A 56,413-nucleotide genomic window follows, 5' to 3' on the forward strand; every position below is an offset into this window, starting at 1 on the left:
TGCTTGCAGGGCCCACACCATTCGGCCCAGAAATCAACCAGGACAATGTCGTTGCCTTCGATGGTTGATGCGAACTCTTCACCTGTGATGTCAACGGTAGCCATGGTTCCACCGTACGCGAGGCCGTGAGGGATGTCGCGGCCGGGAGGGCCTTGTTCGCTTCGCGCGTCATCGGGAATAATCCGGGCTGGGCCTTGACTCCGCCTGGCGGGTCGGGTCCGGTCCGGTCAGGAAGTTGCTTCCCACTGATGTGGTGCTGTGGCGCGGCTGCCTGGCAGGGCGTTGTTCTCACGCCATTCATGGATCCACTCGGGGAGCACCAGGTCCGCCGGTGGCTCACCGAACTCTTGGAGGATCTCCTCCTGCCTGACAGGCTTTCCCTTGCTCACCAGGCGGGTGGCGATGTGGGCGCGGGCGTAAATCTCGCCGTCGGCCACCATGCGCTGCTCGAAGTAAATCGCCTTGGCGTCCAGTCCGATGATCCTGGACTCGATGGTGTACCGCTGCCACAGCTGGAGGGACTTGCGAAACGCAATGGTTTCCCCTGCCGCCACCGGGGTCCAGCCGCGCTGCCGCATTCTCTTCCACACCCCACTGCGCACCATCAGATCGAACCGCCCCAGGTCCATCAGCGAAAAGTACATCCCGTTGTTGACGTGCATGGCAATGTCTATGTCCGTTGGCAGAACCTTGAGTGGCAGGGACGAGGCATCCCAGACCGCCAGCTTGGAACGGCGCGCGGAGGTGAACAGCATCAGGAGGGTTCGCAAAAGCAGGTGCATGCATCAATGTTACCCACAAGTAACTTAGTGTCCGGCCCCGGCTCTCAACTTCCGGACTTTTTCTCCTCCAGACGGCGGTCGGATTCCTGGATTGCCCGGTCAAGGAAGGCCTCGAACAAGCCATCCCCCACCCTGGCCTTGACGTCCGGATGATCGATCGCCGACTGGGTGGCCTGATTCGCCCGGTCGACGGCGGCGCTCAGCACCGAGCGGGCCTCTGCCACTGCCGCATCATCGCCTCGCTCTACGGCTGCCAGCATGGTGATGGCGCCTTGGACTGCGTTACCGTAACTCGCTCCGGAGTCGATCCAGTTAATGGCATCGTCATAAAACCCTTTCACTGACAGGCGCTGCAAAACCTCGGGAAGGCTGCTGAGAATTGCCGCCCGCCGTTCCAGCAAGGAGTCATCAAACGTGCCATCCTCGTAGGACCGCCAGAACTCCTCCATGTCTGCCGTGAGCAGCGGGGACTTCGCCGTCTGCTCATCGATCGGCCAGTGCCTGCTCAGATCTGCGAACGTCTTAAGCGCGGCCTGGACCTCCTTGTCCGGTCCGGCAATCTCCTCAAGGGCAGCGTCAAGCGAAACGTCGGCGTCGGATCCGGGACCATTCCACATGTAGTCGGCAAAGCTGGCAAGCGCCGGCATGGACGCATAGGACTGGACCATGGGGTTGGCCGTGATTCCCTGAATCACTGTATGCAAATCCCGGTTCCGGCCCACCACGGGTCCCAGGAACAGCCGGTCAGGGGCAAAGTCATTGACCGGGTAGTTGTCCCACAGAAAAATTATCCGAGGTTGTTCCGGAGTGCCATATGCCGTCCGGGCCGCTGCCGCAGAGTCGGATGTGATGGCCGGGGACACGATGTTCAGGCCCGTCCATTGCACCAGGATGCCGGTGTCCAGCTTGGCGCTGAGTTCCTCTCTGTAGGGGTCAGCCTCCACCCCATGGAACTTGGTAGGAACCATCTCCAGTGGGTTGACATCTGGATTTGCCTGAACGAATTCACGGTTAAGGCTGTTCAGGAAGCCAGCCTGTGCTGCGGCGAGTCCGCGTTCGCCCTCCGCGTTTGCGGCGACGTCCCCCGGGCATTTCAGGACCAACTCAATGTCATCCAATGCAATGTTGAACGTCCTGACCCCCAGTTGGTGCAGGGACTGCAACTTCACCACCGCCGACTCCAGGTCCGCCCTGTCCGAATAGCAGATGTCCAGGCCGGGTGACAGGGCGTAAACAAAGCGGACGTGGTTCCGGGTGGCGCTTTGAATAAGCTCCGACAACTCCGCCAACTGGGGCCCGCTGTATTGCTGCCGCCACTCATGGCGAAGCAGGGGATCGTTCTTCGGTGAGTACATGTAGGTGTTCAGCTTTTGCCGGCCATAGAATTCCAGCTGATCCAGCCGGGCCTGGTGCGTCCACGGAAAACCGTAAAAACCCTCCACCACACCGCGAATGCCCATGAGGGGCCAGTCCTTGATGACCACGGCCACTTCGCCCGAGCCTTCCGTGACCTGCCGCAGGGTCTGGGCCGCGTGGTAAACGCCATCCTGGTCATGCCCGGCCAGGACGAGAGCCCGTTGGCGGCCGTGCAAACCAGCGGCCAGAACGTAACCCTCCGCCTTATCCAAGGCTTCCGAGCCGTCAACATCCATAGCGGCCAAGGCTGGGCCGATGTGTGGGTTGTCAGCAGGGGTGCCGATGTAGACCACGGTTTGTCTTGTGGTGGAAACGGCGGCACCTGGCGCTTCAACGGTGCCGCCGGCAGCGTCAATTGCCTGCCTCACGATCTCCAACGCGGCGGCGTCGGTCCCTGGTCCCTGGTCGATCACTACACGCCCCCGCAGCGGGACGGCGGTCCGGGCGGCGTCAGTGCTCTGCGGCGTTGGAAATACGCGCACGGTTTCGGCGGTGAGCGGAGGGACAGGGAGATCCGTGGCTTGGTCTGCGGCGAAGCCCAGCAGGACCAAGCCACCAACGAGCAATGATGTCAGGAGCCTGGGGCCATCCGTCCTGATGCGCCCCTTCGGAGGCCTCCACCCTGACGCCATCAATGGCACCTTCTCCCCGTTGCATGCAGGGCCTGACCATCCTGTCTCCCTGATCTGGCTGGGTTGACCGGTCCACGACATTGCTTCTGGGAGCAAGCATAACCGGCCAGGCGCTGCAGTCCGCCCCGCTTCCTGGAGCCCCTTCCGCTCGCTGCAACCGCCGGGCCAGCCGACAGGTACCGGCACTGCGAAGTGCAGGTACCCACACCCAGCCAGCCCAAGTATCGAGCGGAAATATTCGGGTAATCCCTACTCGTGCCGCGCCCTCCCGCGCTTCCTAGACTCGGAATTCGTAGGGCTGAACACTTGTCGGCGCATCCTCCGAGCTGGGGTGGATGGTGCCGCTTCATAGCGGAGCTTCCGTATTTCTGGGTATACGGCGCCTCCCATCGTGTGCTGTGCGGTTCCGGTCCTTGCCGGAACCGCACGCGCATCACACCTCGATCCCGTCTTGCGCTGCCTCGTTGGGGACGCGTGGACCGAATCTCGATGGGCCACCCATGTACCAGTTGCACTTCAAGACTCCGGCACCACTCCGCAGGAGCTTCGCCACCGACCTACCGCGGGTCGATCTCGATCCCGGCCGTCATCCTGTCAGCGGCAGGCTGTGGGCAGGTATGGCGGCGGCCGCTGTGGTGGCTGCAGTCAGCGTGGGCGCGCTGTCAGCTTCCGTCAGTCCGCCGGCAGCAGAAAGCACGACGGCGGCCGCCCCCGTGGTACGGGCTGATACAGCTTTGCCGGTGGACCCGGCTACAGCCGCCGCCGGCTCCCCGGACGCCGGCACGGCAGGCGTGAATCCGGCCGGAACGGTTCCGGTGGACGCAGCCCCGGCTGCTGCCGCTCCCCCGGAGGCGCCGCCCGCAGAGGCACCGCCGGCCCCCGCGCCTCCCGCCCCAACGAGCGATTCGAATCTCTACACAGTGGTCCCGGGCGACACCGTCGGCGCCATTGCGGCGCGGTTCGGGGTGGACCTGAACGGCATGCTCGCCGCCAATGGTCTGAGCGCCTACAGCATCATCGTTCCCGGGCAGACACTGAAGCTGAGCGGTCCCGCCGTCGCAGCGCCCGCGGCCCCCGCCGCTGCTCCCGCTCCGCCGGCCCAGGTCACTGCCCTTGTTCCGGCAGCGCCGGCAGTACGGACCATTTACGTTGCGGGAGCAGGCGGCCAATCGATGCTGGATGCCTGCATCGGCCCTATCCACTACACCCCGAATGACGGCTATTCGCTCTTCATCACGGAACACGATTTCTGCGGCGGGTGGGCGCGCTTCTCGGGCATCAGCGTGGGCGAAACAGTCAGCATTCCGGGCTACGGGACATATACGGCCACAGCACGGGGGCAGGTGCCCAATCCCGGCACCACCAACGACGTGATCAATGTCTTCGGCGGATTCCCCCGGGCTATCCTGCAGACGTGCATCCCGGGCACCAGCCAGATGTTGCTGATCGCCCTGAACTGACCTGGGGCCCACGGGAGTAAACATTTCATAAGCTTGTCCGCGGTTCGGAACCTTGATGGATGGGAGCCGCGGACAAGGCCATGAATGGCCAAACGTAGCGCCACGGAGAAAACTCCGTGGCGCCGGTTTGCCGTTTGAATTCGCTGATTTACGGGCTGCTCGACTGCATCCTCTTGCGTTCGGAAATGTGCTCCACGAGTTCGCCCACACGCTCCTCGTCGTAGTTGCGTGCGATGTCACCCTGGCTGATGATGCCAACCAGCTTGTGGTCTGCGATGACCGGAAGCCGCCTGATCTGGAACCTCTCCATCATTTCGATGGCTTCGTCAACGTTGGCGTCGGCGTCGATCCAGTGGGGCGTTCCCGTGGCGAGGTCGCGGGCCATCATCTCGCGCGGATCACGGCCCATGGCAATGCACTTAATCACGATGTCGCGGTCGGTAATCATGCCCTTCAATTTGCCGTCGTCGCCACAGATCGGCAGCGATCCGCAGTCCAGATCCATCATCATCCGGGCAGCATCTGCAAGGGTCTGGTTCTCCGGGATACAGCGCGCATCCGTCGTCATGAATTCACGTACAGCACTCATTGATCCTCCTTCATCGATTGATGTATCGACGCGAGGGCATCGGGGCTCATGCGCCGATGCTGCCAGCCTACGCCGGGGCCGGCAGCCATGTCGACGACGGCCCCTCCCCAATTTTTCGGCTTTCCGAACCTTGTTCATAGATCCCTTGTGGAGGCCGCAGGGGCCGGGCTGGTGTCCACCTTCAAGGAGTGCGGTCCCATGCGTTCAGGGGCGGTCTACAATCGCGCCTGGCGCCCGGCTTGGGAGAATACTGGGGTCCCGAAGGATAGGTGGGCCCGAATCCACGACCTCAGGCACACGAACGCATCATGGATGATTGCTGGAGGCATGGATCTCTTCCAACTTTCCCATCGCCTCGGGCATCAGTCCACAGCCACCACAGATGGGCGCTACGCCCACCTCATGCCCTCGTTACGGACCGCTGGCGCCAAGCTCGCAACCGCTGCCTTGGCGCGGTAAAAAGGGGACGGCCAAGGAAAACGGGCGACACGTCGTGGCCTGACCTACCTTCGAGCGCTCCAGTGCATGTCCTGAGCCATTCCACGTAGCTCAGAGGCAGATAGATTGGTTACTCCCCTGCGGCTCGCTTCAGCGCGCAACTTTTTCTCGACGTCGGCCACGGTGTCCGTCGCCGCGATACTGACGGTCAGCCCGTCGAGCTTACTGGCGTTGTCCACCAATTTGCCCAGGTCCTTGATCAGGTCATCAAACCCTGAATTTCTTGCCATCGTCTGTTCCTCCCCCATGTACTGCCAACCTAATGCTGGCGATGAAGGCAAACATACAGCACGCCCTTCTACCGGTTGGCTCTGGGCTGCAGCTTCCTGTACCGCTCCAGGGCATAGGTGAAGTCCGAAGGTGAGTCACTCCTTATCTGATTCGATATCAGTTGGCAGCGCCGGATCCTTTGCTCCGGCTGGGCAATTCCGGCAGTGAGCACACGTGATCACACTGCGTTGGGCCAGAGGGCGCCAAGCTACTTGTTCCGTTGCCGTCGCTCCCGGCCAGTCGGGAGCCGATCGGGGGCCAGCGGTCTCCCCCACTCCGCGATGGCCGTATCTCATCCCGCCCGAAGCGGATCTGGCGGCCGTTACGCCATGCCGGCCACACACCGTCCTTGACTCGGCGCCGGACCGTTTCGGTGCTGATGCCGAACATCTCCACGACTTCCGAGGTAGTCAGGTATCTGGCAGGGCTCGGATTAGCCACCTCCTGACGGAGCCCGTTGATGTCGGCACGGAAGCCCTGTATCTCTTCCCAGAACCGCTGCATCGCTTCGTGCACGGCCTTGTCTGTCGAGATGCGCTCCAGGATCCTGCCTGGCAAATCTGATTGGTGATTGTCCATCAGGACACGCTATTCAAGGGTGCCGTGACGCGTCCACGGCCTGTCAGTGCCGATAACGCTCGCTGTCGGTGCGTAGCGGGGGGGTAAGGACGGCTAACTCTCCGTAGGGCAAACCTGATGGTTCCGGTCAAACCAGAGGATGGAAAAGACGGGACCCTCCAAGACTCCCCAGACGCGGATGGTGTTGCCATGACGCAGCCGAAACACTTCTTCCTGATCACCCCGGCCGATCTCATCCAGGCGCTGACGTGCCTCACTACAGATGGAGTCAACAGGCTGAGAATGATGAAGGGCCCGACTGCGCCTGCTGCTATTGAACTTGAGCTCTTTCACCTCACGCCAGGATAGTTTGGTGATCCCAGACAGCAAGTCCAGCAGGTCAGCCGTCTCCTTGGGAGTGAGATCCCAGTCCCAGAGCCCATTATGTTCGTGGTCGACTTCCTGAGCGGTCCACTGGAACGACAGCTCGTCTATCGCAATAGGGCGCGTAGCGCTTGGTGGGGCCTTCTTGCTTTTCGGCTGCCCGCGCTTATCAACCCAAGCAACTTTCTCCCGTGTTTCGGAGATGGGAGGCCGTACTACCTTTTTTGTGGCCACCGCTTACAGATGGGTGGGATCTTCGGATTGTTCCGCGTCCAGCCCGCCGAAATAATCCTGCATAACGTCTTGGGAGATGCCCACGTTGCAACGAGCGCCATTCGGCAGTGCTCCACGAGCGGCAAGCCACGGACGCTCAGCGTGGGTCATGTCACTGAGCTGCTGCCCGGTGAGGTCGCCGTAGCCGGATAGAACCGCGTCGATGGTGTCCTTATCCTCGCCTGTGACGGCTGCCGCGTCCCCACTGGGCCAATCACTAACTGTGAAGCGACCACGGTGTTGGCGGTACAAATCGTAGATAACGGGACCATTGGCCCAAGCTTCAATACGCGAATCGAAAAGGGGGCGCTCATCCCACGCCAAAGCCCAGCCTTGGCTGTAGTAGCACAGCTTTTGCAGTTTCATCGTGCTCATTGGGCCGCACTTTTCGAGAATGTACGCGGCTACGTCGTGAACAGTGACCATTGAATAACCCCCTCTACGTTCACGTATTACGATACGGCATCCCGGAGCGAGCTCGCGGGACCCGGACCTGCGGTGCTCTCCCCCGGGGCGCCTCCTGTCAGTGGCACGGGCAGCAACAGCGCGCTATTGCCGTCATGTACTCATAATCGGGATCGAGGTCCTCGTAGTTGGCTGCCACGGCCAGCGCTTCTTCCGCCGCGGCTATGCGGCCCATCATCACTGTGAAACCTTCAGGATCAAACTTCACCATCCCAGAAGGCTAAAGGGACGGTCTGACAGGGCAAGGTCAAGCATGGCCTTTTGGGTGTCTGTGAGCATCCGGCGAGCGTATGGGTAAGGTACGACAAATGGGCATGGTGGCCCACACTGCGTTACCGGGTTTTCCACTCATGTTGGCAACAGTGCCCTTGCTGGGCTGCCATTCTGCACCAATGGCTGACTGAAGGACGAACCGGAGATCACGAACACGTCCATATTTCCGGGATTGTTCAGCGCACCTGCAAACTTGGGTTTACGGTGGAATGAGTGACGGGCTCCCCAGTCCTGGAAAAACATGGGAGCCCGCCGCTGGTTCGAAAAGTCCCAGTCAGACCGGGTACGTTTCTGGCTCCATCGTTGCACGGCCACTTGTGCGAGGCAACCGTGGTTAGGAATTGGGCCCAACACGTTAGCAGGTAACGCGTGGCGCGCAAGAAGAAAAGCGGTAATGGCAAGTTCCTCTCCCGGAAGATGCGGAGGAGGCTGACGGAGTGGCTCCTGATCGGACTGCTGATCAACAGTGCTTCCGGTCCCGTGCCCCTGGCACCCACACTTCCGGGTCCCATCCTCCCGGGTAGTCAGGGCGGTGCACCTCTCCCGTCCGTGATAGTGCCCGCACCCGGCACAGTGCCACCTCACTGCGGACCCTGAGACTACGCACTTCGAACGCGGTGGACGCGACAGCCCACCCATTGGGGCCCGCCCGCCTGTGCGAGCTGACTTTAGGTCAGATGGCAGCCCAAAAACACCTGCGGATGCTGGCAACTTTCTGCCGTGATCACAACGTCAGCACTGCCTGCCCAGCAAAGGCGAGCAGAGGAAATCACTCGAAGTCTTATTGGCTGTCCTGGTTCGACGACTCCCTTGATCGTTCGACCACCCGAATTCGTCTTCGTTGCCGTAATGGCGCTCAGTACGTTGGAGTGAGTTGCGCCGGAGAAAATTGCCCGCAGCACCGAGACCAGAGTCCATACGGTGCCAGCTACAGCGGCCAGGAGGAAACCACCCTTCCAAGTGTCAGCTGGGATGCCCAGGAACTTCTGGTTGGAGTCCGTAGACGCCAGCGCGATCCATAAGCTGATAGTTACGCCGGCAGGTCCCAGTCATGCGATTGGTCGGCGATACTTCGGCAATACCTCGCGTTGGAGATCTTGTCTTTCGTGGTGACGATGACATCTTGCTCCAAGTTGGTGGAGACAGTGATGGATTGTGACATGTGCGCGCTGATGTCAATGGTGTGGGCAAGCAAGGTATTTCGAACATGCTGCCGGCCCGGAAGCAGCGCGTCAGCAGCGGTGTGCTCACAACTGTGCTCACGGCGCAATAAAAAAGACCCGCCCGAACCTCCGAAGAGATCCGAACGGGTCTAAATTTCCCTAGAATCCGGGATTGTGGCAGATGAGGGATTCGAACCCCCGTAGGCGTTGCCAGCTGATTTACAGTCAGCCCCCTTTGGCCGCTCGGGTAATCTGCCGAACTTCAAAAGAAGATCACCCCCGGCTGCAGTCTGCAGAACGTCCGTTTCCGGGCCGTTCCGCTTCCAGTAACCGCGGGCAAGACAACTTTACAGAACTTCCGCCGAAGAATCGAATCGAGCCGTCAAGCCATCCAAAAGCGGTCAAAAAGCCCGGAAACACGGGTCAGCAAGCTGGCGTCAGGCCCCGCCCAGGATCCTGCCTGCCAGCCGGGCCTCAAATTTCACGGCCTACTCCTCGGTGATCTGGTTGAGCTGCACCGCCCGGAGCAGGTCCTCGCTGACTCCGTCCATCCGGGCTGAAGCATCTGCGACGGGACTGAAAATAATGGACGCTGCGACGGCGGCTGCCGCCACGGACGTGGCTGCGGTGGCAAGTGCACCGCCGGCGGCGGAAGTGGTCTTGGTGACGTAACGGACGGCTGTGCGGTGCATGGTCTTTCCCTTCGAGGCTTCCAACACCTCAACTCTTGGGGACGGAGCTTCGTTCCCGCCGGATGTCTGCCCAGAGCTGCCTGTGAATCCGCAACACCAACCGCACCAACGGCGCACATGAGGCATCCGTACTAGGCTTGAATGCAGATATCCACGCCCTCAGCGGCATGACCCACCGTGCAATCCACCGCACCCACCCGTACAAGGAGAATCATGGCAGGCGAGTCAACGTTCGATGTCGTAAGCAAAGTAGACAAGCAGGAAGTGGCCAACGCGCTGAACCAGGCGCAGAAGGAAATCGCCCAGCGCTACGACTTCAAAGGCGTCGGCGCCGAGGTTGATTTCAGCGGCGAGAAGATCCTGATGAAGGCGAACTCCGAGGAACGCGTGTTGGCCGTACTGGACGTCCTCCAGTCCAAGCTCATCCGCCGCGGCATCTCGCTCAAGTCGCTGGACACCGGCGAGCCGTACGCCTCCGGCAAGGAGTTCCGCCTGGAAGCCTCCATCAAGGAGGGCATCGCCCAGGATCTGGCCAAGAAGATCAACAAGCTCATCCGCGACGAGGCCCCCAAGTCGGTCAAGTCCCAGATCCAGGGCGATGAGCTCCGGGTGACGTCAAAGTCCCGCGACGATCTCCAGGCAACCATGGCACTGCTGAAGGACTTTGACGAAGCCGATCTCCAGTTCGTCAACTTCCGCAGCTAGCGCAGCCGTCCTTTTCGACGCGCAAAAGTTTTGCCGCCACGCAAAGAGGCTGGCGCTACCCGTTTATGGGCAGCGCCAGCCTCTTTGCGCGTCGTCAGTTATTTTGAGTCCTGGTTAGCGCAGCGGCCGGCCTGCCATCCGCTCGAGCCGGGAAATCCGGTCACTCATGGGCGGATGGGTGGCGAAGAGCTTGGTCATGGCGCCGCCGCGGAACGGGTTGGCGATCATCAGGTGCGAAGCGTTCACCAGCTTCTGGTCCTGCGGCAGCGGCACCATCTTGACCCCCTGCTCAATCTTGCGCAGGGCTGAGGCGAGTGCCAGCGGATCGCCGGTGAGCTCCGAACCGTCCTCGTCGGCGTCGTACTCCCGGGTGCGGGAGATGGCCAGCTGGATCAGCGACGCCGCAAAGGGCGCAAGCAAAGCCATGGCCAGCATGGCGAGCGGGTTGGCATTCCGGCGGTCACCGCCGAAGAACAACAGCATCTGGCCCACGGACGTGATCACGCCGGCGACGGCGGCCGCCACGGAAGACGTGAGAATGTCCCGGTTGTAAACGTGCATGAGTTCGTGTCCCAGGACACCGCGAAGTTCACGGGCATCCAGCAATTGCAGGATCCCTTCCGTGCAGCAGACCGCCGCGTTTTTAGGATTCCGGCCGGTGGCAAAGGCATTCGGATTCATGGTGGGTGAGAGATAGATGCGCGGCATGGGCTGGTTGGCCCGCACCGACAACTCGCGGACTATCTGATAGAGGTAGGGTGCCTGCGCTTCGGTGACGGGGTAGGCCGCCATAGAGCGGATGGCTATCTTGTCGCTGTTCCAGTAGCCGTAGAACGTGGTGGCCACACCAATGACGGCCATGATCCAGATGGGCGCGGAACTCCGGGTGTTCAACCCGATCAGGGCGCCCAGTCCCAGCAGCACCGCCCAAAGCACACCGAAAAGCGCCGCGGTCTTCAGGCCGTTGTAATGCTTGTGCACGTCAGCTCCTCCTTGGTCAGGAACGGGCCTTACCGAAAATCCTAGTCCCGACAGAATTTTAATCCCGCCGCAGGTCAGCAGGGGTGCTGCTGGCTTGGTATCCTCGGGCGGGGGAAGGAGTTGGCTCATGAGTCTGTCCAGGCGGCTTCTTTTTGCATCGGCGGTCTGGGAAGTGGCCCGCCCGCGGACCGCGTTGACGGCCGGCCACCTCCTCATCCGGCTGAGCAACCCCGCTGTTGCATTCGATCTCCACTCCGCTGCCGACTGGCTAGTGTGCCATCGTGCTGCCCGTGAGGCCCTCGGCGAGGTGCTGGACGCGCGGACCTGCACCGTGGTGTTCGCCCACCAATGGCATCCCATCGGGGCAGCCATTGGAGAGCCGGAGGTGGAATCTTCCACACCCACTTTCCATATGTTCGGACGCTGGGAGGGCGAGACGGCCAGCCCCGGCGAGCAATTCAGGCTTCCCGCCCAGCGCCGCGTCCCGGTCCCCGCGGAGGAACTGGCCACGTACGACGACGGCTTCCGGGCTACCCTGCGGCGCTCGGCAAAGGAGCTCGGCAAGACAGCCCCTGCCGCCGAAGATTGGGGCCGGGCAGGCGGGCCTCTTCCCGCCATCCGGTCGTGGTCCCCCCGGGTGAAGGCCGGGAATCATCACACTGTCCTGTCCGCGGAAGCCCTTGACCCGGAGAGCCCGCCATCGGGCCGCAGCCCCGGAACCTTCGGTGTTTCGGCGCCTGCACTGCTGGCCATGGCCGCGGAGCTCCAGGTGCTCACTGGCCGACGCGGTGTCAGCGGGCTCAGCTGTGTGGTTCCCGACAACGGCAGCGGCCCGCTGGAAGTCCACGCCCTGGGCCGGGCAGCAGGTGAACCCGTCAACCCCATGGAACGGCTGCTGGACCTGCCCAAGGTTAGCCAAGCCTTATTGTGAGATATTCATAATAAGTGTTTCAATAGAGGCATGACGGAAGACTTTGGAGGCCATGAAGCCTGGGCTGCCGCCCTGCGCGCCCACGGCCGCCGGGTGACGAAGCAGCGGCTTGCCGTGTTGGCCGCCGTCGAACACCACCCCCATTCCCCCGCGGAAAGCATCCTGGCCGCCGCCCGCGCCGAGCTGCCCGAGCTCACCGCCCAGTCCGTCTACGTGGTCCTGGGAGACCTGACCGATCTGCAGATGCTGCGCCGCTTCGAGCCGCCGCACTCCCCCGCGCTTTATGAAACCCGGGTCGGCGACAACCACCACCACGCCATCTGCGTCAGCTGCGGCCGCGTGGAGGATGTGGAATGCGCCGTAGGCCACGCACCCTGCCTCACGCCGCACTGGGACGAAAACTCCCGGCCAATGACCATCCAGATCGCCGATGTCCTCTACCAGGGCATCTGCGAAGACTGCCAGCGGTCCCAAAAACTTCCTTCTGAACGTCCCTCACAAGTAATCGAGAAATAGGAGAACAATGACTGCCATTTCAACCACACAGTCAGGTGCGCCGGTCACGTCCGACGCGCATTCGAAGTCAGTTGGTGCCGACGGTGCCATCATCCTGACTGACCACTACCTGGTGGAAAAGCTCGCCCAGTTCAACCGCGAGCGGGTGCCGGAGCGCGTAGTGCACGCCAAGGGCGGCGGCGCATTCGGTACGTTCAAGGCCACCGAGGACATCTCGGCCTACACCAAGGCCGCGTTCCTGCAGCCGGGTGTTGAGACCGAGATGCTGATCCGTTTCTCCTCCGTCGCCGGCGAGAACGGCTCCCCCGACACCTGGCGCGACCCCCGCGGGTTCGCCGTGAAGTTCTACACCTCCGAGGGCAACTACGACCTCGTGGGCAACAACACCCCCGTCTTCTTCATCCGCGACGGCATCAAGTTCCCGGACTTCATCCACTCCCAGAAGCGCCTCCCGGGTACCCACCTGCGGGACGCCGACATGCAGTGGGACTTCTGGACCCTCTCCCCCGAGTCCGCACACCAGGTCACCTGGCTCATGGGCGACCGCGGCCTGCCGGCTTCCTGGCGTGAAATGCAGGGCTATGGCTCGCACACCTACCAGTGGATCAACGCCGCGGGCGAGCGTTTCTGGGTCAAGTACCACTTCAAGTCCAACCAGGGCGTCAAGACCATCACGGGTGACCAGGCAGAAGAGCTGGCCGGCTCGGACGCGGACTTCTACATCCGCGACCTGTCCGAAAACATCGAAGCCGGCAATTTCCCGTCCTGGGACCTGCACGTGCAGGTCATGCCCTACGAGGACGCCAAGACCTACCGCTTCAACCCGTTCGACCTGACCAAGGTCTGGCCGCACGCTGACTACCCGCTGATCAAGGTGGGCACCATGGAGCTGAACAAGAACCCGGAGAACTACTTCGCGCAGATCGAGCAGGCCACCTTCGCGCCGTCGAACTTCGTGCCGGGCATCGCCGCTTCCCCGGACAAGATGCTGCAGGCCCGCATCTTCTCCTACGCAGACGCGCACCGCTACCGCGTGGGCACCAACCACGCCCAGATCCCGGTCAACCAGCCCAAGAACCAGGTGAACAACTACAGCCAGGACGGCTCAGGACGTTACCTGTTCAACGCGCCGTCCGTGCCGGTTTACGCACCGAACACCTTCGGTGGCCCGGCTGCGCTTGAGCCTCAGAACCCGGCCGGCGGGTGGGAGAACGACGGCGAGCTTACCCTCGCTGCGCACACCCTGCACGCTGAGGACAGCGACTTCGGCCAGGCCGGCACGCTCTACCGCGAGGTCTACGACGATGCCGCCAAGGCCCGCTTCCTGGACACCATCACCGGTGCCGTAGGCGGCGTCAAGCGCTCCGACATCAAGGAACGCGCCATCCAGTACTGGACCAATGTTGACGCCGAGCTCGGCGCCAAGCTGCGGGCCAACCTGGGCGCCGCTTCCGCCGCAGGTTCCGACGCTGAGGCCGCCAACAAGATCGGCTAGTCTCACTGGCCGGTTCCGTCCTGCTGATTGCTGGATGGCCCGGCCGCAACAGTCCGCCCCGTCACGGTTTCCGTGGCGGGGCGAACTGCTTTTCCACATAGGAGCAGGGGGCTATGGTCCGGGACCGGTGCCGTCCCTAGGATCGCTTCATGAGCACATTTCAGGGCATTCCGGCGGAGGCCTTCGCGTTCTACGCGGAGCTTGAAAACAACAACAACCGCGAGTGGTGGCTTGAGCATAAGGACAGCTACAACAGCCTGGTCCGCGAACCGCTCACGGCGCTTCTCTCGGAGCTGGAACCCACCTTTGGCCCAGCCAAGATCTTCCGGCCTAACAGGGACATCAGGTTCTCCCAGGATAAGTCGCCCTACAAAACCGCCCAGGGCGCCTTCGCCTCCGCCCAGGAAGGTGTGGGCTACTACCTGCAGATTAGTGCCGACGGCCTGCTGGTTGGTGGCGGCTACCATTCCCACTCCCCTGCCCAGCTGGTCCGCTTCCGGAACTCTGTTGACGCTTCCGGGACAGGCGAGTCCCTCCGTCGGATCGTTGAAGCCGTCGCTGCAGACGGCTTCGCGGTGGAAGGCGAGAAACTCAAAACCGTTCCCCGGGGTTACGCCCGCGACCATCCCCGGGGCGAGCTCCTCAAGCACAAGTCACTCTCCGCCAGCGTGAACCTCGGACAGCCGGATTGGTCCGCCACGCCGGGCGCCGTGCAGGAAGTCGCCAGGCGGTGGGAACGTCTGCGGCCACTCGTGGACTGGGTGGGACGCCACGCCGCTCCCTGAGCAGCAGATGCTGTCAGGCCTCTTGGGCTACGGCGGCCAGCCGGCTTTCCAGGTTGCTGAAGAAGACGGTCAGCATCAGTTCAAAGGCCTTGGTTGCCGCCTCAGGCTGGTTCATCACCACAAAGTCGAACTGCAGGCCGTAGAAGGTGGAGGTGAACAGACGTGCGTCGGTGTCGGCAAACTCCTCGGGAATCCCCTGCACCACCAGCCAGTCCCTCGTCTTGTGGTGCAGCATGCGGAAATGCTCCTGGGACGTTCCACGCGGCTCGGCCGCCACGATGTCCTGTGCGGTGGCCTCGAATTCCAGCCTGGCCAGGTGCCGGTTGCGTTGCGCCATGGTCCACTGCCAGGACTCCAGCAGGTAGCTCCGCCAGGCTTCGCGGTCAATGTCCTGGACGTCCGTGCTGCGCATGCTGTCCAGCCTGGATTCAATGGAGCGGATGATTTCGTTAACCAGCTGCTCCCGGCTGCCGAAGTGGTAGACCAGCACGTAGGCACTGATGCCAAGTCCTTCGGCCAGGCTGCGGAAGGTCAGTTCAGCCAGGGTTTTGTCCATCAGGTAGTCAAGGATCTCGCACAGCAGCTCTGCTTTGCGTTCCGGTTTCGCGGGGCGGGCCATGCGTCCATCTTAGGGAGCCGCTGTCCGTTGCGCCGGTAGCGATACGTGCCCCGTGCACTTCCGGCTGTCCGCGGGAGACCAGCCCTATGACCCGGTGTGCCCGATGCATTGGCCGATGATCCGGGCACCCTCAGGAAAGGCACCCGGGTTTGGTCCCGAGTAGTTAAGCCGAATGAACGCACCGGCAGGTTCAGCCGGGAACCAGTCTGTGCCCGCCGCGATCATCACCCCGGCCCTTTCACAGTCGAGCGTCAGCCGCTCAAGGTCGGTCCCGTCAGGCAGGCGCAGCCAGAGGTTCAGCCCTCCCTTGGGCACGTGCTCCAGGTGGGCCTGCGGGATATGACCGCGCACGCTGGCAACCAGCAGGTCACGGCGGGACTGGAGCTGATGGCGGAGGCTCCGCAGGTGCGTCTGCCAGCCCGGCTGAGTCACCACATCGAGCGCTGCCGCCTGGAGCAGGCCACTGACGTACATCGATTCGGCTGCCCTGTCGGCAAGGATGCGTTCCCTCGCCGGTCCGCGGGCGATGACGCCGGCGATGCGGATGGCCGAGGAGACGCTCTTGGTCAGGGAGCGGAGGTAGATGACGTGCCCCGAATCATCCTGGGCGGCAACCGGCACTGGAGTGGTGGTGATGCCAAAGTCATGCGCCCAGTCATCCTCCACCAGGAAGGCGCCGTACTTACGCACCACGTCAAGGATCTTCTCGCCCCGCCCCGCGGCCCACTGCGCGCCGGTGGGATTGGCGTAGTTGGGTTGGGCATAAAACAGGCGCGCCCCTGTCTCCTCAAACGCGCGGGTCAGGTCCTCCGGATCGGGACCGTCCGGTCCGCTGGGCAGCGGGACTACGCGGACACCTGCCTGGGCCGCCGCCAGGATGGCACCCCAATAGGTTGGCGACTCCATCAGCAGCGGCTGCCCGCTGCCGGCCAGGGCACTGAAGATGGAGCTGAGTCCGCTCTGGCTTCCCGGCAGCACAATGACATCGCTGGGGTTGGGTGGGGTGATGCCAACCGGCGTGGAGGCACTGAGTTCCTGCGCGAACCAGGACTGCAGCTCGGGAAGCCCGGCTGCCGGCGGACGGGAAAGGGCCGCGTCACCCCGGGCCGCGCGGATGAGCGCCGTCCGGACCAGGCGCTCGGGCAGGAGTTCCCGGTCGGGGTAGCCGGAGTGGAAGGCGATGGCATCGTTGGACGCCCCGCGCATCGTGGCCGACGCCGGCGGAAGCGGCGCCTGGGGCGACCGAAGGGCAGCGGTCTGCCAGCCGTAGTCAGACGGGCGGGCGGTGCGCACCGCGCGCACAAAGGTCCCGACGCCGGGCCTGCTCTCTATCAGGCCTTGCCCCGTCAGGGTCTGGAGCGCCTTTTGCACCGTCACCGGACTGGCCTGGTACTCGGCAACCAGTGAACGGGTGGACGGCAGCTTTGCGCCTGGTCCGGCGCCGGCGATCCACTCCCTGAGTCGCGTGGCTATCCGCGAACTGCTATCGTTGTTCATGAGAGACAATAGTAGCGCTACTAAGATAATAGCTCCAGTGCTACCCCCTGGTCGGCCAACCGGCCTGTGGTGGGGCCTGTTGGGAGTAGCGGCCTTCTCGCTCACGATACCGTTGACACGGATTGCGGTCGTAGGCCTGGCTCCGCTTTTTATTGGGTCTGCCCGTGCTGTGCTGGCCGCGTTCCTGGCAGCTGCCGCCCTTGCACTCGCCCGGCAGCGCCTTCCCCAGGGTGTGCAGTGGTTGCGCCTGATGGTGGTGGCCCTTGGCGTCGTGGTGGGTTTCCCGCTGCTGACCACCTTCGCGCTGACTGCCGTGCCCGCCAGCCACGGCGCCGTCGTCGTCGGACTGCTGCCCGCCGCCACGGCGACAGCGGCGGTACTCCGTGGACGTGAACGGCCCCCGCCGGCCTTCTGGGCAGTCGCCTTGGCCGGGGCGCTGGCTGCCATTGGGTTTGCCTTCACCCAGTCAGGCAGTTTCGGCCAGCTGCACTGGGCGGACCTGCTCATCCTCGGGGCGGTGGTGGCTGCGGCGGTGGGCTACGCCGAAGGCGGGCTTCTTGCCCGCGAGCTGGGCTCATGGCAGACCATATCCTGGGCGCTCGTCCTCGCCTCGCCGCTGATGGCCGGCCTCACAGCCCTGTCCGTCTCGCAGCAGCCGCCGGCCGGCACGTTCTGGCAATGGTCCGCTTTTGCCTACCTTGGTGTGGTCAGCATGTTCCTCGGCTTCTTTGCGTGGTACCGCGGCCTGGCCATTGGCCCCATCTCCCACGTCAGCCAGATCCAGCTCATCCAGCCCGTGCTCAGCATCTGCTGGGCCGCGCTGCTGCTGGGCGAGGTCCTCTCCCTGACAACCCTCATCGGCGGCCTCGCCGTCATCCTCTGCGCCGGCGCCGCCGTCCGCGTCCGACTCCGTCCGGCGCCTGCTGCCTGCGTGGCTCCACCCTCCACAGAATTACTAGAAACAGCCACAGAAGCACTAGATCCAGCAAAGGAAATCCACGATGTACATCCCAGCCCACTTCACAGCAGGCCCTGAAGCACTCCACGCGCTCCTCACCCGCCCGGCCGCGGCCAACCTGGTCACCACGACCGGGAACGGCATGCTCGCAACGCTGCTGCCTTTTGTCTACGATCCGTCTGTGGGCGAACACGGTGCCCTGCAGGCGCACGTGGCCCGGAACAACACGCAGTGGTCTGAACCTGCTGTCGGCGAGTCCCTCGTGATCATCCAGGGTGCCGACGCCTACATTTCGCCCTCGTGGTACGCATCAAAGGCCGAGCACGGACGCGTTGTCCCCACCTGGAACTACTCCACCGCGCATGTCTACGGAAAGCTCGTCATCCACGATGACGCTGCTTGGCTGGACAGCCTTGTCAGGCGGCTCACAGATCGCCACGAAGCCGCGTCCGAGAAGCCCTGGTCTGTGGATGATGCACCGGAGCGGTACATCTCCGGCCAGCTGCGGGCGATTGTCGGCGTCGAACTGCTCATCACCAGGATCGAAGCCAAAACCAAACTCAGCCAAAACCGGCCCGAGGCCGACATCGACGGCGTGGTGGCCGGACTTCAGGCGAGCGGGCAGACAGAGAGCGCTGCCGACGTCGAGCGGGCCCAGGGCCGCTAGCCTTCACCGACACGACTCCGCCCGTTGACCTATCACTTTTGGCTGCCAAAGGGGCCGAATGGCGACCGTAAGTGATAGGGCAACGGGCGGGGAAAGGCGTCAGGCGCGGGAGAACTCGTCCTCGCTGGCGGCCGGGCCGTTGACCGCTTCCTTCGCCTCGGTGAAACGCTCATTGAGGCGTGAGTGGCGTTGGCCATAGGAGAAGTAGATGATGATGCCGATGACCAGCCAGATGGCGAAGAAGATCCAGGTTTCCACGGCCAGGTTTGTCATCAGGTATAGGCAGAGCGCCGCGGAAAGCACCGGAAGGACCTTGCCGAACGGCACCCGGAATGCAGGCTTGAGGTCCGGGCGCTTCTTGCGCAGCACCAGGATACCCAGGCTCACCATGACAAACGCCGACAATGTGCCGATGTTGATCATTTCTTCCAGCAGGTCCACGTTGGTCAGCCCGGCAACCAGTGCGACGGCGGCGCCGCAGATCACCTGGAGGCGCACCGGCGTCGAACGTTTTTCACTGGTCTTGGACAGTGAGCGCGGCAGCAGCCCGTCGCGGCTCATGGCCAGCACAACCCGGGACAGGCCCATCAGGAGGACCATAATCACGGTGGTCAGGCCCACCAGGGATCCGAAGGCGATGACCTTCGCGGCGGAGGTGTCGCCTACCGCTTCAAAGGCCGTGGTGAGCGTGGGGCTTTCGGCCTCGGCAAGCTCCGTGTAGGACACCATGCCGGTCAGTGCCAGGGATACCAGGATATAGAGCAGGGTCACGACGGCGAGGCCACCGAAGATGCCGCGCGGCAGGGTCTTCTGGGGGTTCTTGACTTCCTCGGCCGAGGTGGCCACCACGTCGAACCCGATAAAGGCGAAGAACACCAGGGCTGCCCCGGCGAAGATGCCCAGCGTTCCGTACTGGGCAGGTGCGGCACCGGTGAGGAAGCCGAAGAACGACTGCTTGAGCACGTCGGCGGCACCGCTCCCGCCAGTGGGTTCGGCCGCGGGGATGAAGGGAGTGTAGTTTTCGAACTTCACGTACGTGAAGCCCACCACGATCACAAAGAGGACCACGGCGATCTTGATCAGTGTGAAGATGTTGCCAACGCGGGCGGAGAGCTTGGTGCCCAGGACCAGGAGCACGGTGAACACGGCAACGATCAGGAACGCGCCCCAGTAGAGGTCAACGCCGCCAAGGGAGAGGGCCGGCGGAACATCTGCGCCCATCAGCGCGAACACCTTGCTGAGGTAGATGCCCCAGTACTTGGCGATCACGGCGGCGGCGGTGAAAAGCTCCAGGATCAGGTTCCAGCCGATAATCCAGGCCAGCAGCTCCCCCATGGTGGCGTACGTGAAGACGTATGCCGAACCTGCAACGGGGATGGCGGTGGCGAACTCGGCGTAGCACATGATGGCCAGCGCACACGTGACGGCTGCGATGGCGAAGGACACTGTCACCGCGGGGCCGGAGAAGTTGGCTGCGGCCTTGGCACCCACGGAAAAGATGCCGGCGCCGACAGCAACGGCGACGCCCATAATCATGAGGTCCCAAGTGCTGAGCGAACGCTTGAGCTTGCGTCCGGGTTCATCGGCGTCGGCCATTGACTGCTCGATGGATTTGGTCCGGAGAAGATTCATAGGGGATCACAATCCTGGTTTGTGAAGGAAACAGACCTATCCACGATAATGTCCACCCACTGGACGGCCTCAATTGTTCCGAATGGTGAGACGCGTGTGCAGCCAAACTTTATTCTGCATCAAGCGCTTGAGGCCCTCCACATGGAGGGCCTCAAGCGCTGTTATTCCGAACCGCTTAGTCAAGCCAGTCCATCACGGTGGACCGGATCAGGAAGCGCACACCTTCAGGCGCTTCCACCGAAAATCCGCTCCCCCGCCCGGGAACCACGTCAACGGACAGGTGGGTGTGGCTCCAATAGTTGAACTGCTCGCGGGACATCCAGAACTCGAGCGGCTGCGGCTCCGCCCCGTCGGAGAGGTCGAAAAGGCCCAGCAGGACGTCCGAGTCGCCGGTGATGAACTCGCCCGCCGGATAACACATGGGTGAGGAGCCGTCGCAGCATCCACCGGAAACTGGTGGAACATCAGCGGCCCGTGCTGAATCCACAGATTCCGCAGCAGCTCCACGGCCTGCGCGGTGAGCGCCACCCGGGAGAAGTCCTCCCCGGGCAGCGTTACCGCGGCATTCAGACTGCCCTGGCTCATCAGAACCTGATCCTTGCGTTGTTGTGGATGTGACCGTGAAACAGAAACCGGCTTAGAAGAATCCCAGTTTGTTCTCGTTGTAGCTGACCAGCAGGTTCTTGGTCTGCTGGTAGTGATCCAGCATCATGGAGTGGTTTTCACGTCCGATGCCGGACGACTTGTAGCCGCCAAACGCGGCACCGGCCGGGTAGGCGTGGTAGTTGTTGACCCAAACGCGGCCCGCCTGGATTTCACGGCCGGCGCGGTAGGCCACGTTGCCGTTGCGGGACCAGACCCCGGCGCCGAGGCCGTAGAGGGTGTCGTTGGCGATGCCCATGGCATCGTTGTAGTCGCTGAACTTTGCCACGGACACCACCGGACCGAAGATCTCCTCCTGGAAGATCCGCATCTTGTTATGGCCTTCAAAAACTGTCGGCTGGACATAGTAGCCGCCGGCGAGGTCGCCGGGCAATTGGGCCCTTGCACCGCCGGTCAGCAGCTTGGCGCCCTCCTGCTTGCCGATGTCAATGTAGGAAAGGATCTTTTCCAGCTGGTCGTTCGAGGCCTGGGCGCCCACCTGAGTCTCGGTGTCCAGCGGGTTTCCCTGCACCATCTTCTTCACCCGGGCAACAGCATCCGCCATGAAGGACTCGTAAATGTCCTCCTGAACCAGGGCGCGGGACGGGCAGGTGCAGACCTCGCCCTGGTTGAAGGCAAACAGCGCGAAGCCTTCCTGCGCCTTGTCGTAGAACGCGTCGTTGGACTCGGCCACGTCGTTGAAGAAGATGTTGGGGCTCTTGCCGCCAAGCTCCAGGGTGACCGGGATCAGGTTCTGGCTGGCGTACTGGCTGATCAGCCGCCCGGTGGTGGTCTCGCCGGTGAAGGCGATCTTGCGGATTCTAGGACTGGACGCCAGCGGCTTGCCGGCCTCCAGGCCGAAACCGTTGACCACATTGAGCACACCGGCGGGGAGCAGGTCACCAATCAGCTCCATCAGCACCAGAATCGACGACGGCGTCTGCTCGGCCGGCTTGAGGACCACGGCGTTGCCGGCGGCGAGCGCGGGAGCGAGCTTCCAGACGGCCATCAGGATGGGGAAGTTCCAGGGGATGATCTGGCCCACCACGCCGAGGGGCTCGTGGTAGTGGTAGGCGGTGGTGTCGTCGTCCAGCTGGGACAGCCGGCCTTCCTGGGCACGGACGGCCGAGGCGAAGTAGCGGAAGTGGTCAGCCGCGAGCGGGATGTCTGCGTTCAGGGTCTCGCGGATGGGCTTGCCGTTGTCCCAGGACTCGGCGACAGCCAGCATTTCGAGGTTCTCATCGATCCGGTCCGCGATCTTGTTCAGGATGGCCGCGCGCTCGGCCACCGAGGTCCTGCCCCAGGACGGCGCAACCTTGTGCGCCGCGTCGAGTGCCAGTTCGATGTCCTCGGCCGTCCCGCGGGCCACCTCGCAGAAGGCCTTGCCAGTAACAGGGGTGATGTTCTCGAAGTACTGGCCCTTGACCGGGGCAACCCATTCGCCGCCGATCCAGTTATCGTACCGGTCCTTGAAAGTGACCTTTGAGCCCTCAGTGCCGGGCTGTGCATAAACAGTCATTGCTAGCTCCTTTGCTCCGCATGAAGGTGGCGGCCTGATGCCGGCGTCCACCCTTGACTTCAGCGTAGGAGCGGGAGGGTTGCAGCCAGGTTGCACGGGTGCGAGGGCTATCGCCTGCCCGGTCAGGAGGCAGGCGGGGAGGCGCTCAGTTCGGTTTCAAGCCGCTCAAGATCGGCGACGACGGCGGCCCGCTTGGGCGAGCGCGGCGGCAGCAGTTTGAGGGCGGCAATCCGGACGCCGACGTCGTCCCTTGCCTCCGGGAGCCCCGCATACTTGAGCAGGGTTTCGGCACTGCCGTCCGTCAGCACGGCCTCGCGCATCAGCGAAGAAACCCTGTCCCGGAGGACTGCCACACCCGGCGCCTCAGACTTCGGCAGCACCGCACCACGGTAAATTTCCAGGGCAATGCGGTGAGCGCCGCGTTGGAGACAGCTCAGCACCTGGCCGGAGTCGGGCACCAGATCCATGGTGAGCTTGTACGGGCGCGATCCGGGAACAGCGGCGGGGCTGAGCTGCTGGAGGATTTTTCGCAGCCGGACCATTTCCGCGCGGAGAGTCATGGTGGAGGCATCACCCGGGTAGAGCAGTGCACAGAGCTCCTCCGCGCTCAGCCCGTCGGGATGGGCGCTCAGCAGGGCCAGGATCTCGCTGTGCCGGGCGGAGAGCGCCACTGTTTTTCCTTCAATGCTCAGCAGCGCCTGGTCGCGGCCCAGGAGCTGCAGGCTGTTCCGATAAAGGTTACCCTCCTTCGCTGCCTCGGCGGCGCTGCCGGTGTTCCGCCGTCGGACGGGCCGGTCCGCAAGTGATGCCGCGAACTGAAGCCGCTCAATGCGCAATTGTGCCTGCGCCGCCGCCACGGTGGCTTCAACAAGGGACAGGGTGTGCGGTGCCACCGCCGTGGCACCGCCGGTGATATCCACAACGCCCAGGAGGGCCCCGGAATCGGGATCATGGAACGGTACGGCAGTGCAGCTCCAAGGGTGGACAGAACGCTGGTAGTGCTCGGCCCCGGAAATCTGGATCCCCCGGCCCAGAGCCAGGGCCGTGCCGGGCGCACTGGTACCCACTGTGGCTTCGGACCAGTCGGCACCGGGAACGAACATCATGCCTTCAGCACGGCTCTGCAGGGCGGGATCGCCTTCCACCCACAGCAGGCGCCCGACGTCGTCGCCCACGGCCACCAGCAGGCCGGCGTCATGGCTCGGCTGGACCAGGAGCTTATGGATCACGGGCATAATGCTGGCCAGCGGGTGCTGGCTGCGATATTCCTCCAGCTCGTCCGTGTCCATGACCAGCGGGGCCTCGGGGTTATCAGGGTTGGCCTTGAAGCTGGCGGACCGTTGCCAGGATTCCCGGATGAGTTGACGCAGGCCAGGGACTTCATCTGTCTCGGGGAAAACGAGTCCCTGTGCACTGATGTGTTCGTGCTCTGCCGAGGCATGCTTGTGCCGAAGTTCCAGTGCATTCTTGCCGAGCGCTCGCATAGTGCGGCAAGTCTAGCCCCGCCGGGGGCTTTGCCTGCAGTGACTTTTTACGACTTCTGGCTTCGAGGCTCAAAATTTGCGCACCGGCACCGCAGTTTCGGCCAAGGACTCGCGCTGAAACCATGGGATTGGGGGTACGGAGGGAAAACCTGCAGCTAACGTTAGTCCAAGTCGCTTTAGCTGCGGCCGCACTGAGACTAAGGAAGAGCCATCCGTTTCCCCACGCGTCCCCCCGCTGTCCTGGCCGCACTGCTGATGTCCTCGGCCATGGTGACGGCCGCCGGGCTCCCTGCCCTGGCCGTTTCACCTGCCCCGGACCCGGCGCCGCCATCGGCCGAAGCCAGTTCCGAAGCTGTTACCGAAGCTGCTGCCGGTGCCGACCGCGGCCATGAAGCCGGTGCCGGTGACACCGAAGAAAGTGCCGACGGCGGCCAATACCTGGTCACGTATGCTCCGGGAACTGACGTTGCGGCGGAGGCGAAGTCGCTGCGGGCCAAGAACATCGGCGTCGGACGGACGTTTTCCCATGCCTTGCGCGGCGCCGTGGTGAAGGCCAATCCGGCGCAAGCTGCGGCGCTGGCCCGCTCTCCCCGGGTTTTGTCCGTAGAGGCAGACACTCCTGTTTCAATCGACGAGGTGCAGCAGCCGGCAACGTGGGGCCTGGACAGGACTGACCAGCGCACGCTCCCGCTCTCCAACTCCTACAGTTACAGCTCCGCGGGAAGCGGGGTGGCTGTGTACGTGGTGGACACCGGTGTCCTGGCGGCACATGCCGATTTTGGCGGCCGGGTAGCCGCAGGCTGGACTGCCCTCAACGACGGACTGAACTCAGGTGACTGCAACGGGCACGGCACCCACGTCGCCGGCACTGCCGCAGGCAAAACCTACGGAGTGGCAAAGGCTGCGACGATCATCCCCGTGCGCGCCCTCTATTGCGACGGCTCCGGCCTCTCGTCCGACATCATCGCGGGACTTGACTGGGTGGCCGCACACCACCAGCCCGGATGGCCCGCAGTAGTCAACCTCAGCATCGGCGGCTTCTCCAACTACACGATGGACGCCGCAGTCATGGGCGTCATCAACGACGGCATCACCGTGGTCACCGCCGCAGGCAACACAGCCACCAACGCCTGCGAGCGCTCCCCGGCCCGCGTGCCGGCGGCGCTGACCATTGCCGCAACCGACATATCAGACCGGCAGGCATCGTTCTCCAACTACGGCAACTGCGTGGACCTCTACGCCCCGGGAGTCAGCATAATCTCCGCGGGACATACTTCCACCACGGCCATCAAGAGCCTCTCGGGTACCTCAATGTCAGTCCCGCACGCGGCAGGCGCTGCCGCCGTGTTGCTCGCGGCCAGCCCTGGCCTGAGCCCTGCAGAGGTCAATGCAAAAATCATCGACAACGCCACCACAGGGGTGGTTGTGTCAGCCACCCCCGGCACCCCCAACCGCCTGCTGTACGTGAACCCTGCCACTGGGAACGCGGATTCAGAACCCAGCCCTGCTCCCACCCCGGACCTGACACGGGCGGCACTCCACAGCGCCGCGGACACGGTCGCGGCCGGTCCGGACGGGGTCCTCTGGAACTACCCGGCCAACGGAAGCGGCGGGTTTCGGCCACGGGAAGCAATCGGCGGAGGCTGGCAGGGCCTGGACACCGGCTTCGTCACGGACTGGAACCGGGACGGCGTGTTCGACCTCATAGCCCAGTGGACAGACGGTCGCCTGACCTACTACCCGGGGCTCCAAACCGGCGGCTTCAGTTCTCCCAAAACCATCGGCAGCGGCTGGGGCGGCTACGAGGTCACCATCGGCCACTGGAGCAGCACGAATCCGTATCCCGGGATTGTTGCCTATGACCCGGCAGGCACGTTGTGGCACTACCCCAACAACGCCTCCGGTACCCTCACCGGCCGAAGCATGATTGGTTCCGGGTGGGGCGGCCTCTACATCACCATGGCCGATTTTGACCGGGACGCCAAGCAGGACCTGCTCTCAAAACGACGCGACGGGTCACTGATCCTCTACCGGGGCAGCCTTCAGCTCGCAGATCCGCTCCTCATAGGTACCGGCTGGAATGTCATTGACGCCATCACAGAGGTGGAAGGCTTCCAGGGCAAGGGAAGCTACGGGCTGACCGCCCGGATGACCGATGGCCGCCTGGCCTACTACCCCATCAACAACGGGACCTGGGGCACGCCCACCATCGTTGGGTCCGGCTGGAACGGCTACTCCATCTTCCGCTAGGCGCTCCGCTCCGCTGGGCCCTGTGCCTAGCCTCGGCTAAGCAGTCCGCTGGGCCCGGGAGATTTTGATCATTTCCTCGCGCGGTACCACCTTGATGCGTTCACGCACCACGTCGTCGGCGTCTTCCTGCCCTGTCCACTCGGCGCCGAGTGCTGCCTCGTGGGCGTCCAGTTTGATCCAGCCTTCCCACGTGGTGTATTCAATGCCGCGCTCCTCCAAAAGCCGGATGATGGCCTGCGGGTCCGGGTTCTGGGCTGGAGGCAGGGCAGGACGGTCCTCCAGCAGCATCCCGATGGTCTCCAGGGCGTCGCCCTTGGTGTGGCCAATCAGGCCCACCGGACCGCGCTTGATCCAGCCCGTGGCGTAGATGCCCGGGACAGGCTTTCCCTCGGCGTCCAGGACCCGTCCGCCCTCGTTGGGAACCACTCCGCGTTTGGCGTCGTATTCCAGTTCGTCCAGCGGCGAGCCGTGGTACCCGATGGCGCGGTAAACAGCCTGCACGGGGTAGTCAATAATCTCGCCGGTGCCCTTGACGTTGCCGGTACCGTCAAGCTGCATCCGCTCAAACTTGATGCCGGCCACTTTGCCGGACCCGCCGCCGCTGCCGCCACTGGTGCTGCTACCGTCGGCACTGGTGCTGTCTTCGTAGATTTCGACGGGGCTGTGCAGGAAGTGCAGGTGCAGCCGCCGCGACGACGGCTGGTCCGATTCCGCATGTTCCTCCACCAGCCAGTTAGTCAGCGTGTTCACCATGGTCTTGATCTGGTTGTTGCTGCGGATTGCTTCGTCGGAGGCTTCGTCGAATTCGAAGTCCTCCGGGTACAGCACAATGTCCACGTCCTTCATGTGGCTCAGCTCGCGCAGTTCCAGCGGGGTGAACTTCACTTGGGCCGGGCCCCGGCGGCCGAACACGTGCACGTCCGTCACCGGGGAGTTCCTCAGGCCCTGGTAGACGTTGTCAGGGATTTCTGTGGAGAGCAGTTCGTCTGCGTGCTTGACCAGCATCCGGGCCACGTCCAGGGCAACGTTGCCGTTTCCGATCACGGCGATTTCCTTGGCGTCCAGCGGCCAGTCACGCGGGACGTCCGGGTGTCCGTCGTACCACGAGACGAAGTCCGCCCCGCCAAAGGAGCCGTCCAGGTCCACGCCGGGAATGTTCAGGTCCGCGTCCTTGATGGCGCCGGTGGAGAAGATCACGGCGTCATAGAAGGCGCGGAAGTCGTGCAGGGTCAGGTCACGGCCGTAGGTCACGTTGCCGAGGAACCGGATGTCGCCGCGGTCGAGGACCTTGTGCAGCGCGTTCACGATGCCCTTGATACGCGGGTGATCCGGGGCCACGCCGTAACGGATCAGGCCGTAGGGTGCGGGGTAGGCCTCGAAGAGGTCAATGCTGACCTCCACGTCACCGCCCTTGACCTCGTTGGACTTGGTAAGGATATCCGCGGCGTAGACACCCGCCGGTCCCGCGCCCACGATGGCAACGCGGAGTGGACGTTTGGTGCTGGTTTCGCCTGGGTTGGACACCTGAAGCCCTTCTGGAACGGGGAGTCGCGCTGAATACCCAGCGCACAGTGTTCCATTCTAATTGGCTGAGGGGATGGACGGGGTGAGGCGTGACGGAGGCCTCAGCCGCTTTTCCGCAGCGGAACAATGTCGCCTTCGCGGTACAGCAGTGCCCGGAGCTCCGCCTCGGCCGAGTCCAGCCGTTTGGGATCAATGGTGGCGCCATTGGCAAAATGGTCCAGGAGCCTGGGATCCACATAGCTTTTGCGGGCGATTGACGGCGTGTTCCCCAGGACAGCTGCGGCCTCCTGCATGGCCAGGCTGATGGCGCTCTTCCGCGCGGCCACAGTTTTCTGGGGGCCGCTCCGGGCCAGGCTGACTGCCGCGGCCACAGTGCCGCGCAGCGTCCGGAAATCCTTCGCCGTGAAGTCCGAGCCGGTCCGCTCCTTGACGTAGGCGTTGATGTCAGCGCTGGTGACTGGCTTCCAGCGGCGGCCATCCTTGTAGGCAAGGAGCCGGGCGTTGCCTCCACGGCGTTTGAGCACACGCACCAGCGGGGCGAGATCGGCGTCGCGGATGACCGACTCCCAGTCCTTTCCGCTCTTCGCCGGAAAGCTCAAGAACAGGTAGTCCTTCCGCACCTGGACGTGGGCGCACAGCAGGGTGGCCAGCCCGCGGCTGCCGTTCTCGTTGGTGTAGCGTTCGGATCCGACCCGCAGGGACGCGCTGTCCAGCATCCTGAAGGCCGCGGCCAGCACACGCTCCCGCGAGAGGCCTTCGCTGCGCAGATCCAGGGTGACCAGCCGCCGGGCGGAGGGCAGGGACTCGGCCAGCTGGAGGGCACGGTCGAACTTCAAACGGTCCTTCCGCTCGCGCCATTCGGGGTGGTAGATGTACTGCCGGCGCCCCACGGCGTCAACGCCCGTCGCCTGGATGTGCCCGTTTTCGAAGGGCGCAATCCAGACGTCCGTCCAGGCCGGCGGAATCCCAAGGCTTTCCAGGCGCTCGCGGACGGGCCCCGGGGGCAAGGTGGAGCCGTCCAGGTCGCGGTAGCTGAAACCCTTGCCGACACGCACCCGGCGGTACCCCCGGCCGGAGGCATTGCTGCGGCGGAGCCTCACGGCGTTACGTTCTGCGGGATGGTCCCTGTCATAAAGGAAAGCCTACTGACTATTTTGCCGGGATCCGCACTCCCTCCGCCAAAACACCAGCCAAGCCAAAACGGCAGCCGGAACCCCATGCCGGAGTGGAATATATGTCCTTCGACTGGTGTTAATGGGAGCGTGCCTACTCCCCATGGATCAGCCTCCACCCCCGCGGCCAGCGCACCCGTCCAGAATCCCGGGACGGGCCCCGGAAGGGCTGCAAAATCAGTAACACCCGGCCTCAAGGCGGTGGACAAGGAGACGACGGCGGGAGTCCTGTACGGCATCGCCGCTTATGGGGCGTGGGGGCTGCTCCCGTTGTACTTCCTTGCGCTGATGCCCGCCAACGCCGTCGAAATTGTGGCCAACCGCGTCGTTTGGTCGTTGCTGTTCTGTGTACTCCTGATCGCCGTCACCCGCTCCTGGGCAGCGCTCAGGGGAGCCTTCAGGGACCGGTCCGTTTTCGGCACGCTTGCCATCGCGGCCGCCCTTATTGCGGTGAACTGGCTGACCTATACCTACGGGGTGACCACGGGGCAGGCGGTTGAAGCCTCCCTGGGATACTTCATCAACCCCCTGGTGTCCGTCCTGCTCGGTGTGTTCGTCCTCAAGGAAAAGCTGCGTCCGCTCCAGTGGGCCGCCGTCGGCATCGGTTTTGTGGCGGTTGTGGTGCTGACCGTGTCCTACGGCAAGCTCCCCTGGATCGCGCTGACCCTGGCCGTCAGCTTTGGCCTGTATGGCTTCGTGAAGAAGCGGGTAGGTCCCCGCGTGGATGCGGTGACTAGTCTCAGCGTCGAGACCATGGTGCTCGCTCCGCTCGCGGCGGCTACCATGATTTTCCTGGCCGTCAGCGGCTCGGCCACTCTCGCCAGCGAGGGCGCCGGCCACTTCTGGCTCCTGGTGGCGTCCGGTGTTATTACCGCTGTACCGCTGCTGTTCTTTGGCGCATCGGCCCGCCGGCTGCCTATGACCACCATCGGGCTGCTTCAGTACTTCGCCCCGGTCCTCCAGTTCGTCGTCGCCGTCGCGGTGTTCCAGGAGGCCATGACGCTGGACCGGTGGATCGGGTTCGGTGTGGTGTGGCTCGCGTTGCTGGTCCTCACGGTGGACATGCTGAGCGCAGCGCGGAAGAACTCAGTGGCCAGGAAGCTGGCGCGGTGAGCCGCAGCCTTAGCTAGTCGCGGATGGCATCCAGCTTGGCCGGCCAAAACCCGGGGAGGGTGTCGTACGGATTCGGTTCCGTGTCGTCGGTCACGTAGATCTGGTCCACGCCGAGCTGCCGGGCGCGGTCCACTATGTCAGTGAGCCTGTCCGGTGGAGCACCGATGACGATGTGCCACAGTTCGCCGCGCGTCTCCGTTCGGAGCCACTCTGGAGGGTCTCGGCCGTTGAAGTAGGCGTCCACCGGATCCTCGAACGTGACAATGGCATCGGCAAACTCAAAGTAGCCAGGGTCAGGGGGCAAGCCCGGGTTAAGCACCACGATGCCCCCGGCGTCGTGCACGGTTGCGGCGTAATCGGCATAGGTGTCCATGTCTGCCGCACGCGTCGTCACTTCGTCAAGGAAGACGTTGTCAACGCCGTACCAGTCCCGCCAATGGTCGATGTCCTGGGTCACCACGTCCGGATCCCTGTCGCCGTAGCCGGTCTCCACGTAGCCAAGCACTCTGATGCCCGCATCGCGCAGGGTCCCGATCAGCCGGACATACGCTTCGGACCTCTCAGGCCCGGGTCCGTTCATCGGGTTAACAATGACCTCCCGGACCCGGGGAGCCGCGTCGATCACGGCTTGCCAGTAAGCCGAGTTGGGCGGACCGACGTAGCCGGGGACGGCAATGTAGAGCTCCCCGGCCTCCGCTGGCGGGGGGTCCGGAAAAGGGTCGGCTAGCCCGCATCCGGCGGCCAGGCAGAGCAGGGCGGGCGCCAGGGCGGCAGCAGCCGTGCGCCTGAGACGGAGCCCCGCAGCTGTCACCCCCGGCCCGCCAGCACTCCCGGCGGCCTGATCAGGATGTTGTCCGCAGAGCTGTAGACGGGGTCGGTGAGGTGGAAGGCGTCGATGCTGTAGCGCTGCAATACTGCCAGCACCTGTTCCGCCAGCGTGCCGGCATACTGTAGGTCCCTGCTGGTGGCTGTCTCATAGAGGGTGATCCCCAGCTTCGCTTTGTACGCCGCCATCTTTGCCAGCTTCGGCCGGTAGATGGCCGGTGCCAGGAACCGGCCGTCCGAGAGCACGTCATTCTCCCCCAGGTAGCTGTCGCCGTGGCCCATTGTCGCGGAGCGGGCCAGGACGTCGTCGGGATCCCAGGCGTTCGCCAGCACGTGCAACCCCAGGGAGTGCACATACTGCACCACCGTGTCGAACCGGGCGCGGGTCACCCCGTAGTCAGCGCCGGCACAGTCCAGGAGCATTCCACGGGCGCCGAGCCGGCGCCAGGCATCTATGCGTTCGCGCAGCTCGCCCAGGGAGTGGTGGGGTTCGCCGTCGCTGACGCCGAGGGTGACGTACCCGTATGGAACTCCGCCGCGGGCGGCGACCCCCGCCATAATGGGGGCTGACAGGGGATCGCCTTCCTCGGTGGCGGTGTCGTCACCAAAAACCACCACACCATAGCCGTCGAAGGCGGCGACGGCCCGTGCCACGTTACCGCGGGCACCGTTGGCATAGCTCGGCCAGCCGTAATAGATCGCAAATGGACGGATGGCGGCCTGCTCAGGGTGGCCCGCGGTGCCTGGCCCAGGCGTCGGGAGTGCGGCATGACGCACACCGAACTTCCAGGCCCTCATTTTGATGCCAGCTTATAGTCGTCGCCGCCAGCGTAGTCGAAGGCCCCAAGCCGGACTGGCTCGCGGCCCGGCTCTGTGATCTCCAACGTGCCGCTGCCCTTGGCGGCGTATGGGGGCAGTTCAACGGTAGCGGTGCCTCCATCGCTGCCGATGGCCGTTCCCAGGACGCCGCCGCCGTTGTCGACGAGCTTCACGTCGGCGCCGGCGGGTACACCGGTCAGTTGCAGGTGGTCGTCCTCCACCACCCAGAAGTCCTGGAAGGAGGAGTAAAAGGGCGTCTGCACGGCCTGTACCTCGAGGTACGGCTGGTACGGGGCCTGGATGTTCATCTGGAGCTGGTCCGAATGGAACACCTGTTCGGTGCCGAACCAGAGTGTCAGCGTGCGCCGGCCGTCCGTGCGGAGGGTGATGTCCCGGGTGTCAGGCTCTTCCGGTGCCGGTTCGGTGCCCCAGTAGTAGATGAATGACGCGTTCCTCAGGTGCCCTTCCATGTACCCCACCCTCCAGGACGTCAGCCCGGCTGTACTGTCAGCCGACACCACGATGAAGTTAATCAGTCCTGTGACCTTGGTGGAGGCCGTCTGGACGGCGAAGACGGCTTGTCCAACCTCCGCGGGCGACTGAACCTGTCCGGGTTGTTTCGACATCCGCACATGGAAGATGCTGGATTGCGGATAGGCGTCGTGGGTCACCGCAAAGTAGCCGCTGTGGGCCTCGGCATCCGGGGGCGGGTCCACTCCTACTTGGAGGCCGCCGTCGGTGGCGCGTACGAACGCGAGGGCAGGGTCGGTGTCCCCATTGAACTCGTATCTGTCCTGCACCTCCCGGGTGGGGATGGCCTTGTTGAAGGGATCATGGATAAGGGTGCCTTGGGCTGTCCGCAGCAACTGCCATTGGCCGGAGGCTGCGATGGGTGCGGGGCCCTCCTCCATTGTCCTCGCGACAGTGATGGCTCCGCCTGTCAGCGCGAGGGCTGCGGCAACGGCAAGAATGGTCTTGGAATACTTCATCAGAACGCCCTGAAATAGCTAAGGTCGAATTGACGGAACATGCGGAAAGCGGCCACCGTAGTCGCCACGGCGAACACCGCGGCACCGGTCACCAGCCCGGTGATGGAACCAAACAGAGGCTCGAACTGATAGGAAAGTGCCATTCCGGTGGCCAGCGACACCGCCGCCGCGAGCCAGACGACAGCTGCAGGCAACGCGGCCCTGCCCAGGCTGAACAGCTGACCGGAGTTAAAGGCCCCAATGCCCAACAACAGGTAGCCAACCAAGGAGCCGGTGTAGACGCCGCTGGCAAGCTGGAGGTGTACGGTGAGCAGGCTCGCCGTGGAGAGCCACTCAGCCGCAGCCAGCAGCAGGGCACCACTCACCAGCCCAACAAGCAGGGTAGTCACCAGGTGCCGGAGGTAGAACCTGAACAGCACGCGGTTGATTCCCGCGCTCCCGGAGACCCGGTGCCCCCTCATCTCACGGCGCACAGTCGCCGGGAGAAGGTACCCGGCAGCAATCGCGTAGGTGAGTGTGGGAATAAGGATGAGAAGGCCGGTCCCCACACCCACCTGGTAGAGCCCGTTGTAGTGGAACACCCCCATCCATAAGCCTCCTGCGACCAGCTGGTCGATCACCAGGAGCACAAAGAAGCCTGTCCCGTAGGCCCAGTAGGCACGGACGGAGCGCGCCACCGGGCCAAGCCGCGGTGGAAGGACGTGCCGGTTGTCCGTTGATGTGGCCTCGACTCCTGCCGGCGGTGCGGCCAGCCGCCGGACGATGCGGATGTCAAACAGCACGGCCACAATTACCGTCGTCCACAAGGCGGCGAACTGCACCCATTGGGCCGTGTAGAGGTTGATGTAGTCTCCACTGGTGATATACAAACCACCGAGCACGGCAATCAGGCCGCCGGCAGAGGCTGCGATCACCACCTCAGGCAATGCTTTGGCCAGGTACAACGGCGAGAAGGCCAGGAGCAGGACGCCAATGGAGATTCCGAAGAGCAGGAACGACCGGTTCGCGGCAGGCGTGTAGGCCTGCACCACGTACTCCAGGATCAGGTAGCTGCCACCCATGACCAGGAGCAGTACCACCAACCCGCCTCCCAACGTCCAACGCAACGCCCAGCGCAGCAGGGGTTCGCTGTGCTGCAGTGAATAGAACAGCCCCCTCCGCGCAAATGCCTGCATAAACCCGCCGGTCACGATCAGCGCTGCGAACAAGGCCAGGCTGACGGTGGTGGAAAACATTTGGGGCGTGATGGTGGACCAGAAGGACACCCGGCCTATGACCAGCGCGAGCACTGCCACAATCCATGGCGCCGAGTAGAGCAGCGACTTCGCGAGCAGTCCCAGGCTCATCCGGTCCGGCCCGGGCGACGGCTCGGGGGGCTGTTCGACTGTTCCTACCGGGGGCTCATCCACCGGCCCGCCGAAGAGCGGCAAAAGTGACGTCACCTTCTCCGCGAGCTCAAAAACGTTTCGGCAGCCCAGCTCACGCGCCCGCTGGTCGCCATAGCCCAGGGTGGCCAGGATCACAGCCACTTCGAAGGCGTCTTGTGCCTGGCGGGTGCGGCCCGCAACTGACCGTGCCTCGGCGTGCAGGTCCGGGCCCAGCTCCTCCAGATCCATGGTGAAGTCGGCGAGGACGGAGTCCTCAGGCAACGTAGTCACTGACAACTCCTTCATAGAGAGAGCGGTACGCCTCGAGGAACCGCTCCTGGGAGAACAGACTGACAGCGCGCTCGCGGAACTCCCTGCCGATGGCCTCACGTTCTTCGCGGGTCTTCCGGAAGAGCGCCACCAGTGCGTCCGCCAGCGCCTGCGGATTCTGCGGCTCCACGAGCAATTCTGGCCGGTTCAATGCCTCGGGAACGCCGCCGACGGCCGTCGCGACGACCGGACGGCCTGTGGCCATCGCCTCAACAACGGTGTAGGGAAAGCCCTCAGACACCGAGCAGAGCACAACGACGTCGGACTCCTGATAGGCCAGGACCGGGTCCTTCGTGGCCCCCTCGAAGACGACGTTGTCCTCAAGCTGCATTGTTGTCACTGCCATCCTGCAACGCTCCGCATAGCGGCGGTCATCGTCAGGGCCGTGAATACGCAGGAGCACGTCGGGGACTTCGCGGCGGACCATGTTGAGGGCCGTGATGAGCCCCATCACGTCCTTGAGAGGTTCGATGCGTCCGACGTAGGCGATGGTGGGCCTGTCCAATTCAACAGCCCGGGGGGCGAACTCGTTCGGGTTGACGCCGTTGTACACCACCTGCATGCGGGCGGGATCTGCACCCAGCTGGTACTCCCAATTGGTGTTATACGCACAAACCGGCAGGACGATGTCGGCGTGCGCATAGGCACACCGCGCTATGGCCCGGTACAGATTGCCGAGCAGCACCTTCCGCAGGAGCGGGGTGTCGTTCCGGACCAGGTGAAGAACACGTTCGCGCACGTAAACCCCGTGCTCGGTCAGGAGCAGCGGGACGCCCTTGTGCAGTTTGGCGGCGAGAGCGGGCAGCGCGCAGAGGGCGGCACCGGAGGAGTGCGCCACATCGACGTCGGGGAGGGGAACCGCCAAAGGCGTCAGGTAACGGTACAGGGAGCGTGCGAAGTCGATGGCGTCGGCCATCGAGATCCCGCGGAGTTGCGCGTGCTCACTGAGCCGGGTGCGCACCAGCTGCCAGCACCGGGGGTCACGCAACCCCTTATGCAGATCGTTGGTCTCGCAGTACTCCGCAATGTCGGCGATGGCAGCACCAAGTTCCCGCGGTTCGCGAGTTTCCAGCAGGTTCCGGACAACCTCCTCGTAGGCCGGCAGCAGCAGCTCCACGAAGGCCCGCTCCGGTGACCTTCCTTTCCGGGGCCCCCATGGCCGAATGCGCGCCTGCCGCTGGACGTACTCGTCCACCTTCTCCGTTCCCCACAGCGGGATGGGCACCACCCGCGTGTTGGCCGGGACGCTGAAGGCGGGAGCGACATCAGGGCTGCCGATGACGGCACCCACCACGAACTCGTGCTCGGGCAGGCCATTGACCAGCTCATGAGCCCAGGTGGACACGCCGCCCTGGAAGTAAGGGTAGGTGCCCTCAGTCGTGAGCAGGATCCTCATGATGCCGTCTGGGCGCTCTCGGCTTTTGCTTGGCTCTGGTCGGCGACGTGCCGGGCCGCCTCGATGCACCGGGCAGCCTGGTCGAGCTCCTGCAGCTGGAGGAAGCACTTGGCTGCCGAGATCCAAGCCTGGTGGGCCGCGCCCGGGCTAAGCTCGTCGCGCTCCGCCGCATGGTTGTAGGCTGCCGCGGCCCGGTAGAGCAAGTCCTCGCACTGCTCTGCCAGGCCCTGCAGCCGGGCCTGTTCGGCGGCCGTGCGAAACGCGATGGCTGCCCGGCCATAGCTGCCCTGCATGGTCCGCGCCTCCGCCTCGCGCAGGAAGCAGGCCATGGCCCTCTCGTGGGTACCTGACCGGGCCGCGGCACGGCCCTCTTCCCACATGTCGGCGTCCGGACTGACCCCGGGAACTTCCGGGCTGACCGCAGGAACACTCTGCTCGTGGGCTAAGTCAGGACGCGCACCGGGGCGTTCGCCGTTGCCGGACGGGCCATGACCGGGGCGGCGGGGTTTATCAAGAAACGTTGACCTGGCGGCTGCAGTGTGGGCCTTCCGGTCCTCGGTTCCTGTTGACACCTGAGTCATGTGATTTCCCCTGTCTGGAGCAAGATAACTTCATTGGCCTGGGGCGTCGGTTCCGCTCCAGCGTCATGATTCCGGCGCTGACCTTGTCCGCTCCGATCCGCCAACTCCAGCACTGCACTTTCCGGATGCCGACTGGCATACCGGCTGGCATCCTTGCCAGTCCATCGTCGAGGGATTGCACTTGGTGGTCTCCTGCGAGCGGGCTTCCAAAAGAATGCGATTCTGACGGTTTCCCAGGATTCAAAAGTACGTGTTGACTCCCAGAAGAAGCACGAGTATGGGGTACTCTAAAAGCATTTTTGGGCTACTTGGGTCATTGGCACTGCCGCCACAGTAGGGGGTTAGGTAGTTTTTAAAAAAAGCAGCACCTCCGCCGGGCGGAGGTGCTGCTTGTGCTCTGATCCGGCTGACGCCGAAGTTCCAGCTGGCGCCGAAAAGTGGTGGTTACGCGTGGGCCTTGATGGCGGCGGCCAGGACGTCCAGGCCGTCGTTCAGGAGTTCGTCCGTGATGACCAGCGGCGGAAGCAGGCGGATGACGTTGCCATACGTGCCGCAGGTCAGGATGATGACACCCTCCTTGAGGCAGGCGGCAGCCACGGCCTTGGTCAGCTCCGGGTTGGGTTCCTTCGATCCTGCCTGGACCAGCTCGATCGCCAGCATGGCCCCGCGTCCGCGGATGTCGCCTATGACGGCGGCGCCGGAACCGGCAAGGTCATCCTGCAATCCGCGCAGCCGTGCTGTGGCAAGGGATTCGATGTGGCGGGCCCGGCCAGCAAGGTCGTACTCCTCCATGGAACCGATGGCGGCAAGTGCGGCCGCGCAGGCAACCGGATTGCCGCCGTAGGTGCCGCCCAGGCCGCCCGGGTGGACGGCGTCGAGCAGGTCGGCGCGGCCGGTGATGGCAGACAGCGGCATGCCGCCGGCGATGCCCTTGGCCATGGTGATGATGTCCGGCACCACGCCTTCGTGGTTGACGGCGAACCATTCGCCGGTGCGGCAGAAGCCGGACTGGACCTCGTCGGCGATGAAGACGACGCCCTTCTCCTTTGCCCATTCGGCCAGCGCCGGCAGGAAGCCCTCGGCCGGAACGATGAACCCGCCTTCGCCCTGGATCGGCTCGATGATGATCGCAGCAACCTGGTCGCCGCCGATCTGCTTCTCGATCATGGTGATGGCGCGCTTGGCGGCCTCGGCACCCGTGATGGAGGGGTTCTCCTCGCGGTACGGGTAGCTCATGGGCATGCGATAGACCTCGGGCGCGAGGGGGCCAAAGTTGGTTTTGTACGGCATGGCCTTGGCGGTGAGTGCCATGGTCAAGTTGGTGCGGCCGTGGTAGGCGTGGTCAAAGGCGACGACGGCGTCCCGGCCGGTAGCCAGGCGGGCCACCTTAACGGCGTTCTCAACTGCCTCCGCGCCGGAGTTGAACAGCACGGTGCGCTTCTCGTGGTCGCCCGGAGTCAGGCGGTTGAGCTGCTCTGCGAGCGCGACGTAGCTTTCGTACGGCGTGACCATAAAACAGGTGTGGGTGAAGTGCTCAACGGCCTCCTTCACGGCCCCGACGACGGCGGGATCGGACGCCCCGACGCTGGTCACCGCGATGCCCGAGCCGAGGTCAACAAAGGAGTTGCCGTCGACGTCGTGAATGATGCCGCCGTCGGCGTCCGAAACGTAAACAGGGACTGCGGAGGCGACGCCGGCAGCGACCACTGCCTTGCGGCGTTCGGTCAAGGCCACGGACTTGGGCCCCGGGAAGTCCGCATGGACGCGGCGCTTCTGCTCAAGGCGGTAGGTGATTTCGCTTGCGGTGGTGGTCATGGGGAAGCCTTTCTTTACTGAAGGGGGGGCCACGCCGGCAGGGTTCCCTGGCCGAAGCGGAGCGAGGTTAGGGTGCCGGTGGGGATTATGCGGCTGCGTTATGCATCAAGTGCGGACATCACGTGCTTGATCCGCGTGTAGTCCTCAACCCCGTACATGGACAGATCCTTGCCGTAGCCGGACTGCTTGAAGCCGCCGTGGGGCATTTCGGCGGTGAGGAGGATGTGCGTGTTGATCCAGACGGCACCGAAGTCCAGGTCGCGGCTGAGGCGCATGGCCGTGCCGTGGTTGCTGGTCCAGACGCTGGAGGCCAGGGCGTAGTCGACGTCGTTCGCGAGCTCCACTGCCTCTTCCTCGGTGCTGAACTTCTGCACCGTGATGACCGGGCCGAACGTTTCCTTCTGGACGATGTCATCCGTCTGCTTCGCGCCGGTGACGATGGTGGGCTCGAAGAAGAAGCCCTTCTCCCCCGCACGGTGGCCGCCAATTTCGATCCTGCAGTTATCAGGCAGGTGCTCGACGACGGAACTCACCTGGTTGAAGTGGTTCACGTTGTTCAGCGGGCCGAAGTAGTTGTCCTCGTCGTTCTGCGAACCGGTGTGCAGGGTCTTGGTGTGTTCCACCATGGCCGCCACAACGTCGTCGTGGACTGAGTCCTCCACCAGCACGCGCGTGATGGCCGTGCAGTCCTGACCGGCGTTGAAGAAGGCGAACTCCGCGATGGCCGCCGCGCTCTTCTTGATGTCCGCGTCCTTGAACACGATGGCGGGCGCCTTGCCGCCGAGTTCCAGGTGGGCGCGCTTGAGGCCCTTGGCAGCACCGGACGCGACGGCGATACCGGCCCGGACAGAACCGGTGATGGATACCAGGCCCGGAACCTTGTGCTCCACCATCATGGCGCCGGTTTCGCCCGTGCCCAGCACAACGTTCAGCACGCCGGCGGGAAAGATTTCCCCTGCCAGGCGCGCCAAGACCAGGGTGGATTCGGGGGTGGTGTCCGACGGCTTGAGGACCACGGTGTTCCCCGCGGCGAGAGCGGGGCCGATCTTCCAGATAGCCATCAGGAAGGGGTAGTTCCACGGGGCCACCTGGGCCACCACACCAATGGGTTCACGGCGGACGTAGGAGGTGTGGCCCTCAAAGTATTCCCCGGCGGACTTGCCTTCAAGAATGCGGGCGGCGCCGGCGAAGAAGCGAAGCTGATCGGCGCCGGCCGCCACTTCCTCGGACGCGATGAGTGAGCGCACCTGGCCGGTGTTGCGGTGCTGCGCCTCCACCAGTTCGTCGCTGTTGGCCTCAACGGCGTTGGCGAGCTTGAGCAGCATCAGCTGGCGCTGGCCCGGAGTGACGTGCTTCCAGGTCCGGAAGGCATCCTTGGCGGCGGACATGGCAGCATCAACATCGGCCTGCCCGGAGATGGGCGACTGCGCCACGATCTCACCGTTGGTGGGATTGACGATGTCCAGCAGGCCGCTGCCGGCGGGTGTGACGAACTCACCGTTAATGAAGTTCTGCAAGGTTTGAACCACGGTGTGCAACCTCTTTCTTAGGGACCATCGGCCGCGAAGCCAATGGATGCGACTGCCTTGAGCCTATGCCAGCGCCATTTGGCATGGAATAGCCACCTGCACACCTTTGGGTGAATACTTTAGTGCGGTTGCCCAGCACCGGACTATCCTTGGGAGATGGCCATTTCCCTTTCTGCCCTCCTGGGTGTGAACTCCCTGAACCTGACCAAAGCAGGCACCGCCGAGACCACGTGGCACCAGGACATCAACTGGGTGGCGGTCACCGAACTGGAAGACCCCCAGCGCTTCATCAACGGCGGCGAACTGGTGCTCACCACGGGGCTGCGCCTGCGGTCAGCCCCGGAACAGCGGCGCTTTGTCCGCCAGGTCCAGCGCGCCGGGGCTGTGGGCATCGGGTTCGGCATTGGCCTCTCGCACGACGTCGTCCCGTCGGCCATGGTTGCCGAGGCCAACCGGTGGGGGCTGCCGATGGTGGAGGTGCCCTACGAGACACCGTTCATCGCCATCGGCAAGCTGGTGGCCGACGCCCAGTCTGCGGACCACTACGCCAAACTGGAGCGGCTGATTGCCGGGCACCAGGTCCTGGCCCGCGCGCTCCTCACCGGCGGCGGACTCTCCGAACTGCTGAAGCACCTGGGCGGCATGCTGCGGACCGATATCGCCCTCACCCAGTTCACGGCACAGCTGTACAACAGCAGCAAGAGCAACCCCTCCGCTGACACGTGGGGGTCCTTCCCCATCCCCACGGGGCGGCGGGACGCCTGCACGCTTTGGGTCAGGCAGCCCTTTGAGGACTCGGGCATCATCGGCTACGCGCAGAACCTCATCAGCGTGGAGCTGAACAACATGGTCAAGCAGCGCCAGGCACAGCGGGCCCTGTGCGGGCAGGTGCTGGAGGACGTCATCCACGGCGCCTTGGAAACCAGCGAGGCCCAGCGCCGGCTCGCGGGCATCGGCGTCAACAGCACCCGTAAGAACGTGGTGTTGCTGGCGGTTTCCGCCGCCCACCACAAAGCGCTGGTGAGCACCTCCGTGCCGCAGCAGCTGGAGAATGTGGTGACAGCCGTCGTCGGGAAGGACCTGGTGCTTGTTGTCAACGACGACGGCAGCGGCGCGGCTGCGCTCGCCCGGAAGCTCAGCGACCATCTGGCCGAGGCCGGGATCCACGCAACCACGGGCATCGGCGGGGCGTACACCAAACCGAACGGCCTCCGGTGGAGTTACTTCGAGGCCCGGGACGCGGCGAGCCATGGGCTGCCCGTCAACGAACCGGAACGGCTGAGCCTCACCTCTCTACTGCTGGCGAGCGAGGACGTTCCGCTGGCCGACATGGCCAACGAATCCCTGAATCCGCTCCGCGCGTTCGATACCGCCCACAGCGCGGAACTGATGGCCACGTTGGAAAGCTACCTGAACAACAACGGCTCGGTTGCCGCCGTCGCCGAAGCCCTGACCCTGCACCGCAACACCGTCCGCTACCGCCTCGCCCAGATCACCGAGCTCACCGGCTACGACCCTGCCGTCACAGCCGACCGCGTGCAGTTGTGGCTTGCCTTGGCGGTCGCCAAACTGGGGGCGCGCCAGGGGAAGTAGCCCGCGCTTGGGCCGGGCTAGTGCACGCCGGCCTTGAGCCGCTTCTGCGACTTCTTCCGGGCCTTCCGGTACTTTGATTCGGCGTCGGCCGCGAGCTGCACCTGCCGGGTGCGGAGCTCGACGAAGAGCGAGGCCACGGCTTCGGGAAGATCCGGGACTCCACCCAGCTTGCCCAGCAGGTCCCGGGCCAGGATGCTGTCGCGGAACTCGCCCAGAATTTTCTGCTGCCGGTGCGCGGCCTTGGCGACTTTGGCAGCACGCTTGCCGCTGACCGGGCGCACCGACTCTGCCACGTGCCGAAGCCGTTTGGCGTCCTTACGGACCCGATGCAGGGCGCTTTCATGCTGCGCTCCCCGCCGGGAACGCTTGGCCGCCTTCTGCGATCGCCCGAGCCGTTTGACCGCCTTGGCCACGAGCTTGACGCCCGCCTTGCGGCCTGAAACCGACCCCTCCGGCCGCAGAGGAGGACGGTCCCGGAAGGCTTCAAGATCATCGAGCAGCCGGAAGTAGCGCTCCGAGGCAAGCACTTCCATCACTTTTCGGTATCCGTCGTCGAACGTTCCACCGAGCTCCTGCTCCACCCGGTCCTTGACCGCCGTTGCGGCCGGGCCCTCGGGCAATTCCGCAAGGTGACCCCTCAGCCGCTCCAGCATCACTTCGGCGTCCCGCGGCACGCCCAGTGTCCGGCCGAGCCACTTGAGCTCTTCCTGCAGCCGCCGCACGGCCACCGCACTGTAGTGCCGGCGGTAGGCAGCCAGCGCGGAGCGCGCCCTGCGCGCTGCAGCCCTCAGGTTGTGCACCGCCTCCGGCTCCTCCAGCCTGACACCGGGATCGTGGGCAAGGATTTCGCGGATCTGCGCGCCGAGGTAAGCAGTCACGACGGCGGACGCCGGGCTCTTCTTGCCGGGCGGCTCTGAGGCCTCTGGTTCCGTACCCTGGGGTTCTATCCCCTGCGGCTCTTTACCCTGTGGTTCCGGGCCGCCGGTTTCGCGGATTGCCTCCTGAAGCGTCCGGCCCAGCTTGGACGCGTGCCCTGCCGGGCGCGCTCCCGCGGCGGCCAGGACTTCTTCGGCGGCCGGGAAAATGTCCGCGCTGCCGTGGACAAGTTCCAGTTCCCATTCGCGCCAGTGTTGGCTCCGGTACCCTGCCTGCGCCTCTCCTCCCGAGCCCCCTTCGGAGTCCCCTCCTGCCGGCTTCCTCGTGAGCAGGGGCTGGGCGTGCACTTTGTCGTCGGCCAGGTCGGCCAGGTGCACGCCGTCGGCGTCGTAGAGGGCATGGGTGGTTCGCAGCGTTTCCAGCCTGGCAACCGGCACCAGCTCCGCGCCACGCAGGTAAGCCTGCAGGTGCGCGAGGAGTGTGTCAGGAACGACGTCGGGCTGGCCCAGCGGGGCGTGCAGCTCGCGGCGCTGCTGGGGTACCGGACCGGCATCAGACCCGGAACCGGCCCCCGAACCGGCCCCCGAACCGCCAGAATCCGAACCGCCGGAAACGGAACCAGCGGAGCCGGGGGTCTCCGGCGGAAGCTTCAGGTGCCAGCCGGCGTCGGCCCCACCGGTCCGCCGCCGCAGGGTGATGCGCCGGGAAGCCAGGACGTAGCTCTCCGTGTCGAAATAGACAGCTTCCAGAGTGGCCACGTGCGGGTCGCCCACGCGGGCCACGCCGGGGAGGCCGGCCAGCGGGGGCACCACGGCCTCGTCGCCCACCTCGTACTTCTTCTCGATTTCCACACCCTGCAGGGCCATCAACGACATCCTTCCGCTTGGCTTAACGTCGGACCGGAGAAGCCCGGCTGGCCAACATGCTCTGGCCCCGAGTCTATGCCGCAGGGTGAGCGATGGGAGAGGTTGGACACAAAACCCTAGACATCAAACGTCTAACGTCTAACCTTAACGGATGGCCGCCATCTCTCCAGCTCCCCCCGCAGCGGATACCGCCCTGCCCAAGCCCCGCACCGCCGTCGTACTTTCCGTCATTGCGCTGGTGCTGATCGGCCTTAACCTGCGGGCCGGGATCACCGGAGCATCGGCCCTGCTGCACGATCTGCAGCTGGTCCTAGGCTACGGGCCGCTGGTGGCGGCGATCATTCCGTCCATTCCCACCCTCTGTTTTGCGGTGGCCGGCGCGGCGACTTCATGGCTTAGCGGAAGGCTAGGCGTCGAAAAGTCAATCCTGCTGTCGCTGGGGATGCTGGCGGCGGGGCTGCTGCTGCGGGGCATTCCGGCCACCGGCATGCTGGTGGTTGGCACCGTCCTGGGAATGTCCGGCCTGGCCGTCTGCAATGTGGCCATGCCGTCCTTCATCCGCGAGCATTTCGCCGGACGCACCTCCCTGATGACCGGGCTGTACACGGTTACCATGACCACCGGTGCCACAGCCACAGCAGTGGTGGTGGTCCCGCTGGCCCAGGCCCTCGGTTCGCCGTCCGCGGCTGTGGGCGCCATCGGAATCATGGCCATCGCCGCGTTCCTGGGTTTCCTGCCCGTTGCCCTGCACGCGCACCGCAACAGTGTTCGCACCACCACCGGCGGCATCTCGCCCTGGCCGTTGCTGAGGACCCGCAAGGGCCTGCTGCTGACCGCCATCTTTACCGTCCAGGCCCTGCTGGCGTACGCCCTGCTGAGCTGGTTCCCGTACATGCTGACCACCATGGGGCTCAGCGCCTCGGACAGCGGCCTGATGTACGGGCTGATGCAGCTGGTTTCGGTGCCGGCCGGCATGTTGCTGATTGCCATTGGTTCCCGCCGCCGGATGCAGCGGCCCGCGTTTTACCTCGTCTCTGTGACCATGGCTCTGGGTGTTGCCGCGCTGCTGTTCCTCCCGGTGGGCCTGGCCGTTATCCCTGCCGTCCTGCTGGGATTCGGCCTGGGCATCTTTCCCCTGGTCATGGTGATGATCAGCCGCAGCGGCACGAACACGGCGGAAACTACGGCGCTTTCCACTCTGGCCCAGTCCACGGGTTACCTGTTGGCCACGGTGGGGCCCTTTGGCGCCGGGCTCCTCCACAGTGCCACCGGTGGCTGGATCCTGCCGCTTTCCCTGCTGCTGGTCCTCGCCCTGGTCCAGATCGTGGTGGCCCACCTGCTCACGGGCAGCCCTTCCGCCGGCAACACCTCAAAGAAGAAGTAGGCCCAGAATGACCCTCAGCACCTCGCACCGGCAGCCCCTCGCGGAAGAGATCACCGCCAAACTGCGGGCCATGATCCAGACAGGCGAATGGCCCCTGCAACAGCGGATCCCGCCGGAGCCCGAGCTGATGGCACGGCTTGGCGTCTCCCGCGGGACGCTCCGGGAGGCCGTCAAGGCCCTGGCTCACAGTGGAATGCTGGAGGTGCGGCGGGGCGACGGCACATACGTCCGTGCCACCAATGAGATGTACGGCGCCGCCCGCCGGATGTACCAGGACCACACCGGTGAGCACATCCTGGAAGTCAGGGCTGGCCTGGATACCCAGGCGGCGCGGCTCGCGGCGAAGAATGCAACGCCCGACGACGTCACCGCCTTGCGCGCGCTCCTCGCCGACCGCGACCACGCCTGGCATGCTGCCGACTATGCCGCGTGGGCCCGGGCCGACTGGGCCTTCCACGAGCGGGTGGCCCAGTCATCCGGGAACCCCCTGCTGCACGAGCTGTATGTCAGTTTCGGCGGCGTCTTCCACCAGGACCTGCTCAAACAGCCAGCCAGGGCGGGGTTCGACGGGATTCCACACGCAGGCCACGGTGAGCTGGTGGACGCCATCGAGGCACACGATCCCGACGCCGCCGTGGCCAGCGTCAACCGGAACCTGAACTGGTGCGCGGAATGGATCCGGGCCTAGCTCCGGCCCTCTGCGCCCCGGCATTGCCCAGTGTCTTGTCGGGGAATAGTAAGCATGATTAGCTTAAAACCCCCGAGCTGACGGTGATCCTGAGGCAACATCGTGGTTGGCCGTCCAGGCAGCCGGCACCTCGTCTCCCTGGAAGCGAGTCATGCCTCCAGCCGTTTAACACCATCCAGCTGTTCAACGAAGAATGGGAGGAACCCACCATGAAAGCCGATGAGATCATTTCCGCCGTCCGTTCCTCTGCCGGGATCGATTCCTATGGTCACGCTGAAAAGGCCGTCAAGGCCACGCTCACGGTGCTCGGGCAGCGGCTCTCTACCGAAGCCAAGGACCTGGCGGCCCAACTTCCGCCGGAGCTGGGCGAGCGCCTGACCCAGCAACCTGACGTTGAACGCTTCGGCCTGGAGGAGTTCTACCGCCGGGTGGCCGAGGAAGAGGGAGAAGGCTGCACGCCCCAGGTGGCCCGCAGGCATGCCCGCGCCGTTACGGCAGGGCTGCGCGAAGCCGTCGGCGCCGAATATCTCCACGTCCTTGACCAGTTGCCTGATGACTGGGCCGACCTGCTGCATTCCGATCAGGGGCAATACTGACGCCGCACGGATCGGATTCCGGAAACATGGCGTTTGAATGAGCAGCAGCCAGATCAGGGTCAGCTCTGGAAGTGTGGACCTCGATGGCGACCTGACCATCCCTCCGCATGGCACCGGCGTCGTTGTGTTCGCCCATGGCAGCGGAAGCAGCCGTCACAGTCCGCGGAACCTGAAAGTGGCGGCTGCCCTGCACTCCGAGGGATTGGGGACGTTGCTTTTTGACCTCCTGACCGCCCCCGAGGAACGCAAAGACGCCCAGGATGCTGCACTGCGCTTCGACATCGGCCTGCTGACCGGACGGCTCACGGCGGCCATCGACGACGTTGCCGGACGGCCGGAGACAGGCAACCTGCCGATCGGCCTGTTCGGGGCAAGCACCGGAGCGGCCGCAGCCCTGGCTGCCGCCGCCAACCGTCCCGGCAAAGTCCGGTCCGTGGTTTCCCGGGGAGGCCGGCCGGACCTGGCCCGGCAGCATCTGGACGCGGTGCGGGCGCCCGTCCTGCTGTTGGTGGGAGAACTGGACCAGGAAGTGATAGAGCTGAACCGGCAGGCAGCAGCCCTGCTGGCCGTCGAACACGAGCTTTCCATTGTTCCGGGAGCCACACACCTTTTCGAGGAACGCGGCACGCTCGAGGAGGTTGCCCGGCAGGCGGCCGCCTGGTTCACCAGGACGATGGCGCCCTGGAGTCCCGCAAACAAGACTCCGCCCGAAGGAGCGGCATCATGACCAGCGGGATTCGAGGCTTGAATCCTTAGTCCGACCGGTCGGACACGCCATGCTCCCCTGATCCCCGGGCGCAGTGCGCACAGCAGTACATACCCTGCTCTGTTTCCACGCCGTGTCCCAGGATGCGGCAGCCGCAATGCCCGCAAACCGGGGCCATCGCGTGAACCGCACACTCAAAGCTGTCAAACGTTCCGGTCTGCCCTCCCCTGGTGACAGTGAAGGTCTTGTCGTAGTCGTTCCCGCAGGTATCGCAGATTGCCATCACGGATCTCCCATCATGAACCGAACCTATGTTGCTAAGGTAAGCAGGCTTATGAATGAATTTCTACCCTTCAGGAAATCAGTACAGCAGATCTCGCGGCGGCGATGAGCTTCATCAATACTCTCGCCAGTAAGTAGGCTTACTATCTGACTAGGCAGTTTATTTCCTGGCCACCAAGTGCGGTGCCGGCCGATGACGAGGAGCCCCCATGGCCCGAGCAACAGACCTGTCCGAGCATGAACGCGCCCCCGAACCTGAACAAGCCCAGAACGCCGCAGCAGAAAAACGGCACGCCGAACGAAAGCCGCCCCGTGCCCTGTGGTCCGACGGCCTGGGGCGTGTGGGTATCCGGTCCGCCCAGATCCTACTGATCCTCGGCGTGGCGGTGGCCTCGGTCTACGCCCTGATGCAGGTCAAGCTCCTGGTCATCCCCGTCCTGATTGCACTGATCCTCGCCGCGGCGATCGGCCCCTTTGTGAACACGCTCCGCCGCCGGGGCCTGCCGGGCGGAGCAGCCACCGGCCTGGCTTTTGTGGCGCTGCTCCTCCTGCTGGCGGGCGTCTCCACGGTGATCTATTTTTCCGTCCGGAGCCAGTGGGGCGAACTGGTGCAGCAGGCTTCCTCCGGGCTGGACGAGCTGGAGCAATTCCTGCTGACCGGCCCCATACCCGTGGACCAGGAGCAGCTGAACCAGGCGCGCGAAGGAATTATCCAGTTCGCCACCAGCAGCCAGTTCCGTTCCGGCGCCATCACCGGGCTCTCCGTGGTGACGGAGTTCCTTGCCGGAACGGGCCTGATGATTATCTTCCTGTTCTTTTTCCTCAAGGACGGGGCCAAGATCTGGAGCTTCTTCCTGCGGCCCTTCAGCGGGCAGCGGGAAGCGAAACTGCGCCGGGTGGGCAGCCGGACTTTGGAAGTCCTGGGCGGGTATGTCCGGGGAACCGCCGTGGTGGCCCTCGTGGACGCCGTGGCCATCGGCGCGGCGCTGTTTATCCTCCAGGTTCCCCTCGCGTTCGCGCTGGCCATCATCGTGTTTATGACAGCCTTTATCCCGCTGGTGGGCGCCACCGTGGCCGGCATCCTGGCCGCCCTGGTGGCCCTGGTGGCCAACGGCCCGGTGGTGGCCCTGATTGTGGTGGCGGTGGTGATTGCCGTGAACCAACTGGAGGGCGACCTCCTGCAGCCAATCGTGATGGGCAAATCACTTCAGCTCCATGCCCTGGTGATCCTGATGGCATTGACAGCAGGCACCATCCTGGCGGGCATCGTCGGCGCCGTACTCTCCGTTCCGCTGGCCGCCGTGGCCTGGGCAATCATCCAGGTCTGGACTGCCGAGGACCCCAAGCTTGAGCCGATGAATCCAGACCTGCCGCCGGCCAACAGCCAGCCAACCTAGGCCCGACAAATCGGTGGGACTCTTCCGTAGGGATTAACTGCTGCACGGACGACGGCGGCCCGGCACTCTGGCGACTTAAAAAGCCCAGGTGCCGGACCGCCGTCGGGCGTTACTGCCTATCCCCGCCACACCCAGAGTTTTTGTCCAGATGCGGCGAGTTGATGGACGTTTTTGTCTCCTTATCTGGACAAAAATTCCAACCTGGTGGCTAGGAGCGCAGGCCCGCGAACACGTTCTTGGGCCGCTGCATCTCGCCGTGCTTGGCGCCCAGGAAGACCACCAGGCCTGCGAACACCGGAACAGCCCACTGCAGCATCTTCAGCTGCTCCTGTGCGGTTTTGAGTTCCTCGGAAGCTTCAGGCGTAGGCTCGGTTGCGCCCAGCGCCCCTTGGTCCGCGAGCTTCTCCACCTTCTTGCCCAGGATGCCCGCGTAGAGAGTTACGGCCGCTCCGGCCACCGTCACGGCAGTCTTGATGGCGGTGTCCCGGGCAACGCCTTCCTGCTTGGCGATGCGGTCCTTGTTCTCCCAGGCGATGGCCAGGTCAGCCACAAGATGCGAGGCGAAGGCTGCCGTCTGGATCGGCGCCCACTTCATCCAGCCCGCGCTGGAGAGCCGGGTCCGCTCCGAAGGATCCCTGGCTTCCGCTGCTGCACCATTCAGTCCGATGGCACCCATCAATGATCCGCCGAACCAGGCCGCAGCCGTGAGATCGTGGACTGTCCGTGCAATGAGATTTCCTGCCATGATGCGCTTCCTAACGTTGAGCTGGTTACGAGATGCCGCTTCTGCGGGTCTTCACTTGCCGTGTCCCATCAAGGTCATGGTGTAGCCTATGGTAAGCACACTTACTAATGTTACGAAAGCCCGTTTTAATGCAGCCGCACACGCGTAATATCGCAGCCATGGAGAACAAGGGAACCCTGTTCGGGTGGGCATTCGGCGACGCCGCCCGTGAGGCTGAGAGCGGATATCTTGAGAAGCTTCAGCATGAAGCGTTCGAGAACGCGCGGCGGACGGCAGAGGCCAGGGGTTTCACAGTCCTGGCCGGTTCCGAGGCCTTCACCATCCTGAATGCCCGCGAAACACTGGTGGAGGTTGATACAGCCCCCAACAGCCTGGTGGTCCGCTGCACCGTCACAGTGGAAGGACCGGGAGCCGAGAAGCTGCACGCCGAAGGCCCCATGAACGGATAGCCATGTCAGACGGGGACTCCACCATGAGCGACGCGGCCGACGCTGTCGAGGAGGCATCAAACGCCAAGGCGCTGGATGTCGTGGCGCGTTCCGGCTTCGCCGTGGTGGCCCTGCTGCATGTGATTGTTGGCGCCATAGCCATCGCTGTTGCCTTCGGGCAGCCCGGCGAGGCCGAAGCGACCGGCGCCATTGAACAACTGGCTGCCAACCCCTGGGGCCCCGCCGTGATGTGGTCCTGCCTGATCGCCTGTACGGGGCTGGCGCTCTGGCAACTGAGCGAGGCCACGCTCCGCGCCCGGCACCTGCCACGGAAGGAACGCCTGGCCAAAGTGGTCTCGTCCGGGTTCCTGGCGTTGGCGTACGGCAGCGTGGGCCTGAGCTTTGCCGGCTTCGCCGTGGGGCTGCGCGCTGATTCCAGCCGAGTTACCCGTGACTTCAGCGCTGCACTCCTGGGAGCCCCCTTCGGGGTGTGGGTCCTGATAGCCCTGGGGCTGACCATCATGGGAGTGGGGATCTATTTTGTGGCGAAGGGGTTGCGCCGCGGCTTCAAGGACGAGCTCTTCCATTTCGACGGCTCCCGCCGCGGCAAGCTCATCGATGCGCTGGGGCTCACGGGCCACGTGGCCAAAGGTATCGCCCTGACCCTGACCGGGCTGCTCTTTGTCATCGCGGGCGGAAAGCAGAATCCGGACGAAGCCACCGGACTGGACGGCAGCCTGAAGGCACTCCGGGAACACCCCTTCGGCCCTTCCCTCCTGGTGGCGATTGGCGCAGGCTTCATTTGCTACGGCATTTTCGCGCTGGTCCGGGCACGCTTCGGCAGGATGTAGGAGGTGGTTCCGATGAGAGCTGAGGGACTCAACACCCGCGGGCCGGATCCCGGAGCGCCCGCTACAGAACTGGCCGGGTGGACGTTCGCCGGCTTGTTCCGGGCCATCAAGGTGGTCCGACCCGACAGGCCCATCCATCCCCACGGCGTCAGCCTTGACGGTGAGCTGATCAGGCACGGCGGCGGGCGGGACGTGAGCGGCCTCGACTGGCTCGATTCACCCGGTGTTGAACCGGTTAAGGCGCGTTTCTCACGGTCGGTGGGATTGCCGCCGTCGTTCCCTGACATCCTGGGCCTGGCACTACGGATCAACCCATCCGGCGAGGCCGCGGACGTCTTGTTCGCGTCCACCGGCTGGAGGTTTCCCGCCCGGTTTGCCCTTATACCCAGGCGCAGTGTTTCCGGCGCCGCGTTTACCACCCTCATGCCATACCAGGGGCGGTACGGTCCCGTGCTTCTGGGCCTGCGGACACGGCAACTGCCGGACGGGTCAGCCGGGGATTGGGTCCTGGAACTGCACTTCGCCAAGCCCGCCGGGCAGTGGGTCCGGGCCGGCGAACTTCGGCTGCGGGAATCTCCAGTCGCCACCGATACTCCGCTCCGCTTCAATCCCGTGGAACATCCGCTGCCGGACGCGGGGACGTACCCGTGGACCCGGCGGCTGCGGGAGCGCTCGTACCGGGCGGCTCAGCAACCCTCCCCTCGTTCTCCCCGTAATTCATCCTATACGGGGGAGTCCTCCGCCCCGACCGAAAGGAAGCCCATGGCAACAGTGAACAAGGTCTTCAACTCCCCGGCGGAGGAAGTGTGGAAAGTCATCGCAGACGGCTGGCTTTACTCGGGCTGGGTGGTGGGTGCGTCGCGGATTCGTGCCGTCGACGCACAATGGCCGGACGAAGGATCCAGGCTCCACCATTCCGTGGGCGCCTGGCCGCTGGTGATCAACGACAGCACAAGTGTGGCCAGTGTGGATCCAGGACGTTCGCTGGAGCTGGTGGCGCGTGTATGGCCGGCGGGCGAGGCCCGAGTGCTCATCACCATCGAGGACCAGGGAATGCAGTGCCGCGTGACCATGGCCGAAGACGCTGTCCGGGGCCCCGGGAGGTTCGTGCCGAAGCCATTGCGGGATGCCCTGATCCGTGCCCGTAACCGCGAAACACTCAACCGGCTCGAACTGATGGCTGCGGGCGGAGCTGGGAGTTAGCCGGGCCGGGTTAAAACGTACGCGGACTTAAAAGGAGGCGCGAACTGGCAGCAGATGACCTCAAACGTGTGGTTTGCGGTCATGTGCTGCCAGTTCGCGCCCTTCAGTGGGAGGAACCGACCAGCCGTCAGACCTGGGCGGCCACACCGTCGCGGGAGATGGCAACCATGTCCTCGCGCGGCACCACCTTGATGCGCTCACGCTTGACCTCAACGCCATGCGATCCGCCGGCTTCGGTGGCTGCAGCGCCCAGGGCGAGCTCGTGGGCGTCCAGGGCCAGCCAGCCTTCCCAGCTGGTGAACTTCACATCGCGGGAATCCAGGAGATCGACGATCGCGTCCGCTTCAGGAACGGCGGCGACCGGCAGGTTTTCCCGGTCCTCCAGCAGGTATGTCACGGTCTCCAAGGCGTCGCCCTTGGTGTGACCGATCAGGCCCACCGGGCCGCGCTTGATCCAGCCGGTGGCGTAGATGCCCGGCACGTGGGTGCCGGCGGCGTCCAGGACGCGTCCGCCGTCGTTCGGCACTACGCCCTTCTTGTGGTCGAACTCGATCTCCGGCAGCGCGGAACCGAAGTAGCCGATGGCGCGGTAGACGGCCTGGACCGGGTAGTCCACAAACTCGCCGGTGCCACGGGCGTTGCCGGTGCCGTCCAGCTCGGTGCGCTCGAACTTCATGCCGGCCACCTTGCCCGGCGTCTCGGCGTCGTCGTAGATTTCCACCGGGCTGTGCAGGAAGTGCAGGTGCAGGCGGCGGGATGCGGTGAGCTCGGAGAGGTCCTCGGGCTGCTCGGCGATCCAGTTGGTGAGCGTGCCCACCATGGTCTTGACCTGGTTGTTGCTCTGGATCAGGCGGTCCGACTCCTCGTCGAACTCGAAGTCCTCGGCGTACAGGATGATGTCCACGTCCTTGGAGTGGGACAGCTCGCGCAGCTCCAGCGGGGTGAACTTCACCTGAGCGGGGCCGCGGCGGCCGAAGACGTGCACATCGGTGACCGGGGAGGCCTTCAAGCCGGCGTAGACGTTGTCCGGGATTTCGGAGACCAGCAGGTCATCGGCGTGCTTGGAGAGGACGCGGGCCACGTCCAGCGCCACGTTGCCGTTGCCGATCACGGCGATTTCCTTGGCGTCCAGCGGCCATTCGCGGGAAACGTCCGGGTGTCCGTCGTACCAGGAGACAAAGTCCGCGCCGCCGAAGGAGCCGTCCAGCTCGATGCCCGGAATGTTCAGGTCCGCGTCCTTGATGGCCCCGGTGGCGAAGATGACGGCGTCGTAGTGGGTGCGCAGGTCCTCGATGGAGAGGTCGGTGCCGTAGTCCACGTTGCCGAAGAAGCGGATGTCGCCACGGTCCAGGACCTTGTGCAGGGCGTTAACGATGCCCTTGATGCGCGGGTGGTCCGGGGCAACGCCGTAGCGGATCAGGCCGTAGGGTGCCGGGTAGCGGTCGAAGAGGTCGATGCTCACGGTCAGCTCGCCGCTCTTGACGGCCTCGCTCTTGGTGAGGATGTCCGCGGCGTAGACCCCTGCCGGGCCGGAGCCCACGACGGCGACGCGCAGCGGACGATCGGCAGAGCCTACGGTGGTGCTTGATGACACGGCTGTGTTCCTTTTGTTCGATCCGGCCCAACTAACTCGCAGATAACGCTCTCAAACGAGGTTTTCAGTGCGTTATCTGCGAGTCAGTTGGGTTGGTGGGCTAGGTGGTGAGGACTCGGGGCTTGTTCGGGGTGGTGGTGCCATAGTCTGCGGTTTTGAAGTGCGACGGCGCGAACGGGCTCACGCGCACCACGTCACCAATGACGATCACCGCCGGATTTGCTACGCCGGTGGCTTCCGCCTGGTCGGCGATGGAACCGAGCGTGCCGATCGTCACGCGCTGATTGGGCAGATAGCCGTTCTCAACGATGCCAACTGGAGTGTCCTGAGGCAAACCGGCTGCGCGGAGGGCGGCCGCAGATTCGCGCAGCTGGCCCACGCCCATCAGCAGGACGATGGTGTGATCCGCCCGGGCCGGGACCTCGGAAAGTTCCTCGTGTCCTGTGACCACGCTGAAGCCCTTGGCCAGGCCGCGGTGGGTCACGGGGATGCCTGCGGCGGCGGGAACTGAGATCGCGGATGTGACGCCGGAAACCACTTCAACCTCGACACCATGCTGCCGGCAGTATTCGGCTTCCTCGCCCCCGCGGCCCAGGACGTAGGGATCGCCGCCCTTCAGCCGGACTACGCGGTTGCCTTTGAGTGCTTCGTCTATGAGGATCCTGTTGATCTCGGACTGCGGCACCGGATGATTCCCTGGGGTCTTGCCCACCTCGATGACACGGACGTCGGGGGCAAGTTCGTTGAGGAGTTCGCGGGGGCCGAGGCGGTCTGCCACCACGACGTCGGCCTGGCCCAGGAGCCGGCGGCCACGGACAGTGATGAGGCCGGTATCGCCAGGGCCGCCACCCACGAGGGCCACGGAGCCGGCAGACGCCGTGTTCTTCGAAACGCGGCGGCGGCGCAGCGGGAGGTCGCCGGTTTCCAGGGCGGTAGCAACGGCGTCGCGCAATGCCATGGCCCGGCGCGGGTCTCCCCCGGCGTTGATGGCGATCTTGACATCGTCCACCACGGCAACGGCGGGAGTCCAGGCGGCGGAGGCTTCATGATCGGAGGCGTTGACGCACCAGATGCGCTGCGCCTCGGCGTCCTTCGAAACCTGGGTGTCCACGGCGGAATCGCCGGTGGCGGTCTGGACGAACCAGACGCCGTCGACGTCTTCCGTGCGATAGGTGCGCGGCTCCCAGGCGAGCAGGCCGGCGTCGGCGAGTTCACGGAGCGCAGCGGAGGCAACGGGCGCCACGACGGTGACCCGTGCACCGGCGTCGAGCAGGCCCTTGGCGCGGCGCGCAGCCACGGGTCCGCCACCCACCACCAGCACGGGGCGGCCGAGCAGCCGCAGTGCTGTGGGGTAAATATCCTGAATTGCCATAGATCGACGATAGGGCCGCGTCACATTCCCCAACAACGGCGGCGGAAACACCAGTTCACGTAAGGTAACCCGGCGTAACTTAGGGTTGGCAGCACGGGGCCGGGTGGCTGGCCGCCGTCGTGGGGCACTTTGGCGTGGATCAGACCCTGGAGCTGCTGAAAACCCGGCGTGTCCGTGTCAAAGTGCCCCACGACGGTTGCGGGGCAAGGACTTGACGGCCATGGCGCCAGTCTTCAGATCCCAGGACGGCCCGCCTATCCGTACAGCCCAGTGCTGAGGTACCGGAACCCGGAGTCAACCATGATGGTGACGACAGTCGCGTCCGGGCCAAGCTGCTCGGCTACACGCAGGGCGGCAACAACATTTCCTCCTGAGGAGGTGCCGGCGAAGATGCCTTCCTCCCGGGCGAGACGGCGGCTCATCGCCATCGCGTCCTCGGAGGACACCAGTTCTATGGCATCCACGGCCTCCGGTTCCCAGAGTGGCGGTATAAACCCGATCCCGATGCCTTCTATCCGGTGGGAGCCAGTAGGGCCTCCGGAAAGTACGGAAGACTCGGCCGGCTCGACGGCGATGACGCTCAGCCCGGGCAGGTGCTGCCGCAGGGCACGGGCAGCGCCGTGAATGGAGTGGGCTGTGCCGACGGACTGGACCAGGGCGTCCACCCGGCCGTGCGATTGCTGCCAGATTTCATCTCCGAGCGCCAGATAGCCAGTGACAGCGTCCTTGTTGTTGAGTTGGTCGCACGCCCAGTGACTTGGTTGAACGCTCAGTTCTCCGGCCCTGGCAATCATCGCTTTGATGAGTTGCTCCGTAATCCGTCCGTGGTCGCTGGGGACGTCCTCAACAACTGCCCCGAGGGCCTCCATTGTCCGGCGTTTCTCATCGCTGAACGCATCCGAAAATACGACGTGGAGCCGGTAACCTTTAGCCGCACAGACCAAGGCGAGGGAGATGCCTGTAGTCCCTGCCGTGTACTCGACGACAGTGTCGCCGGGGGTGATCTCACCGCGTGCTTCGGCTCCCGCTATCGCTGCCAGCGCCATGCGGTCCTTCATGCTCCCCGTCGGGTTGGCGAATTCGAGCTTCGCGAGCACCCTGGCAGACCCCGGCGGCACCACTTTTCCCAGTTCGATCAGCGGCGTTGAACCGATGCCTGCCAGAACACCACCGTCTGCTCCCGCCGCACGTTCCATGCGTTCACCTCACACCAAGCGCCATCCCGGCTCGGGGGACCCGGGTATGACTGAAGGTATACCTCCCGGAACGCGGGCGCCAGTAGTCGCCTCTGCCGACGCAGCAGCCCAAAATGCGTCACTTTTAGGCGCGTCCGTGCCCGGTTTCCGCGAATTTCCAGGCCTTGGGGAGTGCTGCGCGGCTAAAACTTACGCAAATGGGGCGGGGAATACAGCAGAGCCCGACGGCGGGAGTCGCCGTCGGGCTCCTGACCTTCAGTTTTGGGAAGCCTGGGTTAGCGGGTGCTGCCCGAGAGCAGGCCGCGGCTCCGGAGCAGGCGCTTCTCGATCGGCGCGAAGACCAGCAGTTCGATCAGGATGCCGACCGCGAGGATCAGCAGGATCGCGGACATCACCACGGTCATGTCGGACAGCAGGCGGCCCTGGTCCAGCAGCGAGCCCAGGCCGAAGCCGATGGTCCCGCCCACAGCGATGATTTCAGCGGCCATGAGCGAGCGCCAGGAGAACGCCCAGCCCTGCTTGAGCCCGCCCAGGTAGCCGGGCAGCGCCGCGGGAAGGATAATCTGCAGTGCCATCTGGAGCCGTGATGCGCCCAGGACTGTGCCCACGCGGCGGTACTGCGGCGGGATCTGGTCCACACCGGAAATCAGGCCGTTGATGATGGACGGGATGGCACCCATCAGCACCACGAAGTACACGGTGGCATCCGTCAGGCCAAACCAGATGATGGCGGCCGGCACCCACGCCACGGACGGCAGTACCTGCAGTCCGGAAATCAGCGGCCCGAACGCGCGCCGCAGCGGAGCCACCTGGGACAACAGCAGCCCCACCGGCGTGGCGACGGCGACACTGATCAGGAAGCCGACGAGGCCGCGCTGAAGTGAGGTCCAGACAGCCTCCTGCAGCTTCCCCTCACCCCATAGCACGCCAACCTGCCCCAGCACATCAAGCGGACCGGGAACGAGGTCCCGCCGCTTGACGCCGAGCGACACGTAGAACTGCCAGACGAGGATCAGCACCACCAGGGCGGCGATCGGCAG

The 56,413-nt window shown here is 64.5% G+C and carries 52 protein-coding genes, 1 tRNA gene and 1 pseudogene (2 of these 54 running past the window's edge); 21 read left to right on the forward strand and 33 right to left on the reverse strand.

What is annotated here, in order from left to right:
- The 3 genes from M1E17_RS17600 to M1E17_RS17610 all read right to left on the reverse strand — a co-directional run.
- Positions 1-104 carry the 5' portion of a thioredoxin family protein gene (locus M1E17_RS17600; protein ID WP_457963224.1) on the reverse strand. 346 nt of this gene lie to the left of the window's left edge, so only the first 104 of its 450 coding nucleotides appear in the window; it begins with the start codon at positions 102-104; its stop codon lies beyond the left edge, outside the window.
- A gap of 123 nt (positions 105-227) precedes the next feature.
- Complete coding sequence (locus M1E17_RS17605; RefSeq protein WP_457963225.1) at positions 228-782, reverse strand: acyl-CoA thioesterase; 555 nt, start codon at positions 780-782, stop codon at positions 228-230.
- A gap of 44 nt (positions 783-826) precedes the next feature.
- Positions 827-2,830: a beta-N-acetylhexosaminidase family protein gene (locus tag M1E17_RS17610; RefSeq protein ID WP_457963226.1), complete on the reverse strand. Its 2,004-nt coding sequence runs from the start codon at positions 2,828-2,830 to the stop codon at positions 827-829.
- Between the two features lie 500 nt (positions 2,831-3,330).
- On the opposite strand from M1E17_RS17610, the gene M1E17_RS17615 reads away from it, so the two are divergent.
- Positions 3,331-4,290, forward strand: a complete 960-nt coding sequence (locus tag M1E17_RS17615) for a LysM peptidoglycan-binding domain-containing protein (RefSeq protein ID WP_457963227.1) — start codon at positions 3,331-3,333, stop codon at positions 4,288-4,290.
- A gap of 148 nt (positions 4,291-4,438) precedes the next feature.
- Here the strand turns inward: M1E17_RS17615 and M1E17_RS17620 are convergent, their stop codons facing one another.
- The gene (locus M1E17_RS17620) at positions 4,439-4,879 is read right to left on the reverse strand and encodes a CBS domain-containing protein (protein WP_457963228.1); all 441 of its coding nucleotides are present in this window, start codon (positions 4,877-4,879) and stop codon (positions 4,439-4,441) included.
- Between the two features lie 198 nt (positions 4,880-5,077).
- Here M1E17_RS17620 and M1E17_RS17625 point away from each other — a divergent pair, with 198 nt between their 5' ends.
- A complete protein-coding gene (locus tag M1E17_RS17625) occupies positions 5,078-5,338 on the forward strand; it encodes a tyrosine-type recombinase/integrase (RefSeq protein WP_457963229.1) in 261 nt (86 codons plus the stop codon).
- A gap of 44 nt (positions 5,339-5,382) precedes the next feature.
- Here the strand turns inward: M1E17_RS17625 and M1E17_RS17630 are convergent, their stop codons facing one another.
- Positions 5,383-5,607 carry a hypothetical protein gene (locus tag M1E17_RS17630; RefSeq protein ID WP_457963230.1) on the reverse strand — a complete coding sequence of 75 codons (225 nt, stop codon included), beginning with the start codon at positions 5,605-5,607 and terminating at the stop codon, positions 5,383-5,385.
- 157 nt (positions 5,608-5,764) lie between these two features.
- On the reverse strand, positions 5,765-6,226 hold the full coding sequence (locus M1E17_RS17635; protein ID WP_457963231.1) for a helix-turn-helix domain-containing protein: 462 nt from the start codon (positions 6,224-6,226) through the stop codon (positions 5,765-5,767).
- 189 nt (positions 6,227-6,415) lie between these two features.
- Between M1E17_RS17635 and M1E17_RS17640 the strand changes: the two genes are divergently transcribed.
- Positions 6,416-6,574: a hypothetical protein gene (locus tag M1E17_RS17640; RefSeq protein ID WP_457963232.1), complete on the forward strand. Its 159-nt coding sequence runs from the start codon at positions 6,416-6,418 to the stop codon at positions 6,572-6,574.
- Between the two features lie 252 nt (positions 6,575-6,826).
- Here the strand turns inward: M1E17_RS17640 and M1E17_RS17645 are convergent, their stop codons facing one another.
- From M1E17_RS17645 to M1E17_RS17660, 4 genes are all read right to left on the reverse strand, one after another.
- Entirely contained in the window at positions 6,827-7,237 is a 411-nt protein-coding gene (locus M1E17_RS17645; protein WP_457963233.1) for a Panacea domain-containing protein, read from the reverse strand.
- A gap of 148 nt (positions 7,238-7,385) precedes the next feature.
- A complete protein-coding gene (locus M1E17_RS17650) occupies positions 7,386-7,538 on the reverse strand; it encodes a hypothetical protein (protein WP_457963234.1) in 153 nt (50 codons plus the stop codon).
- A 1,400-nt stretch (positions 7,539-8,938) separates the two neighbouring features.
- A tRNA-Tyr gene (locus M1E17_RS17655) sits at positions 8,939-9,020 on the reverse strand.
- A 231-nt stretch (positions 9,021-9,251) separates the two neighbouring features.
- A complete protein-coding gene (locus M1E17_RS17660; protein ID WP_457963235.1) occupies positions 9,252-9,455 on the reverse strand; it encodes a hypothetical protein in 204 nt (67 codons plus the stop codon).
- Positions 9,456-9,668: 213 nt separating this feature from the next.
- Between M1E17_RS17660 and M1E17_RS17665 the strand changes: the two genes are divergently transcribed.
- Positions 9,669-10,160 (forward strand): YajQ family cyclic di-GMP-binding protein, encoded by a 492-nt coding sequence (locus M1E17_RS17665; RefSeq protein WP_306925085.1) that lies wholly within the window; start codon positions 9,669-9,671, stop codon positions 10,158-10,160.
- Between the two features lie 114 nt (positions 10,161-10,274).
- Here the strand turns inward: M1E17_RS17665 and htpX are convergent, their stop codons facing one another.
- Entirely contained in the window at positions 10,275-11,141 is an 867-nt protein-coding gene (gene htpX / locus M1E17_RS17670) for a zinc metalloprotease HtpX (protein ID WP_457963236.1), read from the reverse strand.
- A gap of 127 nt (positions 11,142-11,268) precedes the next feature.
- Here htpX and M1E17_RS17675 point away from each other — a divergent pair, with 127 nt between their 5' ends.
- The 4 genes from M1E17_RS17675 to M1E17_RS17690 all read left to right on the forward strand — a co-directional run bounded on the left by M1E17_RS17675 (position 11,269) and on the right by M1E17_RS17690 (position 14,868).
- Positions 11,269-12,072, forward strand: a complete 804-nt coding sequence (locus M1E17_RS17675; protein ID WP_457963237.1) for a hypothetical protein — start codon at positions 11,269-11,271, stop codon at positions 12,070-12,072.
- Between the two features lie 30 nt (positions 12,073-12,102).
- The gene (locus tag M1E17_RS17680; protein ID WP_267275973.1) at positions 12,103-12,588 is read left to right on the forward strand and encodes a Fur family transcriptional regulator; all 486 of its coding nucleotides are present in this window, start codon (positions 12,103-12,105) and stop codon (positions 12,586-12,588) included.
- Between the two features lie 7 nt (positions 12,589-12,595).
- The gene (locus M1E17_RS17685; RefSeq protein ID WP_457963238.1) at positions 12,596-14,083 is read left to right on the forward strand and encodes a catalase; all 1,488 of its coding nucleotides are present in this window, start codon (positions 12,596-12,598) and stop codon (positions 14,081-14,083) included.
- A gap of 149 nt (positions 14,084-14,232) precedes the next feature.
- Complete coding sequence (locus M1E17_RS17690; RefSeq protein WP_457963239.1) at positions 14,233-14,868, forward strand: DUF2461 domain-containing protein; 636 nt, start codon at positions 14,233-14,235, stop codon at positions 14,866-14,868.
- 13 nt (positions 14,869-14,881) lie between these two features.
- Here the strand turns inward: M1E17_RS17690 and M1E17_RS17695 are convergent, their stop codons facing one another.
- Positions 14,882-15,487 (reverse strand): TetR/AcrR family transcriptional regulator, encoded by a 606-nt coding sequence (locus M1E17_RS17695; RefSeq protein ID WP_457963240.1) that lies wholly within the window; start codon positions 15,485-15,487, stop codon positions 14,882-14,884.
- A gap of 84 nt (positions 15,488-15,571) precedes the next feature.
- Positions 15,572-16,984 carry an aminotransferase-like domain-containing protein gene (locus M1E17_RS17700; protein WP_457963241.1) on the reverse strand — a complete coding sequence of 471 codons (1,413 nt, stop codon included), beginning with the start codon at positions 16,982-16,984 and terminating at the stop codon, positions 15,572-15,574.
- Here M1E17_RS17700 and M1E17_RS17705 point away from each other — a divergent pair.
- Together M1E17_RS17705 and M1E17_RS17710 are read left to right on the forward strand one after the other, a co-directional pair.
- Positions 16,983-18,020 (forward strand): DMT family transporter, encoded by a 1,038-nt coding sequence (locus tag M1E17_RS17705; protein ID WP_457963242.1) that lies wholly within the window; start codon positions 16,983-16,985, stop codon positions 18,018-18,020. The two genes, M1E17_RS17700 and M1E17_RS17705, sit on opposite strands and share 2 nt — an antisense overlap.
- Complete coding sequence (locus tag M1E17_RS17710) at positions 17,986-18,609, forward strand: FMN-binding negative transcriptional regulator (RefSeq protein ID WP_457963243.1); 624 nt, start codon at positions 17,986-17,988, stop codon at positions 18,607-18,609. The genes M1E17_RS17705 and M1E17_RS17710 overlap by 35 nt, the downstream gene beginning before the upstream one ends.
- Before the next feature lie 99 nt (positions 18,610-18,708).
- Here the strand turns inward: M1E17_RS17710 and M1E17_RS17715 are convergent, their stop codons facing one another.
- The 4 genes and pseudogenes from M1E17_RS17715 to M1E17_RS17730 form a co-directional block, all read right to left on the reverse strand.
- Positions 18,709-20,241: an amino acid permease gene (locus M1E17_RS17715; protein WP_457963244.1), complete on the reverse strand. Its 1,533-nt coding sequence runs from the start codon at positions 20,239-20,241 to the stop codon at positions 18,709-18,711.
- Positions 20,242-20,416: 175 nt separating this feature from the next.
- A pseudogene (locus M1E17_RS17720) lies at positions 20,417-20,826 on the reverse strand (DUF779 domain-containing protein).
- 52 nt (positions 20,827-20,878) lie between these two features.
- Positions 20,879-22,402, reverse strand: a complete 1,524-nt coding sequence (gene exaC / locus M1E17_RS17725) for an acetaldehyde dehydrogenase ExaC (protein ID WP_457963245.1) — start codon at positions 22,400-22,402, stop codon at positions 20,879-20,881.
- Between the two features lie 122 nt (positions 22,403-22,524).
- Entirely contained in the window at positions 22,525-23,886 is a 1,362-nt protein-coding gene (locus M1E17_RS17730; protein WP_457963246.1) for a GAF domain-containing protein, read from the reverse strand.
- Between the two features lie 255 nt (positions 23,887-24,141).
- On the opposite strand from M1E17_RS17730, the gene M1E17_RS17735 reads away from it, so the two are divergent.
- Positions 24,142-26,136: a S8 family serine peptidase gene (locus M1E17_RS17735; protein WP_457963247.1), complete on the forward strand. Its 1,995-nt coding sequence runs from the start codon at positions 24,142-24,144 to the stop codon at positions 26,134-26,136.
- A 36-nt stretch (positions 26,137-26,172) separates the two neighbouring features.
- Here the strand turns inward: M1E17_RS17735 and M1E17_RS17740 are convergent, their stop codons facing one another.
- Together M1E17_RS17740 and M1E17_RS17745 are read right to left on the reverse strand one after the other, a co-directional pair.
- The gene (locus M1E17_RS17740) at positions 26,173-27,660 is read right to left on the reverse strand and encodes an FAD-dependent oxidoreductase (protein ID WP_457963248.1); all 1,488 of its coding nucleotides are present in this window, start codon (positions 27,658-27,660) and stop codon (positions 26,173-26,175) included.
- A gap of 101 nt (positions 27,661-27,761) precedes the next feature.
- Positions 27,762-28,760, reverse strand: a complete 999-nt coding sequence (locus M1E17_RS17745; protein ID WP_457963249.1) for a DNA topoisomerase IB — start codon at positions 28,758-28,760, stop codon at positions 27,762-27,764.
- 117 nt (positions 28,761-28,877) lie between these two features.
- Here M1E17_RS17745 and rarD point away from each other — a divergent pair, with 117 nt between their 5' ends.
- Positions 28,878-29,945 carry an EamA family transporter RarD gene (gene rarD, locus M1E17_RS17750; RefSeq protein ID WP_457963250.1) on the forward strand — a complete coding sequence of 356 codons (1,068 nt, stop codon included), beginning with the start codon at positions 28,878-28,880 and terminating at the stop codon, positions 29,943-29,945.
- 13 nt (positions 29,946-29,958) lie between these two features.
- On the opposite strand, the gene M1E17_RS17755 is transcribed toward rarD, so the two are convergent.
- The 8 genes from M1E17_RS17755 to M1E17_RS17790 all read right to left on the reverse strand — a co-directional run bounded on the left by M1E17_RS17755 (position 29,959) and on the right by M1E17_RS17790 (position 39,596).
- The gene (locus M1E17_RS17755) at positions 29,959-30,756 is read right to left on the reverse strand and encodes a spherulation-specific family 4 protein (RefSeq protein ID WP_457963251.1); all 798 of its coding nucleotides are present in this window, start codon (positions 30,754-30,756) and stop codon (positions 29,959-29,961) included.
- Positions 30,753-31,568 (reverse strand): hypothetical protein, encoded by an 816-nt coding sequence (locus M1E17_RS17760; RefSeq protein ID WP_457963252.1) that lies wholly within the window; start codon positions 31,566-31,568, stop codon positions 30,753-30,755. Before M1E17_RS17760 ends, M1E17_RS17755 begins: the two co-directional genes overlap by 4 nt.
- Complete coding sequence (locus M1E17_RS17765; protein ID WP_457963253.1) at positions 31,565-32,578, reverse strand: hypothetical protein; 1,014 nt, start codon at positions 32,576-32,578, stop codon at positions 31,565-31,567. The genes M1E17_RS17760 and M1E17_RS17765 overlap by 4 nt, the downstream gene beginning before the upstream one ends.
- Positions 32,578-34,236 (reverse strand): hypothetical protein, encoded by a 1,659-nt coding sequence (locus tag M1E17_RS17770; protein WP_457963254.1) that lies wholly within the window; start codon positions 34,234-34,236, stop codon positions 32,578-32,580. The genes M1E17_RS17765 and M1E17_RS17770 overlap by 1 nt, the downstream gene beginning before the upstream one ends.
- Entirely contained in the window at positions 34,220-35,671 is a 1,452-nt protein-coding gene (gene pelF / locus M1E17_RS17775) for a GT4 family glycosyltransferase PelF (RefSeq protein WP_457963255.1), read from the reverse strand. The genes M1E17_RS17770 and pelF overlap by 17 nt, the downstream gene beginning before the upstream one ends.
- On the reverse strand, positions 35,668-36,252 hold the full coding sequence (locus M1E17_RS17780) for a hypothetical protein (RefSeq protein WP_457963256.1): 585 nt from the start codon (positions 36,250-36,252) through the stop codon (positions 35,668-35,670). Before M1E17_RS17780 ends, pelF begins: the two co-directional genes overlap by 4 nt.
- A gap of 444 nt (positions 36,253-36,696) precedes the next feature.
- Complete coding sequence (gene gabT / locus M1E17_RS17785) at positions 36,697-38,067, reverse strand: 4-aminobutyrate--2-oxoglutarate transaminase (RefSeq protein ID WP_457963257.1); 1,371 nt, start codon at positions 38,065-38,067, stop codon at positions 36,697-36,699.
- Positions 38,068-38,165: 98 nt separating this feature from the next.
- Positions 38,166-39,596, reverse strand: a complete 1,431-nt coding sequence (locus M1E17_RS17790; protein WP_457963258.1) for a gamma-aminobutyraldehyde dehydrogenase — start codon at positions 39,594-39,596, stop codon at positions 38,166-38,168.
- A gap of 156 nt (positions 39,597-39,752) precedes the next feature.
- On the opposite strand from M1E17_RS17790, the gene M1E17_RS17795 reads away from it, so the two are divergent.
- Positions 39,753-41,189 carry a PucR family transcriptional regulator gene (locus tag M1E17_RS17795; RefSeq protein WP_457963259.1) on the forward strand — a complete coding sequence of 479 codons (1,437 nt, stop codon included), beginning with the start codon at positions 39,753-39,755 and terminating at the stop codon, positions 41,187-41,189.
- 17 nt (positions 41,190-41,206) lie between these two features.
- Here M1E17_RS17795 and M1E17_RS17800 read toward each other — a convergent pair whose 3' ends face one another.
- The gene (locus tag M1E17_RS17800; protein WP_457963260.1) at positions 41,207-42,931 is read right to left on the reverse strand and encodes a CYTH and CHAD domain-containing protein; all 1,725 of its coding nucleotides are present in this window, start codon (positions 42,929-42,931) and stop codon (positions 41,207-41,209) included.
- A gap of 151 nt (positions 42,932-43,082) precedes the next feature.
- On the opposite strand from M1E17_RS17800, the gene M1E17_RS17805 reads away from it, so the two are divergent.
- From M1E17_RS17805 to M1E17_RS17825, 5 genes are all read left to right on the forward strand, one after another.
- Positions 43,083-44,315, forward strand: coding sequence for an MFS transporter (locus tag M1E17_RS17805; protein ID WP_457963261.1), 1,233 nt, complete (start codon positions 43,083-43,085; stop codon positions 44,313-44,315).
- 7 nt (positions 44,316-44,322) lie between these two features.
- Positions 44,323-45,003 carry a FadR/GntR family transcriptional regulator gene (locus M1E17_RS17810; protein WP_457963262.1) on the forward strand — a complete coding sequence of 227 codons (681 nt, stop codon included), beginning with the start codon at positions 44,323-44,325 and terminating at the stop codon, positions 45,001-45,003.
- Between the two features lie 209 nt (positions 45,004-45,212).
- Positions 45,213-45,599, forward strand: coding sequence for a DUF2267 domain-containing protein (locus M1E17_RS17815; RefSeq protein WP_457963263.1), 387 nt, complete (start codon positions 45,213-45,215; stop codon positions 45,597-45,599).
- Between the two features lie 37 nt (positions 45,600-45,636).
- Entirely contained in the window at positions 45,637-46,326 is a 690-nt protein-coding gene (locus tag M1E17_RS17820) for a dienelactone hydrolase family protein (RefSeq protein WP_457963264.1), read from the forward strand.
- A gap of 470 nt (positions 46,327-46,796) precedes the next feature.
- On the forward strand, positions 46,797-47,984 hold the full coding sequence (locus M1E17_RS17825) for an AI-2E family transporter (protein WP_457963265.1): 1,188 nt from the start codon (positions 46,797-46,799) through the stop codon (positions 47,982-47,984).
- Between the two features lie 208 nt (positions 47,985-48,192).
- On the opposite strand, the gene M1E17_RS17830 is transcribed toward M1E17_RS17825, so the two are convergent.
- Positions 48,193-48,729, reverse strand: a complete 537-nt coding sequence (locus tag M1E17_RS17830) for a hypothetical protein (RefSeq protein WP_457963266.1) — start codon at positions 48,727-48,729, stop codon at positions 48,193-48,195.
- A gap of 158 nt (positions 48,730-48,887) precedes the next feature.
- Here M1E17_RS17830 and M1E17_RS17835 point away from each other — a divergent pair, with 158 nt between their 5' ends.
- From M1E17_RS17835 to M1E17_RS17845, 3 genes are read left to right on the forward strand one after another with little or no spacing between them, the layout of a single operon-like run.
- The gene (locus tag M1E17_RS17835) at positions 48,888-49,178 is read left to right on the forward strand and encodes a hypothetical protein (protein WP_457963267.1); all 291 of its coding nucleotides are present in this window, start codon (positions 48,888-48,890) and stop codon (positions 49,176-49,178) included.
- Positions 49,179-49,180: 2 nt separating this feature from the next.
- Entirely contained in the window at positions 49,181-50,008 is an 828-nt protein-coding gene (locus tag M1E17_RS17840; RefSeq protein ID WP_457963268.1) for a DUF1206 domain-containing protein, read from the forward strand.
- 12 nt (positions 50,009-50,020) lie between these two features.
- Positions 50,021-51,211 (forward strand): SRPBCC family protein, encoded by a 1,191-nt coding sequence (locus M1E17_RS17845; protein WP_457963269.1) that lies wholly within the window; start codon positions 50,021-50,023, stop codon positions 51,209-51,211.
- A 127-nt stretch (positions 51,212-51,338) separates the two neighbouring features.
- Here M1E17_RS17845 and M1E17_RS17850 read toward each other — a convergent pair whose 3' ends face one another.
- The 4 genes from M1E17_RS17850 to M1E17_RS17865 all read right to left on the reverse strand — a co-directional run.
- Positions 51,339-52,805, reverse strand: coding sequence for an FAD-dependent oxidoreductase (locus M1E17_RS17850; RefSeq protein ID WP_457963270.1), 1,467 nt, complete (start codon positions 52,803-52,805; stop codon positions 51,339-51,341).
- A gap of 100 nt (positions 52,806-52,905) precedes the next feature.
- A complete protein-coding gene (gene cobA / locus M1E17_RS17855) occupies positions 52,906-54,177 on the reverse strand; it encodes a uroporphyrinogen-III C-methyltransferase (protein WP_457963271.1) in 1,272 nt (423 codons plus the stop codon).
- Positions 54,178-54,431: 254 nt separating this feature from the next.
- A complete protein-coding gene (locus M1E17_RS17860; protein WP_457963272.1) occupies positions 54,432-55,373 on the reverse strand; it encodes a PLP-dependent cysteine synthase family protein in 942 nt (313 codons plus the stop codon).
- A 275-nt stretch (positions 55,374-55,648) separates the two neighbouring features.
- Positions 55,649-56,413, reverse strand: partial view of an ABC transporter permease gene (locus M1E17_RS17865; RefSeq protein WP_457963273.1) — the 3' portion only. 204 nt of this gene lie beyond the right edge of the window; 765 of the gene's 969 nt are visible here — the last part of the coding sequence; its start codon lies beyond the right edge, outside the window; the stop codon is at positions 55,649-55,651.

Source organism: Arthrobacter sp. D1-29 (assembly GCF_054130585.1).

Bases quoted from the DNA above. Each gene is read 5' to 3' on its own strand.
- M1E17_RS17605 (WP_457963225.1), bottom strand. From the start codon at position 782: ATGCACCTGCTTTTGCGAACCCTCCTGATGCTGTTCACCTCCGCGCGC.
- M1E17_RS17610 (WP_457963226.1), bottom strand. From the start codon at position 2,830: ATGGCGTCAGGGTGGAGGCCTCCGAAGGGGCGCATCAGGACGGATGGC.
- M1E17_RS17615 (WP_457963227.1), top strand. From the start codon at position 3,331: ATGTACCAGTTGCACTTCAAGACTCCGGCACCACTCCGCAGGAGCTTC.
- M1E17_RS17620 (WP_457963228.1), bottom strand. From the start codon at position 4,879: ATGAGTGCTGTACGTGAATTCATGACGACGGATGCGCGCTGTATCCCG.
- M1E17_RS17625 (WP_457963229.1), top strand. From the start codon at position 5,078: ATGCGTTCAGGGGCGGTCTACAATCGCGCCTGGCGCCCGGCTTGGGAG.
- M1E17_RS17630 (WP_457963230.1), bottom strand. From the start codon at position 5,607: ATGGCAAGAAATTCAGGGTTTGATGACCTGATCAAGGACCTGGGCAAA.
- M1E17_RS17635 (WP_457963231.1), bottom strand. From the start codon at position 6,226: ATGGACAATCACCAATCAGATTTGCCAGGCAGGATCCTGGAGCGCATC.
- M1E17_RS17640 (WP_457963232.1), top strand. From the start codon at position 6,416: ATGACGCAGCCGAAACACTTCTTCCTGATCACCCCGGCCGATCTCATC.
- M1E17_RS17645 (WP_457963233.1), bottom strand. From the start codon at position 7,237: ATGAGCACGATGAAACTGCAAAAGCTGTGCTACTACAGCCAAGGCTGG.
- M1E17_RS17650 (WP_457963234.1), bottom strand. From the start codon at position 7,538: ATGGTGAAGTTTGATCCTGAAGGTTTCACAGTGATGATGGGCCGCATA.
- M1E17_RS17660 (WP_457963235.1), bottom strand. From the start codon at position 9,455: ATGCACCGCACAGCCGTCCGTTACGTCACCAAGACCACTTCCGCCGCC.
- M1E17_RS17665 (WP_306925085.1), top strand. From the start codon at position 9,669: ATGGCAGGCGAGTCAACGTTCGATGTCGTAAGCAAAGTAGACAAGCAG.
- M1E17_RS17675 (WP_457963237.1), top strand. From the start codon at position 11,269: ATGAGTCTGTCCAGGCGGCTTCTTTTTGCATCGGCGGTCTGGGAAGTG.
- M1E17_RS17680 (WP_267275973.1), top strand. From the start codon at position 12,103: ATGACGGAAGACTTTGGAGGCCATGAAGCCTGGGCTGCCGCCCTGCGC.
- M1E17_RS17685 (WP_457963238.1), top strand. From the start codon at position 12,596: ATGACTGCCATTTCAACCACACAGTCAGGTGCGCCGGTCACGTCCGAC.
- M1E17_RS17690 (WP_457963239.1), top strand. From the start codon at position 14,233: ATGAGCACATTTCAGGGCATTCCGGCGGAGGCCTTCGCGTTCTACGCG.
- M1E17_RS17695 (WP_457963240.1), bottom strand. From the start codon at position 15,487: ATGGCCCGCCCCGCGAAACCGGAACGCAAAGCAGAGCTGCTGTGCGAG.
- M1E17_RS17705 (WP_457963242.1), top strand. From the start codon at position 16,983: ATGAGAGACAATAGTAGCGCTACTAAGATAATAGCTCCAGTGCTACCC.
- M1E17_RS17700 (WP_457963241.1), bottom strand. From the start codon at position 16,984: ATGAACAACGATAGCAGTTCGCGGATAGCCACGCGACTCAGGGAGTGG.
- M1E17_RS17710 (WP_457963243.1), top strand. From the start codon at position 17,986: ATGTACATCCCAGCCCACTTCACAGCAGGCCCTGAAGCACTCCACGCG.
- M1E17_RS17715 (WP_457963244.1), bottom strand. From the start codon at position 20,241: ATGAATCTTCTCCGGACCAAATCCATCGAGCAGTCAATGGCCGACGCC.
- exaC (WP_457963245.1), bottom strand. From the start codon at position 22,402: ATGACTGTTTATGCACAGCCCGGCACTGAGGGCTCAAAGGTCACTTTC.
- M1E17_RS17730 (WP_457963246.1), bottom strand. From the start codon at position 23,886: ATGCGAGCGCTCGGCAAGAATGCACTGGAACTTCGGCACAAGCATGCC.
- M1E17_RS17735 (WP_457963247.1), top strand. From the start codon at position 24,142: ATGTCCTCGGCCATGGTGACGGCCGCCGGGCTCCCTGCCCTGGCCGTT.
- rarD (WP_457963250.1), top strand. From the start codon at position 28,878: ATGCCGGAGTGGAATATATGTCCTTCGACTGGTGTTAATGGGAGCGTG.
- M1E17_RS17760 (WP_457963252.1), bottom strand. From the start codon at position 31,568: ATGAGGGCCTGGAAGTTCGGTGTGCGTCATGCCGCACTCCCGACGCCT.
- M1E17_RS17765 (WP_457963253.1), bottom strand. From the start codon at position 32,578: ATGAAGTATTCCAAGACCATTCTTGCCGTTGCCGCAGCCCTCGCGCTG.
- pelF (WP_457963255.1), bottom strand. From the start codon at position 35,671: ATGAGGATCCTGCTCACGACTGAGGGCACCTACCCTTACTTCCAGGGC.
- M1E17_RS17780 (WP_457963256.1), bottom strand. From the start codon at position 36,252: ATGACTCAGGTGTCAACAGGAACCGAGGACCGGAAGGCCCACACTGCA.
- gabT (WP_457963257.1), bottom strand. From the start codon at position 38,067: ATGACCACCACCGCAAGCGAAATCACCTACCGCCTTGAGCAGAAGCGC.
- M1E17_RS17795 (WP_457963259.1), top strand. From the start codon at position 39,753: ATGGCCATTTCCCTTTCTGCCCTCCTGGGTGTGAACTCCCTGAACCTG.
- M1E17_RS17800 (WP_457963260.1), bottom strand. From the start codon at position 42,931: ATGGCCCTGCAGGGTGTGGAAATCGAGAAGAAGTACGAGGTGGGCGAC.
- M1E17_RS17805 (WP_457963261.1), top strand. From the start codon at position 43,083: ATGGCCGCCATCTCTCCAGCTCCCCCCGCAGCGGATACCGCCCTGCCC.
- M1E17_RS17810 (WP_457963262.1), top strand. From the start codon at position 44,323: ATGACCCTCAGCACCTCGCACCGGCAGCCCCTCGCGGAAGAGATCACC.
- M1E17_RS17815 (WP_457963263.1), top strand. From the start codon at position 45,213: ATGAAAGCCGATGAGATCATTTCCGCCGTCCGTTCCTCTGCCGGGATC.
- M1E17_RS17820 (WP_457963264.1), top strand. From the start codon at position 45,637: ATGAGCAGCAGCCAGATCAGGGTCAGCTCTGGAAGTGTGGACCTCGAT.
- M1E17_RS17825 (WP_457963265.1), top strand. From the start codon at position 46,797: ATGGCCCGAGCAACAGACCTGTCCGAGCATGAACGCGCCCCCGAACCT.
- M1E17_RS17830 (WP_457963266.1), bottom strand. From the start codon at position 48,729: ATGGCAGGAAATCTCATTGCACGGACAGTCCACGATCTCACGGCTGCG.
- M1E17_RS17835 (WP_457963267.1), top strand. From the start codon at position 48,888: ATGGAGAACAAGGGAACCCTGTTCGGGTGGGCATTCGGCGACGCCGCC.
- M1E17_RS17840 (WP_457963268.1), top strand. From the start codon at position 49,181: ATGTCAGACGGGGACTCCACCATGAGCGACGCGGCCGACGCTGTCGAG.
- M1E17_RS17845 (WP_457963269.1), top strand. From the start codon at position 50,021: ATGAGAGCTGAGGGACTCAACACCCGCGGGCCGGATCCCGGAGCGCCC.
- cobA (WP_457963271.1), bottom strand. From the start codon at position 54,177: ATGGCAATTCAGGATATTTACCCCACAGCACTGCGGCTGCTCGGCCGC.
- M1E17_RS17860 (WP_457963272.1), bottom strand. From the start codon at position 55,373: ATGGAACGTGCGGCGGGAGCAGACGGTGGTGTTCTGGCAGGCATCGGT.